The organism is Lysobacter sp. N42 (assembly GCF_004344885.1).
Genome location: NZ_SKFB01000028.1, coordinates 1 through 42,861, shown reverse-complemented (window position 1 = coordinate 42,861; position 42,861 = coordinate 1). Strand labels below are relative to the sequence as shown.

37 protein-coding genes and 1 pseudogene are annotated in these 42,861 nt (G+C 71.9%); 17 read left to right on the top strand and 21 right to left on the bottom strand.

What is annotated here, in order from left to right; translation table 11 throughout:
- From EYQ95_RS20675 to mutM, 3 genes are all read right to left on the bottom strand, one after another.
- On the bottom strand, nt 1-2,525 hold a 2,525-nt coding region (locus tag EYQ95_RS20675; protein WP_132330037.1), incomplete at its 3' end, for a serine/threonine-protein kinase.
- Nucleotides 2,526-2,537: 12 nt separating this feature from the next.
- Entirely contained in the window at nt 2,538-3,110 is a 573-nt protein-coding gene (locus tag EYQ95_RS20670) for an ECF-type sigma factor (RefSeq protein ID WP_132330035.1), read from the bottom strand.
- Nucleotides 3,111-3,201: 91 nt separating this feature from the next.
- Nucleotides 3,202-4,011, bottom strand: a complete 810-nt coding sequence (gene mutM / locus EYQ95_RS20665) for a bifunctional DNA-formamidopyrimidine glycosylase/DNA-(apurinic or apyrimidinic site) lyase (RefSeq protein WP_132330033.1) — start codon at nt 4,009-4,011, stop codon at nt 3,202-3,204.
- 214 nt (nt 4,012-4,225) lie between these two features.
- Between mutM and EYQ95_RS20660 the strand changes: the two genes are divergently transcribed.
- Both EYQ95_RS20660 and EYQ95_RS27110 read left to right on the top strand, forming a co-directional pair.
- Nucleotides 4,226-5,440 carry an acyl-CoA desaturase gene (locus EYQ95_RS20660; RefSeq protein WP_132330031.1) on the top strand — a complete coding sequence of 405 codons (1,215 nt, stop codon included), beginning with the start codon at nt 4,226-4,228 and terminating at the stop codon, nt 5,438-5,440.
- On the top strand, nt 5,409-5,846 hold the full coding sequence (locus EYQ95_RS27110; protein WP_132330029.1) for an EF-hand domain-containing protein: 438 nt from the start codon (nt 5,409-5,411) through the stop codon (nt 5,844-5,846). Before EYQ95_RS20660 ends, EYQ95_RS27110 begins: the two co-directional genes overlap by 32 nt.
- 12 nt (nt 5,847-5,858) lie before the next feature.
- Here the strand turns inward: EYQ95_RS27110 and uvrD are convergent, their stop codons facing one another.
- On the bottom strand, nt 5,859-8,036 hold the full coding sequence (gene uvrD / locus EYQ95_RS20650) for a DNA helicase II (protein ID WP_132330027.1): 2,178 nt from the start codon (nt 8,034-8,036) through the stop codon (nt 5,859-5,861).
- A 171-nt stretch (nt 8,037-8,207) separates the two neighbouring features.
- On the opposite strand from uvrD, the gene EYQ95_RS20645 reads away from it, so the two are divergent.
- Nucleotides 8,208-10,481: a S9 family peptidase gene (locus EYQ95_RS20645; RefSeq protein WP_132330025.1), complete on the top strand. Its 2,274-nt coding sequence runs from the start codon at nt 8,208-8,210 to the stop codon at nt 10,479-10,481.
- 47 nt (nt 10,482-10,528) lie between these two features.
- On the opposite strand, the gene EYQ95_RS20640 is transcribed toward EYQ95_RS20645, so the two are convergent.
- Both EYQ95_RS20640 and EYQ95_RS20635 read right to left on the bottom strand, forming a co-directional pair.
- Nucleotides 10,529-13,501 (bottom strand): DEAD/DEAH box helicase family protein, encoded by a 2,973-nt coding sequence (locus tag EYQ95_RS20640; RefSeq protein ID WP_132330023.1) that lies wholly within the window; start codon nt 13,499-13,501, stop codon nt 10,529-10,531.
- Complete coding sequence (locus EYQ95_RS20635; protein ID WP_132330021.1) at nt 13,498-15,495, bottom strand: site-specific DNA-methyltransferase; 1,998 nt, start codon at nt 15,493-15,495, stop codon at nt 13,498-13,500. The genes EYQ95_RS20640 and EYQ95_RS20635 overlap by 4 nt, the downstream gene beginning before the upstream one ends.
- Before the next feature lie 87 nt (nt 15,496-15,582).
- Between EYQ95_RS20635 and EYQ95_RS20630 the strand changes: the two genes are divergently transcribed.
- Complete coding sequence (locus EYQ95_RS20630) at nt 15,583-15,981, top strand: helix-turn-helix transcriptional regulator (protein WP_132330019.1); 399 nt, start codon at nt 15,583-15,585, stop codon at nt 15,979-15,981.
- Nucleotides 15,982-15,997: 16 nt separating this feature from the next.
- Here EYQ95_RS20630 and EYQ95_RS20625 read toward each other — a convergent pair whose 3' ends face one another.
- Nucleotides 15,998-16,408: a DUF1801 domain-containing protein gene (locus EYQ95_RS20625; RefSeq protein ID WP_132330017.1), complete on the bottom strand. Its 411-nt coding sequence runs from the start codon at nt 16,406-16,408 to the stop codon at nt 15,998-16,000.
- Between the two features lie 141 nt (nt 16,409-16,549).
- Between EYQ95_RS20625 and EYQ95_RS20620 the strand changes: the two genes are divergently transcribed.
- Nucleotides 16,550-18,346 (top strand): DUF885 domain-containing protein, encoded by a 1,797-nt coding sequence (locus EYQ95_RS20620; RefSeq protein ID WP_243700018.1) that lies wholly within the window; start codon nt 16,550-16,552, stop codon nt 18,344-18,346.
- A gap of 218 nt (nt 18,347-18,564) precedes the next feature.
- On the opposite strand, the gene EYQ95_RS20615 is transcribed toward EYQ95_RS20620, so the two are convergent.
- From EYQ95_RS20615 to EYQ95_RS20605, 3 genes are all read right to left on the bottom strand, one after another.
- On the bottom strand, nt 18,565-19,890 hold the full coding sequence (locus EYQ95_RS20615) for an XVIPCD domain-containing protein (RefSeq protein ID WP_132330015.1): 1,326 nt from the start codon (nt 19,888-19,890) through the stop codon (nt 18,565-18,567).
- Nucleotides 19,887-20,564, bottom strand: coding sequence for a hypothetical protein (locus tag EYQ95_RS20610; protein WP_132330013.1), 678 nt, complete (start codon nt 20,562-20,564; stop codon nt 19,887-19,889). The genes EYQ95_RS20615 and EYQ95_RS20610 overlap by 4 nt, the downstream gene beginning before the upstream one ends.
- A 128-nt stretch (nt 20,565-20,692) precedes the next feature.
- A complete protein-coding gene (locus tag EYQ95_RS20605) occupies nt 20,693-21,376 on the bottom strand; it encodes a YdcF family protein (protein WP_165924805.1) in 684 nt (227 codons plus the stop codon).
- A 146-nt stretch (nt 21,377-21,522) separates the two neighbouring features.
- Between EYQ95_RS20605 and EYQ95_RS20600 the strand changes: the two genes are divergently transcribed.
- From EYQ95_RS20600 to EYQ95_RS20580, 5 genes are read left to right on the top strand one after another with little or no spacing between them, the layout of a single operon-like run.
- On the top strand, nt 21,523-22,716 hold the full coding sequence (locus tag EYQ95_RS20600) for a beta-ketoacyl-[acyl-carrier-protein] synthase family protein (RefSeq protein ID WP_132330047.1): 1,194 nt from the start codon (nt 21,523-21,525) through the stop codon (nt 22,714-22,716).
- Nucleotides 22,717-22,733: 17 nt separating this feature from the next.
- The gene (locus tag EYQ95_RS20595) at nt 22,734-23,510 is read left to right on the top strand and encodes a beta-ketoacyl synthase chain length factor (RefSeq protein WP_132330008.1); all 777 of its coding nucleotides are present in this window, start codon (nt 22,734-22,736) and stop codon (nt 23,508-23,510) included.
- On the top strand, nt 23,503-24,333 hold the full coding sequence (locus EYQ95_RS20590; protein ID WP_132330006.1) for a glycosyltransferase family 2 protein: 831 nt from the start codon (nt 23,503-23,505) through the stop codon (nt 24,331-24,333). Before EYQ95_RS20595 ends, EYQ95_RS20590 begins: the two co-directional genes overlap by 8 nt.
- A gap of 1 nt (nt 24,334) precedes the next feature.
- The gene (locus tag EYQ95_RS20585) at nt 24,335-25,987 is read left to right on the top strand and encodes an NAD(P)/FAD-dependent oxidoreductase (RefSeq protein ID WP_132330004.1); all 1,653 of its coding nucleotides are present in this window, start codon (nt 24,335-24,337) and stop codon (nt 25,985-25,987) included.
- Between the two features lie 16 nt (nt 25,988-26,003).
- Entirely contained in the window at nt 26,004-27,266 is a 1,263-nt protein-coding gene (locus EYQ95_RS20580) for a cation:proton antiporter (protein ID WP_132330002.1), read from the top strand.
- Nucleotides 27,267-27,299: 33 nt separating this feature from the next.
- On the opposite strand, the gene EYQ95_RS20575 is transcribed toward EYQ95_RS20580, so the two are convergent.
- The 11 genes from EYQ95_RS20575 to EYQ95_RS20525 form a co-directional block, all read right to left on the bottom strand.
- Nucleotides 27,300-27,722 carry a hypothetical protein gene (locus EYQ95_RS20575; protein ID WP_132330000.1) on the bottom strand — a complete coding sequence of 141 codons (423 nt, stop codon included), beginning with the start codon at nt 27,720-27,722 and terminating at the stop codon, nt 27,300-27,302.
- A gap of 178 nt (nt 27,723-27,900) precedes the next feature.
- Nucleotides 27,901-28,632, bottom strand: coding sequence for a 3-oxoacyl-ACP reductase FabG (fabG, locus tag EYQ95_RS20570; RefSeq protein ID WP_132329998.1), 732 nt, complete (start codon nt 28,630-28,632; stop codon nt 27,901-27,903).
- A 148-nt stretch (nt 28,633-28,780) separates the two neighbouring features.
- Nucleotides 28,781-29,722, bottom strand: a complete 942-nt coding sequence (locus EYQ95_RS20565; protein WP_165924804.1) for a DUF2272 domain-containing protein — start codon at nt 29,720-29,722, stop codon at nt 28,781-28,783.
- 120 nt (nt 29,723-29,842) lie between these two features.
- Nucleotides 29,843-30,286, bottom strand: a complete 444-nt coding sequence (locus tag EYQ95_RS20560) for a phosphotransferase (RefSeq protein ID WP_207916573.1) — start codon at nt 30,284-30,286, stop codon at nt 29,843-29,845.
- A gap of 5 nt (nt 30,287-30,291) precedes the next feature.
- Nucleotides 30,292-32,619: an MMPL family transporter gene (locus EYQ95_RS20555; RefSeq protein ID WP_132329994.1), complete on the bottom strand. Its 2,328-nt coding sequence runs from the start codon at nt 32,617-32,619 to the stop codon at nt 30,292-30,294.
- Complete coding sequence (locus tag EYQ95_RS20550) at nt 32,616-33,254, bottom strand: LolA-related protein (RefSeq protein ID WP_132329992.1); 639 nt, start codon at nt 33,252-33,254, stop codon at nt 32,616-32,618. Before EYQ95_RS20550 ends, EYQ95_RS20555 begins: the two co-directional genes overlap by 4 nt.
- Nucleotides 33,178-34,152, bottom strand: coding sequence for an acyltransferase (locus EYQ95_RS20545; RefSeq protein ID WP_132329990.1), 975 nt, complete (start codon nt 34,150-34,152; stop codon nt 33,178-33,180). The genes EYQ95_RS20550 and EYQ95_RS20545 overlap by 77 nt, the downstream gene beginning before the upstream one ends.
- Nucleotides 34,149-34,433: a hypothetical protein gene (locus EYQ95_RS20540; protein ID WP_132329987.1), complete on the bottom strand. Its 285-nt coding sequence runs from the start codon at nt 34,431-34,433 to the stop codon at nt 34,149-34,151. Before EYQ95_RS20540 ends, EYQ95_RS20545 begins: the two co-directional genes overlap by 4 nt.
- A gap of 4 nt (nt 34,434-34,437) precedes the next feature.
- Nucleotides 34,438-35,190: a 1-acyl-sn-glycerol-3-phosphate acyltransferase gene (locus EYQ95_RS20535; protein WP_132330043.1), complete on the bottom strand. Its 753-nt coding sequence runs from the start codon at nt 35,188-35,190 to the stop codon at nt 34,438-34,440.
- A 37-nt stretch (nt 35,191-35,227) separates the two neighbouring features.
- On the bottom strand, nt 35,228-35,917 hold the full coding sequence (locus EYQ95_RS20530) for a ketosynthase (protein ID WP_243700016.1): 690 nt from the start codon (nt 35,915-35,917) through the stop codon (nt 35,228-35,230).
- Between the two features lie 4 nt (nt 35,918-35,921).
- Nucleotides 35,922-36,191, bottom strand: coding sequence for a phosphopantetheine-binding protein (locus EYQ95_RS20525; protein WP_132329985.1), 270 nt, complete (start codon nt 36,189-36,191; stop codon nt 35,922-35,924).
- 107 nt (nt 36,192-36,298) lie between these two features.
- On the opposite strand from EYQ95_RS20525, the gene EYQ95_RS20520 reads away from it, so the two are divergent.
- The 7 genes and pseudogenes from EYQ95_RS20520 to EYQ95_RS20490 form a co-directional block, all read left to right on the top strand.
- Nucleotides 36,299-37,639, top strand: coding sequence for an NAD(P)/FAD-dependent oxidoreductase (locus tag EYQ95_RS20520; RefSeq protein WP_132329982.1), 1,341 nt, complete (start codon nt 36,299-36,301; stop codon nt 37,637-37,639).
- Nucleotides 37,636-38,616 (top strand): pteridine-dependent deoxygenase, encoded by a 981-nt coding sequence (locus tag EYQ95_RS20515; protein WP_243700015.1) that lies wholly within the window; start codon nt 37,636-37,638, stop codon nt 38,614-38,616. The genes EYQ95_RS20520 and EYQ95_RS20515 overlap by 4 nt, the downstream gene beginning before the upstream one ends.
- 70 nt (nt 38,617-38,686) lie before the next feature.
- Complete coding sequence (locus EYQ95_RS20510; RefSeq protein ID WP_207916567.1) at nt 38,687-38,929, top strand: hypothetical protein; 243 nt, start codon at nt 38,687-38,689, stop codon at nt 38,927-38,929.
- A 149-nt stretch (nt 38,930-39,078) separates the two neighbouring features.
- A complete protein-coding gene (locus EYQ95_RS20505; protein ID WP_132329978.1) occupies nt 39,079-39,501 on the top strand; it encodes a hypothetical protein in 423 nt (140 codons plus the stop codon).
- Entirely contained in the window at nt 39,494-41,143 is a 1,650-nt protein-coding gene (locus EYQ95_RS20500) for a PA domain-containing protein (protein WP_243700014.1), read from the top strand. The genes EYQ95_RS20505 and EYQ95_RS20500 overlap by 8 nt, the downstream gene beginning before the upstream one ends.
- A 239-nt stretch (nt 41,144-41,382) precedes the next feature.
- Entirely contained in the window at nt 41,383-42,372 is a 990-nt protein-coding gene (hemB, locus tag EYQ95_RS20495; protein WP_132329974.1) for a porphobilinogen synthase, read from the top strand.
- A 78-nt stretch (nt 42,373-42,450) separates the two neighbouring features.
- Nucleotides 42,451-42,861, top strand: a pseudogene (locus EYQ95_RS20490) (shikimate dehydrogenase); the annotation flags it as partial.

Below are 42,861 nucleotides of genomic sequence, written 5' to 3'. Positions count from 1 at the left end.
GTGCGTGGATCGCGCGGGCCGTAGCCGGCTTCCAGGAAGTGCAGCGCGCGGCCCAGGCGAGCGATCGCGCCCGGCTGCCCGAGGGCGGCGTCGACCTCGCCCAGTGCCCGGTCGACCTCCGCCACCAGCGGGTCGGCCGCACCGGCGCTCGCGCTGCGCAGGGCGCGCGCCTCCAGCAGCAGCGGGCGTGCTTCCTCGCTGCGGCCTGCCTCGTGCAGCAGCTGTGCCTGGGCCAGCAGGCCGCGCACGGTGCGCGCGCCATCGCCGCTGCGGCGGGCGATGGCCGTCACCGCCCGGGCCGCGCCCAGGGCCGCGCCCAGGCGTTCGATCTGCCACTCCACCTGCGAGAGCGCCAGGTGGCTGTCGAAAAGCTCCGGGTGCAGGGTGCCGTACCGCGCGGCGAGCACGGCATGCCGGTGCCGCAGCGGCACCGCGGCGTCGCGGAAGCGCGACTGGTCGAGCAGCACGTCGGCCAGCTCGCGGCGTATGCCCAAGGTCACCGGATGCTGCGCGCCGTGCAGGTCCTGCGCGGCGGCCAGCGTGTCGACCAGGTGCACTTCGGCGCGGCCGGGATGGCCCTGCCGGCGCAGCACCGCGGCCATCTGCCGGCCGATGTCGACCTGCAGCGGATGCCGCGGCCCGGCCTCGGCCTCCAGCCGCGCCTGGGCGTCGCGATAGCCCACCAGCGCCTCGTGGGTGCGGCCGATGTCGGCCTGCAGCGCGGCCAGGTCGAGGCGGCTCTCGATCTCCTCCACGGCCGCGCCAGGCGTGCGTGTCTCGCGCCGCAGGGCGAGCGCCTGCTCGAACAGGCGCCGGGCGCCGTCGACATCGCCGCGGGCGCGCAGGCAGCGACCCAGTTGGGACTGGAACTCCGCCACCGACGCCGGCAGGTGGCGGCGCTCGCCCGCGGCCAGCGGCGCGAGCGGGATCATCGTGTCGATGCAGCCCTGAGCATCGCCCAGGCGGCGCAGCACCTGCCCGCGCTGGGCGGCCGCGTCGAGGCGCAGGCCGGCGGGCAGCGAGGGCAGCCGGGCCATCAGGGCGCTCTGGCGGTCGAGCAGCCGCTTGGCCTCGGCATCGTCGCCCAGCCCCATGCGCAGGCCGGCGATGACCCCCAGCAGTTCGGCCTGCGCGCGCGGCTGGCGCGCGAGTTCGCGGTCGCCGCGCGCGACCGCGCCGTCGAGCAGCGCGCGCAGGTCCAGCGCACGGTCGCCCGGGGTGCCGCCAGCCTGCTCGAACACGCCGACGATGAAGCCACGCATGGCCTGCGCGCGATGCGCCTCCTCCATCGCCTCGCGGCTCTGCCAGACCACCGCGCCCACCGCGATGGCCAGCACGCCCAGGGCCGCGCCGGCGGTGGCGATCGCCCAGCGATGCCGGCGCACGTATTTCTGCAGGCGGTACAGCGCGCCGACCGGCCGCGCGCGCACGGGCTGGCCGTCGAGGTGGCGCTGCAGGTCCTGGCTCAGCGCCTCCACCGAGGGATAGCGCTGCTCGGGCGCCTTGCACAGCGTCTTGAGCACGATGTTGTCGAGGTCGCCCATCAGGCGCCGCGCGCGGCGACGCAGGGCCTGGCGCTGGACGCGGTCGGCCTTGAGCTCGGACTGGCGAAGCAGCATCTGCGAGGGCCGCACGGGGTCGTGCGCGAGGATGGCCTCCTCCCACTCGGCATCGGACTGGCGCTTGAGCCGGTAGGGCTTCAGGCCGGTCAGCAGTTCGTAGAGCACGACGCCCAGCGAGTAGACGTCGGTCATCGTGGTGACCGGGCCGCCACGGATCTGCTCGGGCGCGGCGTAGTGCAGGGTGAAGGCGCGCGTGCCGGTGCGGGTGGCGTCGCGCGGTGCCGCGCCGTCGAGCAGCTTGGCGATGCCGAAGTCCAGCAGGCGCACCTGGCCGTCGGCGGTCACCAGGATGTTCGACGGCTTGAGGTCGCAGTGCACGACCAGGTTGGCATGCGCATGCGTGACCGCTTCGCAGACCTGGCGGAACATGCGCAGGCGCGTGGGCAGCGGCACGTCCAGGCGCTGCCAGTAGCGGGTGATCGGCTCGCCCTCGACGTATTCCAGCGCGAGGTAGGGCACGCCCTCGGCGCTGATGCCGGCATCGAGCAGGCCGGCGATGTGCGGGTGCGCAAGGCGCGCCAGGATCTCGCGCTCGCGGGCGAAGCGCATGCGCAGGGAGCGGTCGGCCAGGCCCGGACGCAGCAGCTTGAGCGCGACCCGGCGCTGGTACAGCCCGTCGGCGCGCGAGGCCCGCCAGACCTGGCCCATGCCGCCTTCGCCCAGCAGCGCCTCCAGCCGGTAGGGGCCGACCTCGCTGCCTTCGCGCAGCGCGCGCGGCACCACCAGGGGCTGGGCGAGGAAATCCTCGCGGCCGGCTTCCAGCGCGAGCATGCGGGCGAGCTCGGCGGCGAGCGCGGCGTCCTGCAGGGCGATCTCGTCCAGCCTCCGCGCCCGCGCGGGCGCGGGCAGCTCGAGCAGGGCGTCGAGATGGGGAGACAGCTGCAGCCAGCGCGCGGCGTCCATTAAAGCGCGGGGTCAGGCGGCCTGTTCGTCGTCCAGGCTGGCCAAAAGGAACATGCGCGCCTTCTGCCAGTCGCGGCGGATGCTGCGCTCGGAGCGGTCCTGCAGCGCGGCGATCTCCAGCTCGGACAGGCCGCCGAAATAGCGCAGTTCCACCACCTGCGCCAGCCGCGGGTCGACCGCGGCCAGGCGGTCGAGCGCGCGGTCGAGCGCGAGCAGGTCCTCGTCCAGGCGGATGCCGCCCTCGGCGTCCTCGGGCAGCTCGGTCACGCGCTCCATGTCGCCGCCGCGCTTGACCGCCAGGCGCTGGCGCACGTGGTCGACCACCACGCTGCGCATGGCCGTGGCCGCGTAGGCGAAGAAATGCGCGCGGTCGCCGAAGCGCGCGTTCGAGCTGCCCACGAGCTTGAGGTAGGCCTCGTGCACCAGCGCGGTGGCGTCGAGCGTCTGTTCCTGCGCGCCGGCGAGCTGGCGCCGCGCCATGGCGTGCAGCTCCTCGTACAGCGCGCCGAGCACGCGGTCGAGCGCCTCGCGGTTGCCGTCGCGGGCGGCATCGAGCCACTGGGTGATGTCGGCGCTGTCGTTCATGGCCTTCCGTCCGGTCCGCCGACTATACGCCCCCGCCCGGGGCCCGCCCCCGGGCCATTGGACATGGGTCGCCATGCCCGGCGACGCGCGTTCAGCGCTGGCAGGCGGGGCACCAGACGCTCGCGCGCTGGCCGATGCTCTCGTGCCGGAGCCGGCGGCCGCAGGCGCGGCAGGGCTGGCCGCCGCGTCCGTACACCGACAGCTCCTGCTCGAAGTAGCCCGGCGCGCCGTCGGGGCTGATGAAGTCGCGCAGCGTGGTGCCGCCGCGTTCGATGGCATGGGCCAGGACCGCCTTCACCGCATCGGCAAGCCGCGCGTAGCGGTCGCGCGAGATCCGGCCGGCCTCGCGCAGTGGCGAGATGCCGGCCATGAACAACGCTTCCGCCGCGTAGATGTTGCCCACGCCGACCACCACCGCCTGGTCCATCAGGAACGTCTTCACCGGCGCGCGTCGACCGCGCGATGCGCGGTACAGGTAGTCGCCGTCGAAGGCGTCCGACAGCGGCTCGGGCCCCAGCCCGGCCAGCAGCGCGTGCGTGGTCCCCGGCGCCTGCCACAGCAGGCAGCCGAAGCGCCGCGGGTCGTTGAAGCGCAGCACGCGACCGTCGTCCAGCGCGAGGTCGACATGGTCATGCGCGCGCAGCGGTGTACCACCGGGCAGCACGCGCAGCGAGCCGGACATGCCCAGGTGCAGCAGCGCGCTGCCCGCGGCCGTGTCCAGCAGCAGGTACTTGGCGCGACGGCGCACCGCGTCCACGCGCTCGCCGCGCAGCCGCAGCACGGCGGGCGGGATCGGCCAGCGCAGGTCGGGCCGGCGCAGCACCACGTCCTCGACGCGGCGACCGGTGACGTGCGGCGCCAGGCCGCGGCGCGTGGTCTCGACTTCGGGCAGTTCGGGCATCGCGCGATGCAGGTATGGAGGCCTGAACCCACATGGCGACGCTCCCGTTCCGACACAAGCAGGCGGCCGCCTTCACGCAGGATCGAGGCCTTCGCGTGCATGAACCGTAGCCGCCTGCTCACTTTCATCCACGGCGCGGCGCGGAGCGGGATGGCATCATGCAGGCGTCGCGCGCGCGACACGGCCGCGAGGCCGCTTCATCCCGGAGTATCCGATGTCTGTTCCGTTCACCGATTTCCTGGCCGGCGGCCTTATGCAGCTGGGCTGGGGATCGATGCTGGTCTACCTGCTTGTCGCCACCCAGCTCACGATCTTCACCGTCACCCTCTACCTGCACCGCTCGCAGGCGCACCGCGCGGTGGACTTCCACCCGGTGCTGGCGCACTTCTTCCGTTTCTGGTGCTGGCTCACCACCTCCATGATCACCAAGGAGTGGGCGGCGATCCACCGCAAGCACCACGCCAAGTGCGAGACGGAAGAGGATCCGCATTCGCCGCAGATCAAGGGCATCGGCAAGGTGTTCTGGCAGGGCGTGGAGCTCTACCGCGAAGCGCGCTGGCAGCGCGAGGACATCGAGAAGTACGGCAAGGGCTGCCCGGACGACTGGATCGAGCGGAAGCTCTACACCCCGTACGCCACCTTCGGGCCGACGCTGCTGCTGTTCATCAGCTTCGCGCTGTTCGGCTTCAAGGGCGTGGCCGTGTGGGCGATCCAGATGGCCTGGATCCCGTTCTGGGCCGCCGGCGTGGTCAACGGCCTGGGCCACTGGTGGGGCTATCGCAACTTCGAGACCACCGATACCGCCACCAACCTCTCGCCCTGGGGCCTGTGGATCGGCGGCGAGGAGCTGCACAACAACCACCACGCCTTCCCGTCGTCCGCCAAGTTCGCGCTGCGCAAGTGGGAGTTCGACATCGGCTGGGCGGCGATCGTCGTGCTGCAGAAGCTCGGCCTGGCGAAGGTGCTGCGCGTGGCGCCCACGCTCGACGTGCGCCCCAACATCAACGTGCCCGATGCGGAAACGCTCAAGGCGCTGCTGGCCATCCGCTTCCAGGCGATGACCGACTACTACCGCACCGTGACGCTGCCGGCGCTGCGCGAGGAGGCCGCGGCCATGAACGCCAAGGCCCGCCACCTGCTTCCCGGCAAGCTGCGCCGCGGCCTGGCCGATGGCGGCCGCTGGCTGGACGAGGAGAAGCGCGCGCGGCTGGCCGCCTTCATCGCCGAACGCCCGCGCCTGGCGACGGTGGCCGAGTACCGCGCGCGCCTGGCGCAGGTGCTGGACGAGCGCTCGCACGATGCCAAGGCCACGCTCGCGCGCCTGCATGCCTGGTGCCAGGAGGCCGAGGCCAGCGGCATCGCCTCGCTGCAGCAGTTCTCCGCGCGCCTGAAGGGCTATGCGCTGGCGCCCGCGGCCGCGGCGGCCTGACCCGCAAGACCGCTGCGGCGCGCCGCGCTGCAGGCACGGGGCCGCGCCAGCCGGCGCGGCCCTTTTCCTGTCGCTGATCGTTGCCGCGTGGGGCAGCGCCGCCCTCGCGACGCCGCCCGCGCACACGCCGACGGTCATCACGTCCGGCGACTACCTCGCCCGCATGGATACCGACCGCGACGGTCGCGTTTCCCTGCCCGAGTTCCAGGCCTGGATGGGCTACGCCTTCGAGCGCATGGACGTCGACCGCGACGGCATCGTGGAGACGCATGAGCTGCCGGGCGGCCGCGGAAAGCCGATCGCGCTGGACGAGCACCGGCGCGTGCTGGCCGAGCGCTTCGCGCGGCAGGACCGCAACGGCGACGGCGTCCTCGACGCCCGCGAACTGGCCGCGCCGCCGCGCTGAAGCGCCGCGGCGTCAGGCCTTCTGCAGGTTCGCGAACGCCGCCACCAGCCACTTGCTTCCCGCCTCGTCGAAGTTCACCTGCACGCGCGCGTGCGCGCCGCTGCCTTCGGCGTCGGTGACGATGCCGGTGCCGAAGGTGGGATGGCGCACGGCGGTGCCCAGCGCGAAGGCCGGCGCCTCGACCGCGGGCGCGCTGTTGCGCGGGCGGGCGAACCATTCCAGCGGGCGCGAGACCTGCACCTTGGGGCGGATCTCGTGCACCAGCGTCGAGGGAATCTCGCGCAGGAAGCGCGAGGGCATGCCGTACATGTCCATGCCGTGGATGCGCCGGGCCTCGGCGTAGCTGAGCACCAGCTTCTCGCGCGCGCGGGTGATGCCCACGTAGGCCAGGCGCCGCTCCTCCTCCATGCGCCCGGCTTCCTCGGCCGAGCGGTTGTTGGGGAACAGGCCTTCCTCCAGGCCGACCAGGAAGACCAGCGGGAACTCCAGGCCCTTGGCGCTGTGCAGCGTCATCAGCTGGATGCCGTCCTCGTTGGCGCGCGCCTGGCCCTCGCCGGCCTCGAGCGCGGCATAGGACAGGAACGCGACCAGCTCCGGCAGCTCGGGCTCCTCGTCGTCGTCCTCGCGGTAGTTGAAGCGCGAGGCCACCGACACGAGCTCGTCGAGGTTCTCGATGCGCGAGTCCAGCTGGCCCTTCTGCTCGCGCGCGTAGAACTCGCGTAAACCCGATCGCAGCAGCACGTGGTCGATCTTCTCCGGCAGCGAGCGCTCGGCGCATTCGAGCTCGAGCTCGTCGATGAGCCGCAGGAACGCGGCCAGCGCGTTGCGCGCGCGCGCGGCCAGCGCGGTGCCGGTCGTGAGCTTCATCGCCGCCACCGCCAGCGGGAAACCCTCGGCGCGCGCGAGCCTGCGCACCTCGTCCAGCGTGCGCTCGCCGATGCCGCGCGCGGGCGTGTTGACGGCGCGCTCGAAGGCGGCGTCGTCGGCGCGGCTGGCGATGAGCCGCAGGTAGGCCAGCGCGTCCTTGATCTCGGCGCGCTCGAAGAAGCGCAGGCCGCCGTAGATGCGGTAGGGCAGCTGCTCGGCGATCAGCACTTCCTCGAACGCCCGCGACTGTGCGTTGCTGCGGTAGAGGATGGCGACGTCGCGCCAGCTGCCGCCGGCGTTGACCCACGCGCGTGCGCGCTCGACGACGAAGCGCGCCTCGTCGATCTCGTTGTAGGCCGCATACAGGTCGATGGGCTCGCCGGTGCCCGAATCGGTCCACAGCTTCTTGCCCAGTCGGTCGGGGTTGTGGGCGATGACCGCGTTGGCGGCGTCGAGGATGTTGGCACTCGACCGGTAGTTCTGCTCGAGACGGATGGTCTTTGCGCCATCGAAGTCGCGCAGGAACCTCGAGACGTTCTCCACTTTCGCGCCACGCCAGCCGTAGATGGCCTGGTCGTCGTCGCCCACCACGAAAACCTGCCCGCTGTCGCCGGCCAGCACGCGCACGAAGGCGTACTGGATGTCGTTGGTGTCCTGGAACTCGTCCACCAGGATCTGCCTAAAGCGCGCGCGGTAGTGCGAGAGCAGCGCCGGCGAGTCGCGCAGCAGCTCGTGCGCGCGCAGCAGCAGCTCGGCGAAGTCGACCAGGCCCGCGCGGTCGCAGCGCTCCTGGTAGGCCGCGTAGACACGGCGCATCACGTCGGTCCATTCGTCCTCGCCGCCCTGGATGTGCTGCGCGCGGCGGCCCTCGTCCTTGCGCGCGTTGATCCACCAGGCGATCTGCCGCGGCGGGAAGCGCGTCTCGTCGATTTCCAGGCCCTGCATCACGCGCTTGATCAGGCGCAGCTGGTCGTCCGAATCCAGTACCTGGAAGCTGTCGGGCAGGCGCGCCTCGGAAAAATGCAGGCGCAGCAGGCGGTGCGCGAGGCCGTGGAAGGTGCCCAGCCACATGCCGCGGGCGCCGTTGGGCAGCTGCATGTCCACGCGGTGGCGCATCTCCGCCGCGGCCTTGTTGGTGAAGGTGACCGCGAGGATGCCGTGGATCGGCACCCGCTCGACCTCGTGCAGCCAGGCGATGCGGTGGGTGAGCACGCGGGTCTTGCCGGAGCCGGCGCCGGCCAGCACCAGGTAGTGGCCGAGCGGCGCGCAGACGGCCTCGCGCTGCGCGGGGTTCAGCGCGTCGAGCAGGTGGGAGACATCCATGGCGACAGTGTATCGGGCGCCCGTCGCGCGCCGGTTCGCGTCAGTGGCCGGTGCGGCTGCGGCGCGGAGGCCTGCTGGATCCGGCGCGCCTTGGCCAGGCGTGAAGATTCCGCTGCGCCCATGCCGCGCGAATGCCTACACTCGCCCGGTCCTCCGCGATCGTGCCCTTCCATGACCGCCCTCCGGCTCGCCGCCGCCCTTGCCCTCCTGCTCGTGACCTCCAGCCCGATGTCCGTTGCCGCGCCCGCCGCCCCCGCGCGCGGCCTCACCCTCGAAGCCCTGGCCGGCGATGCGCCGCTGTCGGGACCCAGCCTGCTCAAGCCCAAGGTTTCGCCCGACGGCGTCCGCGTGACCTTCCTGCGCGGCAAGGAGCGCGACCGCAACCGCCTGGACCTGTGGGAGTACGACGTCGCCAGCGGACAGACCCGCCTGCTGGTGGACGCCGACGACGTGCTGCCCGGCCCGGAAGTGCTCAGCGACGAGGAGAAGGCACGCCGCGAGAGGCAGCGCACCGCCGCGCTGTCGGGCATCGTCGACTACCACTTCGCCCCCGACGGCCGCGCGCTGCTGTTCCCGCTGGGCGGCGAGCTCTATCTCTACGACCTCGGCCAGTCCGGCAAGGCCGCGGTGCGCAGGCTCACCAACGGCGAGGGCTTCGCGACCGATCCGAAGATCTCGCCGGCCGGCCGCTTCGTCAGCTTCATCCGCGCCCGCAACCTGTGGCTGATCGAGCTCGCCAGCGGCCGCCAGGTCCAGCTCACCTTCGACGGCAGCCAGACGATCGGCAACGGCGTGCCCGAGTTCGTCGCCGACGAGGAGATGGGCCGCCACACCGGCTACTGGTGGGCGCCGGACGACTCGGCGATCGCCTATGCGCGCATCGACGAATCCGGCGTGCCGATCCAGAAGCGCTACGAGGTCTATCCCGACCGCACCGAAGTGGTGGAGCAGCGCTACCCCGCCGCCGGCGATCCGAACGTGCGCATCTCGCTGCACGTCGTGCGAACCGATGCGCCCGCCGACCGCGCGGCGATCGCCGCCGCCACGCGTGAGATCGACCTCGGCCCGAACCCGGACATCTACCTCGCCCGCGTGAACTGGCGCGATCCCCGCCGCCTGACCTTCCAGCGCCAGAGCCGCGACCAGAAGACGCTGGAGCTGATCGAGCACGACCTCGCCACGGGGCGCCAGCGCACGCTGGTCACCGAGCGCTCGAAGACCTGGGTGCCGCTGCATGACGACCTGCGCTTCCTCAAGGACGGCTCGCTGCTCTGGGCCAGCGAGCGTAGCGGCTTCGAGCACCTGTACGTGATCGATGCCAGGGGCCGCGCACGCGCGCTCACCTCGGGCAACTGGCCGGTGGACGGCGTGCTCGCCATCGACGAAGCCGCGGGCTTCGTGTACTTCGCGGCCGGCAGGGAATCGCCGACCGAGTCGCACGTCTATCGCGTGCCACTGGCGGGCGGTGCGATCGAGCGCCTGTCGACCACGCCCGGCATGCACGCGGCCAGCTTCGCCTCCAATGCGAGCGTCTACGTCGACAGCTGGTCGAACCCGGCCACGCCGCCCCAGCTCACCCTGCATCGCAACGACGGCACGCCGATCACCGCACTGGTGAAGAACGAGCTGGACGACCCGGCGCATCCCTACGCGTCCTACCGCGCCGCGCACCGGCCCATCGAGTACGGCACGGTGAAGGCCGCCGACGGCCGCACGGACCTGCACTACAGCCTGATCAGGCCCGCGGGCTTCGACCCCGCGCGCCGCTATCCGGTGGTGGTGTTCGTCTACGGCGGCCCCGCCTCGCAGACCGTGCGCAACGTCTGGGCACCGGACTTCAACCAGTACCTCGCCCAGCAGGGCTACGTGGTGTTCTCGGTCGACAACCGCGGCACGCCGCGGCGCGGCGCGGCCTTCGGCGGCGCGCTGTACGGCCGGCAGGGCACGGTGGAGGTCGACGACCAGCGCGCGGCGCTGGCCTGGCTGAAGACGCAGCCCTGGGTGGACGGCGAACGCGTGGGGGTCTACGGCTGGTCCAATGGCGGCTACATGACGCTGATGCTGCTCGCCCGCGCACCGGCGGAATACGCCTGTGGCGTGGCCGGTGCGCCCGTCACCGACTGGGCGCTGTACGACACGCACTACACCGAGCGCTACATGGGCCTGCCGGACGCGAACCCGACGGGCTACAAGGCCGCGCGCGTGCTCGAGCACGTCGACGGGCTGGTCGGGCCCGAGGCACCGAGGCTGCTGCTCATCCATGGCATGGCCGACGACAACGTGCTGTTCTCCAACGCCACCGTGCTGATGAGCGCCCTGCAGCAGCGCGGGCAGCCCTTCGAGCTGATGACCTACCCGGGTGCCAAGCATGGCCTCAAGGGCGCCGACCTGCTGCACCGCCTGCGCATCACCGAGAACTTCTTCGACCGCTGCCTCAAGCGCTGATCGGTGCCGCCTTTGCCGTGCCCGTCGATATCGACGGGCGCGGTCGGTCAGGCACGGAACAGGTCGGACTGCGTGCTGGGGTCCGGCGCGGGCCGCACGCGGGAGAAGGCCAGCAGGTCCGCGAGCCGCGCGCCCTTGCGACGCCAGTCCTCGAACAGGGACTCGCCGACGAGGGCGTAATGCCATTCCCGGCCGTCGCGGTCGTACGGTGGCAGGCCATTGATGCGCGAGCACCAGGTGGCGGCCGCCCGGCGCTTGCGTTGCACGTTGGGGTGGCCGGTCTGCTCCTGCGCCTTGGTCTCGACCAGATAGATCGAGTCGGCGGTGCGCACCATGAAGTCGGGGAAGTAGAACGCGGGCAGCCCGTCCTCGCGCACATAGCGCAGGCGGGCGAATTCGTGCCGGCTCTCGCTGAGCTTGCAGAAGGCCTCCACACCGGCATCGGCCTGGCACCATTCGATGAAACCGCGCTCGAGCCCACCACTGCGTGCGGGCCAGCCCTGGCGCGGATAGATGCACTTGGTGACGTCCATGGACGTGCTCTCGCGCAGCGGGATCCGGTCCACCTCGGACAGCCGGCGATGGCGTACCTCCGTCTCCCCTGCGGTTCCGCGTTCCTCGGAGTTCACCAGCGCGAGCCCGAAGACGCGGACGATGTGGTCGATGACGGGCTGCAGGAGCAGCAGGCGCCAGCCTTCGTCCACCAGCGGCTCGAACGACTCGGCGAACAGGCGCTCGCGGATGTAATCATCGAGCGCCTGCGCAAGCACGGTGGTATTGACCTGCATATAGGGCGTGGCCAGGTGCTCGGCAACGCGGTTGCCGCGCGGCAGCGGGCTGCTCAGGGCCTGCGCGACGCGTCGGGTCAGCCGCGACAGGTATTCGTTGTAGCCGCTGACGTTCATCACGCTGCCCTCGACGCGGTAGTCGCCGAAAAGCGTACTGCTCTGCAGGTCCTGCGATACGAACGTGTCGCCCTTGCCCAGTAGGCCCGCCAGCGCGGTGCGGCTCATCTGGCTGAAGGCGGGCAGCGCCTGCAGGTCGATCGGCAGGTGGTCGATGCTCTCGTCGACCTCGCGGAGGATGAAGGGAATACGGAAGTCGAAGGCTTCCCATCCTTCGCGCAGTTCGACATTGATCATGTCGCCGATGGCCCCGCCCTCGTCGTCGCCATGGCTGGACGAGCCGACCAGGCCATCGCGCATCAGCTCCTCGTAGAAGGCTTCGAACCGCGGATGCTCGACGATGGACAGGATGTCGATCAGGCTGCCGGGTTCCTCGCCCCGATCGATGCGCTCGCGGTTCTCGCGCTTGATGTCGTCGAATTCGGGCTCGCGCCACATGAGGCGCAAGCCGCGGCCGATGGTCTGCTCCAGCAGGATCTGCGCGCCACTGGCGCGGAGCGGCACGATCACGCAGATGTTGTTGACGTCGAATCCCTCGCGCAGCATCAGCACGCTGACGATCACGCGTGGCTGCGCGTGGCGGTCGACGTCGAAGAGGCGCTGGCGCAGCGGAGCCCAATCCTTCTCGCCCAGTTCCGCCTTGCGCCCGGAGTCGACGGTCAGCACGTCGTCCGCGTGCAGGCCTTCGTCCTCCAGGAACTGCGCGACCAGCGGGCTGACCGCGGTGTCCTCGCAAACCACCAGCATCTTCGGATGGCGGTTCGGATCGAGCGCGGCGAAGTCCTTCTCGAGCCGGCGCAGCTTGTGCAGGCCGGCACGCAGCATCACGCGCTGCCCATCCGACAGGCGCAGCGTGCCGTCCTCGTCGCGCTCGGCCTTGAAGTCCAGGGCCTCCAGCGGAATCGCGCCGATCTCGCGGCGCTTGTCGAGCACCAGCGACTTCACCAGGCCGGCGCGCATCGCCGATTTCAGATCGAAGTCCACCACGATGTGGGGAAACCAGACCTTCGTGCTGCCGGCGCCGCGGCCACGCCCGGGGCGCTCGTTGTAGGGGGTGGCCGAGAAGTCCACCTGCACGAACCGCCGGCCCTTGCCCTCGGCGATACGGCTCAGGCTCTTCTGCCATTCCACCTCGTCGGCCTCGCCGTCGCGGCGCAGTTCGTGGATGTGGTGGGCTTCGTCGTTGAACACGACGAGATCCGGCAGCGACTGCAGGAAGGCGATCACCCGCCCGCGCGCCCAGCGGGTGTCGAGTACGTCGAGGCTGTTGCCGGTCGCGCGCCCGGGCACCACCGGCAGCACATGGCGGACCACCTCGTGGGGATCGGACACGATGCCCGGGGCCTCGAGTGCCGCGTCCTCGGCCTCGGCTTCGGCCAGCTCGTCGCCGGTCTCCTGCAGCAGGTGCCAGTTGGTGACGGCGATCAGGCCGTTGCCGGTGGCCTTCAGGCCGATGTCCTGCTTGGCGCAGAAGTTGCCCTGCACGAACTGGCGCACGCGCTCGCGCCATGCCGGGGGCACGAATAGTTCGGCGTAGCGCTCGGTGTCGGAGGTGGAGAAGTCGCGCCCGCCGCCGCCTTCGCGCTCCTTGCCGAGGAAGGCGTCGAGCAGGCGCTCGTAGACGATCAGCCCCGGCGCCACGATCAGGAAGCGGCGGCTGAAGCGCGGGTCGTCGACGCCTTCCTCCAGCAGCACGGTGCGGTTGAGCACCTGCCAGACCAGCAGGGCCTGCAGCACCCAGGTCTTGCCGGTGCCGGTGGCCATCTTCAGGGCGTACTTCGGGTGCGCGTGCTTGGCCTGGGAGACCTCCGCGAGTCGGGTGCCCGTGAGCAGGGCGTCGGGGCAGACCTGCTCGTACAGGTTCTTCACGTCGTGGCTGCCCAGCACCTCATGCGCCACGATAGTGTTGAGGATGGCCTGCCGCTGGCCGGCGTGGAAATTGAAGCGGCGCGTCTGCCGCGCGTCGTCGCCGAACCACCAGCGCAGCAGCTCGGCGGTGACGGGCGTGACCAGCTCCAGGACGTCGGCGGTGCCGGCGTCGAGCCCGGCGCAGAGCTGCTCCGTACGCTTCGTGAGCGCTTTGGCGAGAATCAGCGGATCGTCCACGGCGGTCACGGCGTGAGCTCCGCGACCGTCTTCACCACCTCGGCCTCGAAACCGAACACGTCCACCACGCGCACGCAGATGCGCCGCTCGCCGGCCTTGCGCGGCACGCTGAAGCGGGCACGGTCGATCACGCGGAGCGCGTCGGCGTCGTTGGCGGTATTGCCGCGGTAGTCCTGCCAGACCGAGCGGAACACCTGCCCGTCGTAATCGGGGTCCACCGCCCAGTACTCGATCAGCGCCAGCGGCTCGGCGTTCATCACGCGCAGGAGCTTCTTCCGGTTCTCCTCGTCGAGGTTGATCGCCTCGGGCGAGAGCAGCACGTAGTTGTCGAGCGCGACCTCGATCCCCTCGTTGCCATCGGCTTCCGGATGGCGCGCGACCGACTTCAGCGTCACGTACTGCAGGCTGGCGAAACGCACCTGACCGCGCAGCTTTTCGATGCCGCCCTTCTTGCGCAGGCGGTCGAGCAGGTCCGGCGGAATCACCAGCACTTCCAGGCGCTCGTCGTTGAGCGCGGCCACGCTCTGGCCGATGCTCGGTTCGAAGTTCCAGCCAAGCACCACGACGCGATCCCAGCCACCGAGCAGGTTGTCGCGCAGCGCGACGGCCTTGCGCAGGGTGGCGTCGCCGGTGAGCTTGCTCGGCGCGTCGACCAGCACCAGCGTCTTCGTCCCGCCGAACGCGACGCTGCCGAGGTTGCGCAGCGGATTGTCGTCGGGCGGCAACGGAAGGGCGCCGTAGAGCGAGAGCACGATTGCGGAGAGATCGCCCACGCGGTAGTTGCGACCCAGATGCGTGCGCGCGGTTTCGACGTGGTAGTCGCCGATGGCCTGGTACAGGAAGGGCCGCGCGTCCTGGTCGATCAGGCGCTTGCGCATGATCATGCAGGCCGGCTTGCCGATGTCGCTGGTGATCCAGCGCCGGCCGAGCTTCTCGGCGACGGCGGCGGTGGTGCCGGAGCCGCCGTTGAAGTCGGCGACTAGGCCGCCCGTGGGGCAGGAATGGTCCAGTATCCGCTCCAGAAGCCGACCAGGCTTCTGCGTCTCGTACCCGGTCAGCTCCGAATGCTTCGCCTGATCGGCCTTGTATGCGCGAGGATCGGCATAGATCTGCTTGATATCGGTCCAGACCGTGGAGGCGGGCAAACCCTTGCTCTCATCCAGATACTGGCGGTCCACGATGTTGTTCCCGGAGTCATCCCTGCCTCGCAGCCTGATGCGATACCTCCGCCCGTCGTCATCGGTGTACTTGAACCAATCATCGATGTACTTCTGGTCGTACGGGAGAAAGATCTTCTTCGTATATCGACTGTCGTAGTTCTTGGCGTAGTGCAGGATGTACTCGTGGATCTTCACCATCTTCGGGCCGGCAGCGCGTCCGCCAGACGGCGATCCATAGGCCCAGATCACTTCCTGGACGAAGTTCCCCTTTCCGAAAATGTCGTCGAGAACCAACTTGACGTAATGGCTGACTTGGATGCCCAAGTGCACGTAGATCGACCCCGTTTCAGCCAGCAGCTCCCGCATCAGCACCAGCCGCGGCACGATCATCCGCAGGTATGAAGCGGTCCCGTCGGACCACGTGTCCGAATAGGCGAACTGCTCGATGACGGTGGGGCGCTGCTCGATCTCGGTACCGGGCAGCTGCACCTTGGTGCGGTAGTCGGCCTTGGAGTCGAAGGGCGGGTCGATGTAGATCAGGTCCACCGCGCCGCGCAGGCTCGGCGTGTCCTCGTCGCCCGCCAGCAGGGCGGCCATGGCGTGCAGGTTGTCGCCGTAGATCAGTCGGTTTACCCAGGCGCCGTCGGCCTGATCGCCGAGCCGCGCCGACCGCTGGGCCTGCGCGATCCAGTCGGCGGCGGCCACGTCGCGAGAAGGCAGTACCCACTCGCGCGTCTGCAGCCGCACGCGGTGCCGGCTTTCCAGCCCTTCGAGAATACGCTCGGCCTGCTTCCGGCCCTCCCTGACGATCTCGGGCAACTGTTCCAGCAAGGACTTCGCCATGACGCACCGCGGATTCACGTGATACGTGAATCATAGTTCACGCGAGACGGGAATCCGGGCCGTCGGTGCTGCGTAACTTCGCAGCCCATGAGCGACGAGCGCGGCGAGTTCTCGAAAAGGCTGGCGTCGGCGATGCGGGCGGCGGGTTGGGAGCCGCGCCCGGGCGTGCTGCTCAAGCACTTCAACAGCACCTATCACGGGCGCTCGGTGAGCTTCCAGACAGCGTCGCGCTGGCTCAACGGTGAGAGCCTGCCTGCACAGGAAAAATTGCAGGTGCTGGCGAAGCTCTACGGGGTCGCGCCGGAGGAGCTGCGTTTTGGATCGACCAGGGCGCGTCGCGTGGCCGATGCGCGCACCGACTGGCCTACCGACATGGCCGAGGTGGATCGAACCATGCTCCAGAGCTACCTCGGGCTCGGCACCGTCCAGCGCAGGCTGGTCCGGGAGCTGGTGGACGCGCTGGCGGGGAAGCTTCCGTCGAAGTAGGGGCCGCGACGGCCGGTCAGCAACGCGGCGAGACCGCCCGCACCGTGTCCACCGAGCGCCGGCAGAGCTCGCGCAGCACGTCCATGTCCACGTCGGCCAGGCGCTTGATGTACAGGCAGGACACGCCCAGCCGGTGCGGGCCCAGGCGCGCGAGCAGGCCGGCCTTGCCGTCGAAGTCCGGGGCGAGGTAGACCACCGTCTCGGCCTTGCGCGGGGAGAAGCCGATGACCGGCCAGTCGCCGGTCGGGCCGACGTGGCGGCCGAAGCCGACGATCGATGGCCCCCACATCACCGCCGGCTCGCCGCTGACCTCGCCCAGCATCTTCAGCATCGCCTGCGCGTCCCCGCGCCGCGCGGCCTGCGGCACGGCGGCGATGAAGGCCTCCGGTGGCACGTCGGTGGGGCGGGTCTTGGGCGAAGTGGCCATGGCGGTCTCCGGGGCGGCATCAGCCTGGCACGCCGGGCCGGGCCGCCGCGCACCGCCGGTCGCGTGGTGGGCCGTGACGTCCGGGGCATTGGCGGCCGCGCGCCGCCGCGCGATGCTGCCGGCTCGCCCAGGAGCCCCGCCATGCCCATGCCGCTCAAGCTCGCCCTTGCCGTCTCCCTCGCCCTGCTCGCGCCGGCCACGGTGCTGGCGCAGCCGGCCCCGGCAACGAAGGCCGCCGCGACTCCGGCGCCGGCATGGGTCGCCCGCAGCAACGAGCACGCCCGCGTGCTGCTGATGGCGCAGGCGCCGTTCCAGCCCGAGCAGCTCTCCTTCTTCGGCGTGCCCGGCTTCGACGACCAGGTCTTCGACTTCGGCCCGCGCTATGCCGAGCGCTTCCGCGAGGCCACCGCGAAGGCACGCGACGAGTTGCGCGCGCGGCTGGCCGTGGAGAAGGACCCGAACGTCCGCCAGGACCTCGAGATCCTCATCCAGGCCGCCAGCGACCAGATCGAGGCCAGCGAGATCAACCAGCGCCTGACGCGCCCGTGGGTGGACGTCGGCCAGACCGTCTTCCAGGGCCTGTCCGGCCTGCTCTCGGAGCAGACGCCGCCCGAGCGCCGCGCCATGGCGCTCAAGCGCCTGCAGCGCTACGTCGGCCAGGCCGAGGGCAGTACGGCGCTGGCCACGCTGGCGCGCCAGCGTTACGAGGAACGCGCCGAGAAGGGGCTGCTGCAGCCGACGAGGATCGAGGTGGAGCAGTCGCTCGCCAACCTCGACACCTACCGCAAGGGCATCGCCGACCTGTTCAAGAAGTACCGCATCGAGGCCGGCCCCGCGCTGGCCGAGCTCGACCGCCAGCTCGCCGACTACGCCAGGTGGACGCGCACCACCGTGCTGCCCGGCGCGCGCACCACCTACGAGCTGCCGCCGGAGCTCTACGCGCTCGCGCTCAAGAACGTCGGCATCGACATCGACCCGCGCGCGCTGATCGAGCGCGCGCAGCTGGAGTTCATGGAGACGCGCAACGCGATGCAGCAGATCGCGCCGCTGGTCGCGAAGGAGAAGGGCTTCAAGGAGACGGACTACGTCGCGGTGATCCGTGCGCTCAAGAAGGAGCAGATCCCCAACGACCGCCTCGAGGCGCACTACCGCGAGAACGTGATGCCGGTGCTGGAGCGCCAGATCGACGCCCACGACGTGGTCAGCCTGCCGCAGCGCCCCATGCAGATGCGCGTGGGCACGCCGGCCGAGAGCGCCGCGCAGCCCGCGCCGCACTTCCTGCCCGCGCCGCTGATCGGGAACACCGGCCAGCAGGGCACCTTCGTGCTGCCGCTGGGTAATCCCAACGCCGGCGCCGACGGCGCCTACGACGACTTCAACTACCCCGCCGCCGCCTGGACGCTCACCGCGCACGAAGGCCGGCCGGGCCACGAGCTGCAGTTCACCGCCATGGTCGAGCGCGGCGTCTCGCTGGCGCGCACGCTGTATGCGTTCAACTCGGTCAACGTCGAAGGCTGGGCGCTGTACGCCGAGGCCGAGATGGTTCCGTACGAGCCGCTCGAGGGCCAGCTGATCGCCCTGCAGTTCCGCCTGCTGCGCGCGGCGCGCGCCATGCTCGACCCCATGCTCAACCTCGGCCTGACCGACCGCGACACCGCCTTCAGGGTGCTGACCGAGCAGGTCGGCTTCTCCAAGGCGATGGCGCGGCAGGAGGTGGACCGCTACAGCGTGCGCTCGCCGGGCCAGGCCGGCAGCTACTTCTACGGCTACACCCAGATCATGCAGCTGCGCGCGGAAACCGAGCTCGCGCTGGGCGACAGGTTCGACCGCCAGCGCTTCAACGACTTCCTGCTCGACCAGGGCCTGCTGCCGCCGAAGCTACTCGCCAAGGCCGTGCGCGAGGTGTTCGTGCCGCGGGAGCGGGCGCGCAAGGGCTGACGCCGGCGGCGGGTGTACGCACGGACGCCCGCACGGCGCGGGCGCCCTCCGTTTCGGGTGACCGACGGATGCGGCGCGCCGAAGCGCGCAGGAACTTCGCTACGCGGCGTCCAGCAACGGCACGTGCAATGTGATCGCGTTGGCGGTGGCGAAGCGCCGCGCCCGCGAATCACGCCGCTTCCCTCGTGCGAGCGATGCGACCGCTGGGGGGGGGCGGCTCACATCGCCATCGCCGCTGCGCGCGGCCTCTCCGGCGCCTGCGTCTGGCTCCGCTGCATGTCCGCGGCCTCGCGATGCGCTTCCGCCGCGCGCAGCGATACGTCCACCGGCGTGGCCATGGCTTCGGCGGTCGACACCTGCACGGTGCGCGCGGCCGGATCGCCGACGCGGCCCTGCACGGCGAAGGCCGAGGCGCCCGCCGGCGCGTCGTGCGTCGCGCGGCTGAGCACCACCTCGTCGATGCGTGTCAGGCCAGCCTCGCGGGCGTGGCGGTACAGGCTCGCCGCCAGCCGCGCGCTCGATTCGTCGGGCACCCGGCCCAGGCGCGCCTCGAGCGCATGTACGCCGCGCTCGGCCTGCTCGTGCAGCGGGTCGCGCCGCGCGCCGGTCTCGGCGGCAGGGATCCGGCACAGGCCCGGCTCGAAGGCCGACGGCGGCGCCGGATCGGGCCGCGGCCGGCCGAGCAGCCGGCCGCCGAGGTCCAGCGCGCCGTCCACGGCATTGCGCGGCAGGGCGAGTAGGCCGTGCGCGCGCGCCACGTCGCGGCGGTAGTCGCCGATCATGTCGGCGTTCGCCTGCGCGCGCGCCGCGTTCTCAGGGCTGATGACCGACGCGCGGTCTTCGCCGGCGACGAAGTTGTCGATGAAGTGCGCGCGCAGCCCCACGCCTGCGGCCACGCCGGCGGCGTTGCGTACGTCGGGGAAGCCGGCGCCGTTCTCGTAGCCGTGCCGCCGCAGCGCGGCGATGTCGATCTCGTGCGCGTAGAGGCGCACTTCGCCGATGTGGCGGGACGCCGCGCTGACGAAATCGGTTGCACGAACGTGGTTGAGGATGTCGGGATCGCGCGTCGGGTAATCGGCCGTAAGCCCGGCCGCGCCGTAGGCGTTGAACGTCTCGGCGCGCAGGCCGAGCCGGTGGGCGCTCATCTGGGCTAGCGTGCCGCCGAGGGAGTGGCCGGTGACGGTGATGGAGGGCACCTGGCAGCGTTCCGAGTTCTGCTCGGCGGCGAAGTCGACGGCACGCTGCGTCAGCCTGATCGCGGCCGCCTGCTGGACGTTGCGGCCCACGAGCACCATGCCGGCATCGGTGACCAGCCCGTCGCGCAAGGCCTCGCGGTCGAACTCGGTGCCGCGGTGCGACACGATGACGTCGCCGGAGTCCTTGCGCTGGAAGACGGTGCCCTGATATCCGGTCGCGGTGCTCTCGTGCGCGATGATGCGGTAATGGATGCCGCCGACCAGTACGCCGTCCTTGAGTTCGTCGTCGGTGAACGTCCTGTACGCAGCCTGCGCCAGCGCGGCCAGCTCGTCCGTCGAGGGCGTCACGGCTCAAGCCTCTCGATGTCGAATGCGAAGGAGAAGAGTCGCGCCCGATACTCGAGGCGGAACTTCGTCGGATCGGCTTCGCCGAACTCCGGGTAGTCCGCGAAGGCCGCCGCCCGCGGATAGCGCGTCGGCGAAAAGAAAACACGGATCGGAGCGGCCTTGATCAGGTCTTCGCGGAAGATCGCCTCCGTGTAGCGCGTTTCGCCCGCAGCACCCGTCGGGACGGCCCGGAAGCCGACGGTGATGAGAGCCCACTTGCACACGCCCAGGCCGTAGTAGTCGTCCGGAAGGAACAGGTCGTCGTGGACCACCGTCCTGTAGGTATCGGGGCCGATGCGGGTGAGCGTGAGGGGGACCGACTGCGTGACCTGCAGGCGCACGCCCGACATCGTGCCGCGGCGGGGAAGGCAGCGATCATCGAGGACGTCGTACGACACACCGGCCGTCACCACGTTGAGGGGACCCGGCGCGTTCTCGATGCGCAAGGTGATCTGGTACGGCACCGCCTTTGGATTCCTCCGCGGCACCGGCGGCTTCGCGCCGGGCTGGGTCTCGTTCGGGCGTTCGGGCGGGTAGGGTTCGCGCGGGGCGTCGTCCATGGCGGGATTGGCGCAGGCGGCTGCGGTCGCCAGGACGGCACCGGCGAGCAGCATTCGGGCGAAGGGGCGGGTCATGGAGTGTCCGTCTCCGTGGGAGTGCGCCGTCCGGCGCGTGCGTCGTCTCGCGACGCGAGGACCCTAACGCATCGCGCTCCCGGCGGGAATCGGATTTCCCCGCGTCGGCGCGTTCGGCGCCGGGCGCCTCAGGTCACCCGCGCCAGCATCCGCTGATTGCGCGTGAGCCGCGCCCAGCGCGTGCCGATGTCGACCCAGCAGACGTAGGCGGCTTCGCCCGCCAGTCGCAGCCAGGACCGCGGGTGCATGGGCAGGCGCGGTTCGGCGGCGCAGAGTTCGACGTCGAAGCCCAGCTGGCGCGCGAACAATGCGCAGCGTGCGAGGTGGTAGCGGTTGGACAGCAGCGTGACGCGCTCGCGCACCGCGTCGCCGAGCATCTGCCGCGCATTGCGCAGGTTCTGCAGGGTGTCGCGCGAGGCGGATTCGAGCTGCAGCGGCGCATCGGGCGAGAGGCCGCGGGCGATCAGCGCGTCGCGGGCGATCTCGGCCTCGGTCGGCTCGCCCTGCGCGCCGCCGCCGAGCAGCACGACGTGCCGGGGTGCGCGTTCGCGCCAGAGGTTCACCGCGCGGTCCAGCCGCGCCTGGAAGTCGGCGTCGATGCGCCCGCCCGGTGCGTGCTTGCCGAACAGCAGCACGCGTTCGGCGCGCTCGGGCGCGCAGGGCGCACCGCGGGCGGTGCGCACCACGTGCACGAAGTAGCCGACGTACACCAGCCCGGCCGTGAGCACGCACGCAGCGAGCGTCACGACGCCCGTATGCAGGACATCGCGGTCGCCGAACAGTGAGAGCTGGTGGGCCGTGCGCGTGGACATGGCGGAACCGTTCAGCCGGGCCGCGCCCGGCGCCGCAAGCATACGGCCCGGCGGGGCCGGCGAAGTCGGACGGCTGGCATACTTCCGGACCCTGCGAGGAGTCGTACCGCGTGACCGCGCCCGCCGTTCAGCCCGCCCCGTCGCCCATGCCGCCGCTGGCGATCCGCGCCTTCACCGCCACCAGCGCGCTCGGCCGAGGCCTGCAGGCGCATCGCGACGCCCTGCGCGAGCGCCGCAGCGGCCTGCGCGCCAACGATTTCGGCCCGCAGCCGCTGGAAACCTGGATCGGCCGCGTCGACGGGGTCGAGGAGGCCGTGCTGCCGGCGGAATGGGCGCAGTGGGACTGCCGCAACAACCGGCTGGCCTGGCTTGCGCTGCAGCAGGACGGGATGCTGGAGGCGGCGCGCGGGGCGGTCGCCCGCCATGGCGCCGACCGCGTCGCACTGGTGATCGGCACCTCGACCTCGAGCATCGGCGCGACCGAGGAGGCCTATGCGCGCCTCGAGACCGGCGACGACGCTGCCCCCCGCTTTCCCGCCGACCTGGCGCGCTCCATCGTCCATACCCCGCATTCGCTGGGCGACTTCGTGCAGCAGGCCACGGGTGCCCGCGGGCCCTGCGTGACGGTGGCCACCGCCTGCTCGTCCAGCGCCAAGGTCTTCGCGCAGGCCGCGCGGCTGATCGAGGCGGGCGTCGTCGATGCGGCGCTGGTGGGCGGCGTGGACACGCTCTGCGGCAGCGTGCTGTTCGGCTTCAACTCGCTGCAGCTGGTGTCGAAGAAGCGCTGCGCGCCGTTCGACGCCAGCCGCGACGGGCTTTCGCTGGGCGAGGCCGGCGGCTTCGCGCTGCTCGAGCGCGCCGCCGAAGGCGAAACGGGCCTGCAGCTGCGCGGCTACGGCGAGTCCTCCGACGCGCACCACATGTCCGCGCCGCATCCGGAAGGGCTCGGCGCGCAGCTGGCCATGCGCCAGGCGCTCGCGCGCGGCGGCATCGAGCCGGGCGAGGTCGACTACCTCAACCTGCACGGCACCGCCACGCCCGCCAACGACCGCGCCGAGTCCCTGGCCGTGGCCGCGCTGTTTCCCGACACGCTGCATGCCAGCTCGACCAAGGCCTGGACCGGCCACACGCTGGGCGCGGCGGGCATCGTCGAATCGGTGATCGCGCTGCTGGCGCTGGAATCCGGCCACCTGCCCGGCACGCTCGGCGCGGCCACGCCCGACCCGGCCTGCGGCCCGCAGATCCGTTTCGACGATGCGCGACGCGACGCGCGCTACGCCATGAACAATTCCTTCGGCTTCGGCGGCAACAACTGCTCGCTGCTCTTCGCGCGCGCCTGAGCGCCACGGACACATCGATGACGCTCAACGCCACCATCGAGGGCATCGGCTTCTGGGCGCCCGGCCTGCCGGGCTGGGAAGCCGCACGGGCCTTCGCGCGCGACGGCAGCCGCCCGGAGGCCGCGCCCGCGCGCCCCTCGCCGCAACTGCTGCCACCCAACGAGCGCCGCCGCGCACCGGACACCGTCGCCGTCGCGCTCGACGTGGCGCTCGCCGCCTGCGCGATGGCGCAGCGCGATCCGAAGACCTTGCCTTCGGTGTTCGCTTCCATGCACGGCGACCTCGCGATCACCGACTACATGTGCGCCACGCTCGCGAGCGAGCCGGCGGGCGTTTCGCCGATCCGTTTCCACAACTCCGTGCACAACGCCGCCGCCGGCTACTGGACGATCGGCGCGGGTGCGATGGAGCCGGCCACCGCGATCAGCGCGTTCGACGCCACCTTCGCCCAGGGCCTGCTGGAGGCCGCGGTGCAGCTGGCCGCCGGCGCCGACGCGGTGCTGCTCGTGGCCTACGACGCCGCGGCCACCGGCCCGCTCGCGCAGGTCTCCCCCAGCCGCGGGCTGCTGGGCGGTGCGCTGGTGCTCTCGCGCCGCGCGGGCGGCCCGCGCCTTTCGCTCGCGCTGGGCGATGGCGAGCCTACGCCGGCCACCGGCCCTCTGGCCGCGCACGGCGCCGGCAATGCCATGGCCCCCATGCTCCCGCTGTTCGACGCCCTCGCGGCGGGGCATGCTGGCTGCCGGCTCTCGGCCGGCCCCGGCCGCATCCTCAACGTGGACATCGCGAATGACTGAAGCGGGAACCCCCGTGCTCACGCCGGACGACATCGCCGTCGTGATCCCCGCGCTCAACGAGGAGCTGCGCATCCGCGACGTGGTCGAGGGCGCGCTCGCGCACTGCCCGCGGGTGATCGTGGTCGACGACGGCTCCGACGACGGCACCGTCGCGGCGATCGCCGACCTGCCGGTCACCGTGGTCCGCCACGCCAGCCGGATGGGCAAGGGCGCCGGCCTGCGCGACGGCTTCGCCGAGGCCATGCGCCAGGGCGCGCAGGGCGTGATCAGCATGGACGGCGACGGCCAGCACTCGGCCAAGGACATCCCGCGCCTGCTGGACGCGGCCAACGCATTCCCGGGTCACATCATCATCGGCGCGCGCCTGCGCAAGCGCGCGCGGCAGCCGGCCTACCGCCGCATCGCCAACGAGTTCGGCGACTGGGGCATCAGCTGGGGCTGCGGCTTCCGCATCGCCGACACCCAGAGCGGGCAGCGCTTCTATCCCAAGTCGGTGTGCGAACTCGGCGACATCCCCGGCGAGGACTTCGTCTACGAGGCGCAGCTGCTGATCTCCGCCTCGCGCGAGCTGGGCGTGCGCTGCGTGTCCATCCCGATCGAGTCGCGCTACCAGGCCGCGACCGGCCCGGTGCGCTTTCGCAAGAGCCATTTCCGCCCGCTGCGCGACCTCTGGCGCATCACCTCGCACGTGGTGAAGCAGGTCTGGGCGCGGGGCCACGTCCTGCGCGAGTACCGGCGCACGCGCCGCACGCCGCCGGTGATCTTCGATCCCACGGGCGAGTTCGCGCCGCGCGCCGCCGCCCTGCAGGCCGGGTCCACCTGACATGCACGCCACCGATACCGACGTCGCCATCCTTGGCGGGGGCCTGGCCGGCCTCACGCTCGCCCTGCAGCTGCGCCAGCGCGATCCCGCCCTGCGCGTGACCGTGATCGAGCGCCAGCGCCATCCGGTGCGCGAAGGCGCGTTCAAGGTGGGCGAGTCGACGGTCGAGATCGGCGCGCGCTACTTCGCCGACGTGCTGGGCCTGCGCGATCACCTGGAGGCCGAGCACATCCGCAAGTTCGGCTTCCGCTTCTTCTTCAGCGACGGCGCCACCGACATCGACCGCTGCACCGAACTGGGCGTCAGCAGGCTGCTGCCCACGCCGAGCTGGCAGATCGATCGCGGCCGCTTCGAGAACCACCTCACGCAGCGCGTGCGCGAGGCCGGCGCGACACTGTTCGACGGCGCCGTGGTGCGCGGCATCGACATGGGCGAGGGCGGCGCGCCCCACCGCGTCCGCTACGAGGCCGATGGCGAATCGCGCGAGGTGGCCGCGCGCTGGTTGGTGGACGCCAGCGGCCGCGCGGGCCTGCTCAAGCGCAAGCTGGGGCTGGCGGAGACGAACGAGCACAACGCCAATTCGGTGTGGTGGCGCGTGAGCGGGCACCTGGATCCGAACGACTGGTCGGACGACCCGCACTGGCGGGCGCGCTGCACCCCGCCGGACCGCTGGCGCTCGACCAACCACATGTGCGGCGAGGGCTACTGGTTCTGGCTGATCCCGCTGTCGTCGAACCAGCATTCGCTCGGCATCGTCTGCGACGGCGACATCCATCCGCTCGAATCCATGAACACGCATGCCAAGGCCATGGACTGGCTGCGCAGGCACCAGCCGCGCGTGGCGCAGTCGCTGGAGGCCGGCGCGCACGAGCTGCAGGATTTCCTGTTCCTGCGCCACTTCTCGCATTCGTGCAAACAGGTGTTCTCGGGCGAGGGGCGCTGGGCGCTCACCGGCGAGGCGGGCGTCTTCCTCGATCCGTTCTACTCGCCCGGCAGCGATTTCATCGCCATCTCGAACACCTACGTCTGCGAGCTGATCGACGCCGACCGCCGCGGCGAGCCGGTCGCCGGCGCGGCGGCGCTGTACCAGCAGCTGTACTTCTCCTTCTACGCCAACACGATGAGCCTCTACCAGGGGCAGTACCGGCTGTTCGGCGACGCGCAGGTCATGCCGCTCAAGGTGATCTGGGACTACACGCTGTACTGGGCGCTGCTGGCGCCGCTGTATTTCGCCGGCCACCAGGCGCGCCTGCCGGTGCTCGGCGCGCTGCGCCCGCAGTTCGCGCAGGCCGCCGCGCTCAACCTGGCCATGCAGGCGCTGCTGCGCGACTGGGGCCTGCGCAACGCCGCCCGCGGCGACGCACTGCAACCGCGCGATTCGCGCCTGCTCGACCAGGCCCGCATTCCCTGGTTCCACGAGCTCAACCGCCAGCTCGCCGACCGGCTCGACGAGCCGGCGTTCGTGGCGCGCACCCGGGGCGACGTGGAGCTGATGCATTCGCTGGCGGCCGAACTGCTCACGCAGGCACGCGCCGCGCACCCCGAGATCGGCGACCACGGCCTGGCCGCCCTGCTGGGCGACCGGCGCGCACCGCCTTCGCCCCTGCTCGACGGCGCCTGGTACGGCCGCGCGCCTTCGGCGGCGGCGGCCTGAACGAGGGATCGATCCGGTGCCCACGGCCCAGCTGTCGGTCTACTTCTTCCTGCAGGCCGCGGTGATCCTGCTGGTGGCGCGGCTGGTCGGCCGGCTGGCGCGCAGGTTCGGCCAGCCGCAGGTGGTCGGCGAGATGATCGCGGGCGTCACGCTGGGGCCTTCGCTGCTGGGCCTGGTGCTGCCGGGCGTGCAGCAGGCGCTGTTTCCCGCGGACACCCTGGACACGCTCTACGTGCTCGCGCAGTTCGGGGTCGGCCTGTACATGTTCCTGGTCGGCACCGAGTTCCGCGACGACCACTTCCGCGCGCGCTACAGAAGCGCGCTGTCGGTGTCGCTGGCCGGCATCCTCGCGCCTTTCGTGCTGGCCTTCGCGCTGGTGCCCTGGCTGCTGACCGTGCCGGGCCTGTTCTCGGCCAAGGCCGGGCCGCTGCAGGCCTCGCTGTTCCTCGGCGCGGCCATCGCGATCACCGCCTTCCCGATGCTGGCGCGCATCATCCACGAGCGCGGCCTCGCCGGCAGCCCGCTGGGCACGCTCGCGCTCACCGCGGGCGCGATCGACGACGCGGCGGCCTGGTGCATCCTCGCCATCGTGCTGGCGAGCTTCGGCAAGGGCTGGGAGCAGGCCTGGCTCGCCATCGGCGGCGGCGCCGCGTTCGCCGCCTTCATGCTCGTGGTGGGCCGTCGGCTGCTGCGGCGCCTGGCCGACCACGTGCTGCCCGGGCAGCCGCTGTCGGCCACGCTGCTGGCGGTGGTGCTGGCGATCTTCAGCCTCTGCGCCTTCGCGATGGACGCGGTCGGCATCCATGCGGTGTTCGGCGGATTCCTGCTGGGTGCCTGCATGCCCAAGGGGGCCCTGACCGAGAAGCTGCGCGCGGCGCTACAGCCGTTCGTGGTGGTCTTCCTGCTGCCGATGTTCTTCACCTTCTCGGGGCTGAAGACGCAGCTGGGCCTGGTGGTCGAGCCCGGGCTGGTGCTCGCCACCGTCGCGATCCTGCTGGCCTCGTTCTGCGGCAAGGGCATCGCCTGCTGGGCCGCGGCGCGCGCCAGCGGCGAGACGCAGACCGATGCCATGGCCATCGGGGCGCTGATGAACGCCCGCGGGCTCATGGAGCTCATCCTGATCAACATCGGCCTGCAGGCGGGGGTGATCGGGCCGGGGCTGTTCTCCATCCTGGTGCTGATGGCGATCGTGACGACGCTGGCGGCCACGCCCCTGTTCAACTGGATCATGCGCCGCGACCGGGCGCGCGCGGTGCGCGACCCGGCCGCATCGGCCTGAGCGCGGCCGCCCGGCCGCCGCTGCGCTCGGCCTTCAGCGTGCGTCCGGCACCCAGATCGCCACCGCCCGCGCGGTGCGCCTGGGCGGGGCCACGTCCACGCTGACCCCGCCGCCGACGTGGCGCCCGCCGCCGCCCACGCCGATGCCCAGGCCCGAGCCGCCGCTGTACTCGCCCACTTCCTGGATCACCACGCCGTTGGCGCCCAGGCGCGCGGCCTCCGCGCGCAGCTTGGCGATCACCGCGTCGTTGCGGGCCTGCGCGCCATAGGTGAAGCCGCTGGAGGCGTCGAGCAGCGCGATCTCCACGTAGCGCCCGGCCGGCATCTGCGTATAGACGCGCACCTGCTCGACGGGGATGGCCGGGCGCGGGTCGGAGATCATCACCCGCGAGGCGCTGGCGCATCCGGCCAGCGCGCCGAGCAGGGCGAGGGAGAGGACGAGGCGGGTTGCACGCATGGCGGTGGCTCCGGTGGACCCGGCCATCGTGGAGCGGTCGGCCTGAAGGCGCGATGCAGGCGCGGCCCGGCGTTCAGCGGGCAGCACGCCGCCGCATCCGTCGAGAACGCAGTCGCCCGGCCAGCGCAGCGCGGTCCGCCCACGCCTTGTGCGTGCGCCCCGTGCGGCCTTGCCCGGGCTAGGCCATGCCGCCGTTGACGCCGATCACCTGCCCGGTGACGTAGGAGGCGGCCTCCGAGCACAGAAAGCCCACCAGCGCCGCCACTTCCTCCGGCCGCCCCGCGCGCCCGGCGGGCACGATCTGCCTGACCATCTCGGGCGGGAACGCGTCCTGCGCCATGCGCCCCTCGATCACGCCCGGCGCGACCACGTTCACGGTGATGCCGCGGCTGGCCATCTCGCGCGCCAGCGACTTCGTGGCCCCGTGCAGCGCGGCCTTGGCGGCGGCGTAGTTGGCCTGCCCGCGGTTGCCGGTGACGGCGGCCACCGAGGAGATGCTGACGATGCGCCCGAAACGCGCCCGCGCCATCGGCAGCAGCAGGGGCTGGGTGACGTGGAAGAAGCCGTGCAGGGAGACGTCGACCACGCGATGCCACTGCTCGCGCGACATGCCGGCCATCGGTGCGTCGTCGTGGATGCCGGCGTTGTTGACCACCGCATGGATCGGCCCGGCCTCGAGCAGCGCCGTGACCGCCGCCTGCGACGCGTCGGCATCGGCGACGTCGAAGGCCACCGCCTCGGCCGCGCCGCCGCCCGACAGGATCGAGGCGACCACCGCCTGCGCGCGATCCAGCCCGGTATTGGCATGCACGATGACGTGGTAGCCCGCGCGCGCGAGCTGCTGCGCGATCGCACTGCCGAGGTCGCCGCTGCCGCCGGTCACGAGCGCGCGTCGGGTTGGGATGGTCATGGAGGCAGGCCCTGCGGGATCGATGCGCGATTCTCACCGATGCGCCCGGCGGGCGGTGCCTCCCGACCCCGTGGCCGGGTAAGCGCGCGCACCCGGGTCGCGGTCGCGGCATTGCGACCGCGGGTGCGGCCGACGGGCCTCGTGCGGGCTACGGGGCCGGCGGCGTGGCCGGAGGCGGTGCGGGTGCCGCGCAGCGACGCATGCCCGGCGGCATCGGCAAATGGCAGATCTCGCAGCAGGGGCCGGGGGGCGTTGCAGGCGGTGCCGGCAGGTTGGCGGCGGCGTCGAGCTTGAGCAGTGCGACCCAGTCGTGGCGGTGCAGGTTGCAGGCCGAGGGCAGTGCCGGCGAGCACTCGGGGTCCGCGCCCGTGCGGCGCGGCAGGTTCCAGAACCGCCCCGCCGCATTGAGCGGCAGCAGGCGCATGGTGACGCCCTGAAGCACGTTGCCGCCGACCAGCCGCGCGCGGGCGTTGGCGGTGGAGACCACGATGTCGCAGTGCATGGCCAGCGGGCCGTCATGCCCGCGCGCGAGCCAGGCGCGGAAGCCGGCGACGCCGAAGGGCGCGGGCATGCGCGAGTAGCAGAGCAGGTCGCCGACGGCAGGCGGCGTGGCATCGGGGTCGGCGTAGCGGTAGGGCCCGACGCCGCGCCAGGCCTGGCGCACGTAGTCGACGTGGCGTGCCGAATGCGCAAACCCCGGCACTCCCGCACGCGCCATCACCCATGACACGAACACCGCCGACCAGGGCGTGTCGACCAGGAAGCTGCGGCACAGCGCGTTGCGCTCGGGCGCCGCGCCGAAGCAGTCGGCCTGCGCGTGCAGGCCGTCGGGCGGCCAGCCCAGCCCGCTGCCCTGCCAGTACGCCGCCACGCGGCGCCAGGCCGGGGTGCCGTCGCGCAGCCGCAGCGCCTCGGCCTCCGATACGCGCAGGTGCGCCAGCCGCCCGGCCTCGTCGATGAAGGGCGAGTACCAGCTGGCATGCTCGGCGCAGGCGACCGCGGCGATGCGCGAGGCGGTGTCGCCCCCGGGCGCGCCGGCACAGCCGTCGCTCGCCTGTGCGCGCGCGGCCAGGGCCAGGCTGGCCAGCATCAGGAGCGTGGGCAGGCATCGCGGCGTCGGCATCGGCCCGTGCAGGTGGACAGGTGCGCAGACGCTCGCACAGCGCGCGTGGCGCCGGCTTTCACGCGCGCGAGGATGCGACGACGCGGCTCAGGCCGGCGGATGGATCACCGCGGCCCGTCCTTCGGCGAGCACCGCGCCGGCATGGCGGACCACGAAGGCGTACTGCCAGCCTGCGTCGCTTTCGACCAGCACCCGGGCCTCGCCCTCGAGCGGGCCGGGCAGGTCGTCGATCCGGTCGCGATGCAGCACGACGCCGCGCAGGGCCACCAGCAGGCCGGGCCGTGCGACGCCGCCGCCGAGCTGCGCGCGCAGCCCGCCATGCACCGCCATCGCCTGCGCCCCGTACTCGGCCAGGTGCACCGCATGCAGGCGACCGCGAAGGCGCAGCGGATGCGCGGCATCGACATGGTCGTCGGCCTGAAGCCGCACCGACTGCGCATCCCAGGCCAGCACGCGCTGCCAGAGGCACATGCGGCCCGCATGCGGCACCAGCCGCGCGATCGCCTCGCGCGTGGCCAGCGTTCCACCCATCGCGATCATGCCATCGCCCCGCGTGCGGGCCGGCGCACGATCAGCAGCGCCAGCAGGAAGTTGGACGCCACGCCGAGCGCGACGGTGCTGCCGATCGCGCGCAGCACGGGGATGGTCGACAGCGCGAGCAGGGCGAACACCAGGAGCGTCACCGCGCTGCAGACCAGGATCGCGTGCAGGGCGCGCGCCTGTTCGTCGGGCTCGTCGCCGGCATGGTCGAAGAACAGCGCGTAGTCCAGCCCGAGGCCGGCGGCGAGGATGAGCGCGACCAGGTGGAACAGGTTGAGCTCCACGCCGGCAAGGCGCAGCACCGCAAGGATCACCAGCGTGGTCAGCGCCATCGGCGCCAGCACGCGCGCCACCCGGCGCGGCGCGCGCAGCACGGCCCAGACGGTGAGCGCGAGCAGCACCGCGGCCAGCGCGAGCGCGGCCAGCACGCGGCCGCGGTATTCGGCCACCAGCGATTCCGATGCCTGCTTCAGGTCGACCAGCCGCGCGCCGAACGGCGCGACCGCCGCGGCCACCGCACGGGGATCGCGCAGGCCGGTGAGCGTGACCAGCGCGGTGGCGCCGTCGCCGTCCTCGAGCAGCAGGCCCTCGATGCTCGACGCCAGCGGCGTGCCGGCCAGATCGCGCGGCCGCAGCGGGGCGGCGCTGCGCGCGCGCTGCACGTCCTCGACGAAGCCGGCGAAGACATCGGGCACGAAGGGACTGGCCGCGACCGCGGCATCGAGGTCGCGTACCAGCGTGGGCGCATCGGGCAGGGCGGCCTGCCGCGCGCGCTGCGTCGCCGCGCTGGGCACGTAGCGCGCGGCCAGGTCGTAAGCGGCGATCACGCCGTCGGCGCGCAGGCGCTCCAGCACCGGCAGCAGGCGCTCGCTGCGCTGCAGGGCGGCCTCGCCATCGCGCGCGGCCAGCGTGACGAGGTAGCGCACGTCCGGTGCACCCAGTTCGCCGCGCAGGCGCGTGTCCTGCGCGAGCGCGTCGGCGGGCACCGGCGTGAGCCTGGACAGGTCGTTCTCCCAGAACGCGCCCGGCGCCAGCGCGGTCGCGGCCGCGGCCACGAGCGCGAGCGCGATGCCCGCGCCGACGCCCAGCCGCGGCCAGCGTGCGATGCGTCGCCACAGCGCACGCAGCCAGGGCCATTCGGCGACGTCGCGCGGCGCGGGGTCGATCAGCGCCGGGAGCAGGAAGCGCGTGGCCAGCGCCGCGCTGCCCAGCCCGACGATGGTGAACACCGCCAGCTGCCTCAGGCCTTCGACGCCCGAGGCGAGGAAGGTGAGGTAGGCGATGCAGGTGGACGCCACGCCGGTGCCCAGCGTCGGCCACAGCGCGCGCGCGCTCGCCCAGGGCGAGACCCCCGGGCGCTGGTGGCTGAACAGGTGGATCGGATAGTCCTGCGCCACGCCGATCAGGGTGAAGCCGAAGGCCACGGTGATGCCGTGCACGCCGTCGAACAGCAGGGCGACCGCCGCCAGGCCGGTCAGCCCCGCGGTCGCCAGCGGCAGCGCGCCCAGCAGCGGCGCGCGCCAGCTGCGGTAGGCGATCCACAGCAACAGGGCGAAGGCGATCGAGTCGAGCGTGCCGATCAGCGAGGCCTCGCGTTGCGTGCGCGCCGCCACCTGCACGGCGAAGGCACCGGGGCCGGTGAGCACGAGCCGGCTCGACGTGCCCGCGCGCACCGCCTCGAAGGCCGCGCGGATGCCGGCGACGGCGCGGGCCTGCGCATCCGGGTCGAAGCCCGCCGCGCTGGTCTGCACGGCGAGCAGCGCGCTACGGCCGTCGCGGCTGAACCACACGCCGTCGACGAGTCGCGGCGATGCGGCCGGCTGCCAGCTTTCGGCCAGCTGCAGCATCTCGAGCGTGGGATCGCGCTCGACCAGCGGTTCGATGAGCGAGGCCGCCGGCGAGCCCAGGTCGGCCACGCGCTGGGCCAGTGCCTCGGACAGCGCCGCCTGCGACAGCCCGCCCTGCGCAGCGCGTGGCGACAGCAGGTAGCGGTAGGGCCGCAGCCGCGCGGGGATCGCCGAGAGGTCCGCATCGCCATTGGCCACCAGCGCGATGCCAGCCTGCGCGCGAAGCCGCGCCGCCAGGGCACGCGACTGCGCGGCCAGGGTTTCCTGCGGCGCCCCCTCGATGGAAAGCAGCAGCAGGCGCGCGCCGGGGCCTTCGCCCAGTTCGTCGATCAACAGGCGCTGCTCGGCGGTTTCCGGCGCGGGCATGAACCTGCGCAGGTCGCCGCCCAGCTCGAGCGAGCGCCCCGCGGCCCAGCCGAGCGCGGCGAGCAGCGCCAGCCAGGCCAGCGCGAGGGCGAGGCGACGCGCGGGCGTCATCGCGTCGTGCAGAGCGCGGCCAGCGCGGTAGCATCCCGCACGCCGGCCGCGTCGCGCGCGGCGCCGGCGAGCAGCGTGCGCTGCACGTCGCCCTTCACCGGATGGGTCTCGATGCAGCGCAGCTCCGCGCCACGCCCATGCAGGGCCAGCTCGCGCACACGCGCGGCCATGGCCTTCTCGCGCGGGGTCAGGCGCAGTGTCCAGCGCTCGCGCGTGCCCGTGCTGGCCATGCGGAAGTGGCGCTCGAGCAGCGCGCGGTCGCCGGAGAGCAGCGCACCGAAGCTGGCCTGCAGGCCGGCGAGCTCGGGGGCGCGGTCGAGCGAATAGGTCTTCGCCGACGCACCGCGCGCGATCGTCACGCTGCCGCCGCGGATGGTGGACGTTTCCGCGTAGGGCGCACGCACCTGGCGCACCAGCACGTCCTCGTGCGGGCGCTGGTATTCGCCCTCGATGCGCAGCGGCGTCTTCAGAAGGCGCGAGCCGCGCAGTTCCACGAAGGCCGTGCGCATCGGCGCCGGCCGCGCCAGGCGCTGCAGGATCCAGCCGGCCTCGACCGCCTCAGGCGGCGCGGCGCGAAGCGTCGCCGTCGTCGCGACGAGCGTCGTCAGCAGGAGCGCGGGCAGGATCGATCGCATCGTCGGCGGACCAGAAGTCGAAGAAGTTGAACCAGTTGTAAGGCGCCTCGCGCGCACGCCGTTCCAGCGCCCGCGCATAGGCTTCCACGCACTCGCGGATGCGTGCGGCGCGATGCTGGCGCGGCACGTCCAGCCCCTCGCTGAACAGCTCGAAGTGCAGGTCGTAGCGCCGGCCGCCGCGGTACAGGCCGAAGGCCAGCACCACCGGCAGCTTCAGCATGGCCGCGATCATCCACGGCGAGGTGGGGAAGGGCGCTTCGCGGCCGAGGAAGGGAACGTCGATGGTCGGCTCGCCCGGCTGCGCGCGGTCCACCAGCAGCGCGACCAGCGCGCCCGCCTCCGCGGCGTCCTTGATCGCCAGCACGATCGACGGGCCGTCCATGCCGGCGTCGATGATGTTGGCCGCCAGCTGCGGGTTGAGCGCATCGAGCAGCTCCTGCATGTCGCGCGAATGGCCCTTGTCCAGCACCACGCGGATCACCGCGTCCGGGCGCTTGGTGCCGAGCACGCGCATGGCGTCGAAGCTGCCCAGGTGCGAGCCCAGCACCAGCACGCCGCGGCCCCGGTCCATCTGCGCATGCAGCGCATCCAGGCCGGTGGTGCGGATGTCGAAGCGGTCGATGTCGCCGCCGAGCAGGAAGACGCGGTCGAGGATGGTCGACGCGAAGGTGTGGATGTGGCGGGCCACGTCCCACAGCGTGGCGGGGCGGCCCAGCGCGACCGTCAGGAACGCACGTGATGCGCGGCGCTCGGGCCCGCGGCGCAGCAGGAAGTAGAGCGTGATCGGATACAGCAGCAGGCGCCCGACGGGACGCCCGCCGTGTCGGCTGATCGTGCGGATCAGCCACAGCGCGAAGCGCCCCCCGCCCTGCGGTCGCTGCTTCCATCGCGCGTTCATTCCGCGCCCCCGGCCACTTCGCCGCTGGCCAGCAGCGTCTCGCCGCGCAGCACGCGGAACTTCCAGCGCCCGGCTGCGCCGTCCAGTTCCACCCGCGCGCGCTCGCCCGGCAGCAGCGGCTGCAGGAACTTCACCTGCGGCAGCCGCATGGAGGACAGCGGCCCGTACGCGGCTTCGATCGCTTCGATCACATGGTCCAGAAGCACCACGCCGGGCACGATCGGATTGCCCGGGAAGTGCCCCGGCAGCGCCGGGTGCGAGGCGTCGACCACGAAGTCCATGGCCTCAGGGCGCATCCATCAGGGCGACCACGGCCTCGCGCGCCTGGCGGGCGATGCGATCGCGCACCTCGGCCGGGGAGCCTTCCGGCAGCGTGATCGGCGTACCGAAGCGCACGCGGATGGTGCCCGGGCGCACGCGGAAGCCCCCGGCGGGCAGCACCGCGCCGGCGCCGCTCATGGCCACCGGCAGCACATGCACGCCGGCGGCGATCGCCACCTGGAACGCGCCGGGCTTGAACTCGCCCACGCGGCCGCCGCGGTTGCGCGTGCCCTCGGGGAAGATGCAGAGCAGGTGGCCGGCCTTCACGATCTCGGTGGCCGCGCGCAGGCTGCGCACCATCGAGGCGCGGTTGCCGTCGCGCTCGATGAAGCACATGCCCATGGCCCTGGCGTAGCGGCCCACGAAGGGCACGCGCGTCATCTCCTGCTTGAGCATGAAGCGAAGCGGCACCGGCGTGGCGCGGAACAGCGCGCAGATGTCGATGATCGATTCGTGCGTGGCCACCATCACGTAGGGCCGGGACCAGTCGATCGCCTCCCGGCCCTCGACCACCAGCTTCGCGCCCGCGCCGCCCAGAAGGCCCGGCGCCCACAGCGTGGCGGCCATGCGCAGCGGGCGGCGCACGTCGCCGGTCGCGGCCCGCACGGCCAGGGCCAGCGAGATGCAGCCCGCCGTCCACAGCAGGGTGAAGACCAGCTGCACCGCGTTGTAGGCGGTCCAGAGCAGGCGTGCCGGCAGCGGCTCGGCGAGGGGCAGGCGATCGGTCGGGGCGGACATGGGCGGTAGCGTGCGGTCAGCGCATCACGTCGCGCCAGAAGGCGGGACCGAGCGCGCCGAGGCGGCGGACGAAATCGGGGAAGTTGCGGTAGGGCCGGTCCGGAAAGAGCCGCAGGCGAACCAGGTATTCGACCGCGAACAGCATCCCGGCCAGGCCGTAGTCGATCAGGTTGGCGAACCACGACCACGCCGCCTGCGACACCGTCACCGGCGGCGGATAGCCCAGCTGCATCAGCAGGCCGTCCGGCACCGCGATCAGGCCCAGCAGAAGGTTGGCCAGGCCGATCGTGCCCAGAAGGCCCGCCCACAGCCGGGTCAGGCCACGCGTGTAGGACACCAGCGCCGGCGCGAGCTCGGCCGGCGCGCACTGCTCCAGGCCCGCCACGATCCGGCTGATCAGCGGCACCTGGCCCGCACGCAGCGTGCGCGCGAAGAACCAGGCGACCAGCCAGGGAAACAGCACCGGCGGCAGCAGCAGGAGCACCGGCAGCACGCGCGAATCCTGCGCCAGCCACAGCGCGGCCATGCAGGCGGCCACCACGGCCACGGCCCAGGCGCGGCCGCGTGCCAGCGGCACCACCAGCAGGATCAGCACGATGTCCAGCAGCGCCAGCGCGGCCAGCGCCGGATCGCGCAGCGTGCTCGCCGCATGCGCGATGAAGGGATACGCCGCGCCCAGCAGCAGGCGCGCCAGCGCGACGTTCATCCGCTCAGGCCGTCCGGTGCGCCTGCACGTGCCCGCTCAGCGCGCGCAGGGACGCGAAGATGCGGCGGTTCTCGTCGCTGTCGCTGCGCAGCTGGAAGCCGTACTTCTTGCTGATGGCCAGGGCGAGCTCCAGCGCGTCGATCGAGTCCAGCCCCAGGCCCTCGCCGAACAGCGGCGCCTCCGGGTCGATATCGGCCGCGGCCACGCCATCGAGGTTCAGGCTCTCGACGAGCAGTTCGGCCAGTTCGGTTTCGGCGGGGGTCTGGTTCGACATCGGGCTTCCAGTCTGCAGGGGCGGGCCGCCTCGGTCGGCCCGGGCGGCGGCCTCCCCTGAATCATTCACGGGGAGGCGGGCCGGCGCGGGCCGCTATCATTCGCGGCATGAACGAGGTGCGAAATTCTGCCAGCTCGGCGCCGGAGGCGTGTGATGTGCTGGTGGTGGGCGGCGGGCCGGCCGGGAGCACGGCCGCGACGTTCCTGGCGCGTGCCGGCTGGCGGGTCATTCTGCTCGAAAAGGCCGCCCACCCGCGCTTCCACATCGGCGAATCGCTGCTGCCGATGAACATGCCCATCCTCGAGCGCCTCGGGGTGATGGACGCCGTGCGCGCCATTGGCGTGGTCAAGCGCGGCGCGGACTTCCCCGTCGACGATGGCCGCTACAACGTCTTCCGCTTCGAGCGCGCCCTGCGCCCGGTGCCGGACCACGCCTTCCAGGTGCGCCGCGCCGACTTCGACCGCGTGCTGTTCGAACATGCGCGCGCCGCGGGGGCCGACACGCGCGAACACACCCGCGCCCTGCGCATGGAGACCGGCGCCGACGGCCGCCCCGCGCGCGTGCACGTGCGCGGCCCCGACGGGGAGTACGCCATCGCCCCGCGCTTCGTGCTCGATCCCAGCGGCCGCGACACCTTCCTCGGTGGCGCACTGCGCCTGAAGCGGCGCAACCGGCGGCACCAGTCGGCCGCCGTGTTCAGCCATTTCCGCGGCGTTTCACGCCGGCCCGGCGAGGACGCTGGCAACATCAGCATCTACCGGCACGCGCACGGCTGGATGTGGTTCATTCCGCTGCCGGATGGCGAGATGAGCATCGGCGCCGTGTGTTCGCCCGGATACCTGAAGGAGCGTGGTGGCCAGAGCGAGGCCTTCCTGATGCGGACGATCGCGAGCGTGCCCGCCGCGGCCGCGCGCATGGCCGGCAGCGAGCGCATCGCGCCCGTCCATGCCACCGGCAACTACACCTACGAGTGCAGCCGCATGCACGGCCCGGGCTGGCTGCTGCTGGGCGATGCCTATGCCTTCGTGGACCCCATGTTCTCCTCCGGCGTGTTCCTGGCGATGAACAGCGCCGAGCGCGGTGCCCGGGCGGTGGATGCCGCGCTGCGCGAGCCCGCGCGCGAGGCGACGCTGATGCGTGACCTGCAGGCCACGCTGGATACGGGCCTGGACGAGTTCAAGTGGTTCATCTACCGCTTCACCTCGCCGGTGATGAAGGCGCTGTTCGCCGAGCCGCGCGACGTGCTCGGGGTCGAGCGCGCGGTGGTGTCGATGCTGGCCGGCGACGTGTTCGAGGCGCGCCCGGTGCGCTGGCGCCTGCGCCTGTTCCGCGTCATCTACGCGCTCTCGGCGCTCGGCATGGCGCGCGATGCGCTGCTGGGCTGGTGGACGCACCGCCGGCAGGCGCGGCTGGGCTTCGAGGCCGAAACCCTGCAGGACGCCTCGTGAGCGCGAATCCGGTGCATGCGGCGCCGCGGCTGCGGCAGGGCTACGAGTCGGCAGCGCTCGACGCAGTGCTTGCGCAGCCCGACGTGCTGGCCGTCATCGGCTTCGGCCGCGCCGCGCCGCGCTCGGAGGATCCGCGCGCGCTCGCCGTCGCGCTCGAGCCGCATGGCACGGCGCCGCTGGAGGTCTGGCGCACGTCGTCGCCGGTGCGCAGCGGGCGCACGGGGGGGCTGGCGTACTCGCACGACGGCAGGCTCCTGTTCGCGGCGATGGAGGTCGACGAGCGCGCCGGCGACATCGAGGCCGCGGCCGGGGATGCCTATGCCGCACTGCGCACGCGCACGTCCGCGCTCGGCTATCCGCACCTGCTGCGCGTGTGGAACTACCTGGACGACATCACCCTGGGCGAAGGCGATGCCGAGCGCTACAAGCGCTTCTGCGTGGGCCGTGCGCGCGGCCTGGGCGACTTCGCGCCGACCTCGCTGCCCGCGGCCACCGCGATCGGTCGCGTCGAACCCACCGGCCGCCTGCAGGTGTACTGGCTCGCCGCCCGCGAGCCCGGTCATCCGCTCGAGAATCCGCGCCAGGTCAGCGCCTACCGCTATCCGCGCCAGTACGGCCCGCAGCCGCCGAGCTTTGCGCGCGCCATGCTCCCCGCCTTCGAGGCGCCGCTGCTGCTGTCGGGCACGGCGGCGATCCGCGGCCACGAGTCGCTGCATGCCGACGACGCCGCCGCCCAGCTGGACGAGACGCTGGCCAACATCGCCAGCCTGGTCGACGTCGCCCGCATGCACCGGCCCCGGCTGCCGCCCGCACTGGGTCCGGGCTCGCACCTGAAGGCCTACGTTCGCGAGGCCGGCGAGCTCGCCCTGGTCGACGCCCGCCTTGCCGCGCACCTGCCCGCGGTGCCGCGCATCGTGCTGCATGCGCGCGTCTGCCGCCGCGAACTGCGCCTGGAGATCGACGGCGCGCACGGCTGAGTACTTGCATCGCCGCGCGCATCGCGCGATGGTCGGCCCATCGCCAATTCAGGAAACCAACCTCATGGGCCTGATCAGCCTGGTCTGGGGCATCGTCGCCCTGCTGTGGATGCTGCTGGCCTTCATCCCGCTGCTGGGCTGGGGCAACTGGTTCGTCATTCCCTTCGCCGCCATCGGCGCGCTGATCGCCGTGGTCGGCATCGCCACCACCGCGCGCGAGAACCGCGGGCGCGCGAAGACCGGCCTCGCGCTCAACGCGCTGGTGATGGTGGTGGGGGCGATCCGCCTGAGCCTGGGCGGCGGGATCCTCTGAGCGGACGGTTTCCGGGCCGTCGGGCCACCCTTGAGCGAAAACGTGAACTGCAGCACACTCGGGCGGCGTCTGGCCGGTTCTACCGTGTTCAGCCGTTAAGCACCTCCGCCAGTCCGGCGGGGGCCAGGGACCATAGGGGAAATCAAGACATGAACTACCTGCGTACCTGCGGGTTCGTGCTCGCCCTCGCAACGGCGGGCAATGTGGTGGCGTCCGAGCCCGCCTCGCGTGATGGCGCGACGGCGCGCGTTGATGGCATGAAAGCTGCGGTCGATCCGGCCACGGGGCGCTTGCGGCCTTTGACGGAAGAGGAGTCCGCCCTCCTTGACGCGACCACCGTTGTCACACCGGCGAGGGCGCGAGCCGCCAGCGTTTCGGGCTACAGCATCGTCATGCCGCACAGCGATGAAGACGCGCTCGCGTCCGCACGCACGCTTCCCTCCGGCGCGACGGTCATGAAGGCGCCGCCCAGCGCGATGAGTACGCTCGTTGCCCGCCGCGACGCGCAGGGGCGAATCGTTGTTTCCCACGAGGGTGATGCTCCGCAGGTCCGGGAGGTCGCCAGTGAATAAGTGCTTCCTCTCCTTGGCGACGGCCGGGCTCCTCGCCGCTGGCGGCGCCGACGCGGCGGTGATCAGCCTGATCAATGTCGACCCCGACGGCGTCGGCCTCAACGATGCGACTCCCACCCGTCCGGTGGGTGGAAATCCCGGGATAACGATCGGCGAACAGCGACGCATCGCCTACCAGTTCGCGATGGACCTTTGGGGTTCGGTGCTCCAGAGCGAGGTCGAGATCAAGGTGTATGCGTCCTTCGCTCCCCTTGCATGCACGGCGGGGAGTGGCACGCTCGCACAGGCCGGCACCAACTGGATCGTGTACAACACGCCGAACGCGCGTCCGAACACGCTCTACCATTCCGCACTGGCCGATGCGCTCGCCGGCGAGGACATCGTTCCTGATCCGGATGATCCGGGCGACATCTTTTCGCAGTTCAACGGTTCCATGGGACGACCGGACTGCCTTGCAGGCCTGAGCTGGTACTACGGTCTGGACGGCAAGACGCCCCAGGGCACGATCAACTTCCTCAACGTGGTCATGCATGAGCTCGGCCACGGCCTTGGCATGTCCGGTTTCATCAACAAGTCGACCGGCAGCCATCTCGCCGGCATTCCCGACATCTACACCGTCCAGGCCCTGGACAATGCGACCGGGCTCTCGTTCGTCGCACCGGCCATGACGAACGCCACCCGTGCGGCCGCGATGCGCACACCAGGACGTACGGTATGGAACGGGGCAGAGGTGAATGCGCAGGCCGCGCTGGTGCTCGACGCGGGCCGCAACATGCTCAGGGTCACCGCGCCCGCAGCGGCATCGGGTACCTACGAGTACGGTGTTGCCCTCTTTGGGCCGGCCGTTTCGCCCGCGTCCTTCCCGGCGCGTGACATGGTGCTCGTTGACGACGGGGTGGCGCCGGCAGGTGCGAGCACGACGGACGGGTGCGATACGCCGTTCGCCAATGCAGCCGCGGTAGCCGGCAAGATCGCGGTGGTCGACCGGGGAACGTGCGGATTCGCCGTCAAGGTGCGCAACGCGCAGCTCAATGGCGCTGCCGCCGTCGTGGTCGTCAACAACACGGCCGGCGTCATCGACATGGCGAACGCGGCACCGCCATTCACCGACATCACCATCCCGTCCGTCATGGTTTCCATGAGTGACGGTGCGCGCATCAAGTCGGGCCTGCCTGCAACGGGCGGCGTGTTCTTCGACCAGAGCGCACTTGTCGGTGCAGATACGGCGGGCCGCGTCCGTCTGTATTCGCCCACGACGGTGGCCGGCGGATCGACGTTCTCGCATTTCGACACGGCACTGGCTCCGAATGCGCTGATGGAGCCGTTCGATACGCCGGAGATCCAGGCACACGTCAATGTGGACCTGACGCCAGCGGTCTTCCAGGACATCGGTTGGACCCTCAACCCCGCCGGCGGTCGCATCGGGAAGTGCGACAGCTCGGTGGATGCGGTCGAGGAGGGTGGGATCATCATCGGTGCGAACGTGGCAGCACAGAGCGGCGTGTGCCAGGTTCAGGCAGCCGGGAGCAAGCCTGCCTATGTGAAGTGCATGACGACAGCGGCAAGCCGGCTGCGTGACCAGAAGCTGATCACTTCGACCCAGTTCAACCGGATCTTCCAGTGCTCGGCGTTCCAGCGTTGACGTCCTAGCCCACCTGGGCCGGCGCCTGAGGGCGCCGGCCCTTTTCTTGGACCGGCCCAGACCGGGCGTCTGCGCAACGCCGCAGGCGGATTCGCCCGCGCCGGCACGGCAGCCGCGGCTGTATGAAGAGCGTTTCCTGCTCGGCAGCAATGGGCCAGGCACGAGGGTGCGGCCGGTGTTGCGTGCACGCGATGCAGCGTCGTGGCCGGCATTCGCGGCCGCCGGCGTATCATCGCGGCATGAGCTATCCCTACGTGCGCCCGCGGCGGATGCGCCGCGACGAGTTCTCGCGCCGCCTGATGCGCGAGACCCGCCTCACCGCCGACGACCTCATCTACCCCGTCTTCGTGCACGAGCTCGACGGCCGCGCGCCGGTGGCCTCGATGCCGGGGGTCGAGCGGCTGTCGATCGACGAGCTGCTGAAGGTGGCCGAGGCCGCCAGCGAGCTGCGCGTTCCCGCGCTGGCGCTGTTCCCGGTGACCGCGCCGGAAGCGAAGTCGCTCGACGCCGCCGCCGCCTGGGACGACGAGGGCCTGGTGCAGCGCGCGGTGTTCGCGCTGAAGTCGCGCTTTCCCGAGCTGGGCGTGATCACCGACGTCGCGCTGGACCCGTACACCTCGCACGGCCAGGACGGGCTGATCGACGAGAACGGCTACGTGCTCAACGACGAGACCGTCGACGCGCTGGTGAAGCAGGCGCTTTCCCATGCCCGCGCCGGTGCGGACATCGTCGCGCCTTCGGACATGATGGACGGGCGCATCGGCGAGATCCGCGCGGCGCTGGAGATGGACGGCCACGTGCACACGCGCATCCTCGCCTACAGCGCCAAGTACGCCAGCGCCTTCTACGGCCCGTTCCGCGACGCGGTGGGCAGCGCGTCGGCGCTGGGCAAGGCCGACAAGAAGACCTACCAGATGGACCCGGGCAACTCCGACGAGGCCCTGCGCGAGGTCTCGCTGGACCTGGCCGAGGGCGCCGACATGGTCATGATCAAGCCGGGCCTGCCCTACCTCGACATCGTGCGCCGGGTGAAGGACGAGTTCGGCGCGCCGACCTTCGTCTACCAGGTGAGCGGCGAGTACGCGATGTTCAAGGCCGCCGCGGCCAACGGCTGGCTGGACGAGAGGAAGTGCGTGCTCGAGGCCCTGCTGTCGACCCGGCGCGCCGGTGCGGACGGCGTGCTGACCTACCACGCGCTGGACGCGGCGCGCTGGCTGCGCGAGGCCTGAGCCCGTGCGCCGCCGGGGCGGTGCCGGCGGCGGGCGTGCCGGCCGCGCGCGCGGGATGACGGCGTCCGCGGCCGCCGCATGAGCCCCCCGCGCTATGCGGTCTTCGGCCACCCGGTGGCGCATTCGCGCTCGCCGCGGATCCATGCGGCCTTCGCGGCGCAGACGGGCATCGAGCTCGTCTACGAACGCATCGACGCCGCGCCCGCCGACTTCGCGCGCGCCGTCGCGGCCTTCGCGCATGCAGGCGGCCGCGGCGCCAACGTGACCCTGCCGCACAAGCCCGTCGCGCTGGCGCTCTGCGACGACCTCGCCCCGCGCGCCGCGTGGGCCGGCGCGGTCAACACGCTGATCCGTCTCGACGACGGCCCCGGCGGGCGCCCGCGCTGGCGCGGCGACAACACCGACGGCATTGGCCTGGTGCGTGACCTGCGTGACCGCCACGGCCTGGCGCTGGCCGGCGCGCGCGTGCTGCTGCTGGGCGCGGGCGGG

Coding starts and splice junctions, on each gene's coding strand:
- EYQ95_RS20530 (WP_243700016.1), bottom strand. CDS start 35,917: ATGAACGTCGCGCTGGCGCGCCTGCTGCTGGGCGCGGCGTATCCCTTC.
- EYQ95_RS20550 (WP_132329992.1), bottom strand. CDS start 33,254: ATGCGATCGATCCTGCCCGCGCTCCTGCTGACGACGCTCGTCGCGACG.
- EYQ95_RS20605 (WP_165924805.1), bottom strand. CDS start 21,376: ATGTCCACGCGCACGGCCCACCAGCTCTCACTGTTCGGCGACCGCGAT.
- EYQ95_RS20505 (WP_132329978.1), top strand. CDS start 39,079: ATGAACTACCTGCGTACCTGCGGGTTCGTGCTCGCCCTCGCAACGGCG.
- hemB (WP_132329974.1), top strand. CDS start 41,383: ATGAGCTATCCCTACGTGCGCCCGCGGCGGATGCGCCGCGACGAGTTC.
- EYQ95_RS20590 (WP_132330006.1), top strand. CDS start 23,503: ATGACTGAAGCGGGAACCCCCGTGCTCACGCCGGACGACATCGCCGTC.
- EYQ95_RS20555 (WP_132329994.1), bottom strand. CDS start 32,619: ATGACGCCCGCGCGTCGCCTCGCCCTCGCGCTGGCCTGGCTGGCGCTG.
- EYQ95_RS20545 (WP_132329990.1), bottom strand. CDS start 34,152: ATGAACGCGCGATGGAAGCAGCGACCGCAGGGCGGGGGGCGCTTCGCG.
- EYQ95_RS27110 (WP_132330029.1), top strand. CDS start 5,409: ATGCGCTGGCGCCCGCGGCCGCGGCGGCCTGACCCGCAAGACCGCTGC.
- EYQ95_RS20585 (WP_132330004.1), top strand. CDS start 24,335: ATGCACGCCACCGATACCGACGTCGCCATCCTTGGCGGGGGCCTGGCC.
- EYQ95_RS20520 (WP_132329982.1), top strand. CDS start 36,299: ATGAACGAGGTGCGAAATTCTGCCAGCTCGGCGCCGGAGGCGTGTGAT.
- EYQ95_RS20565 (WP_165924804.1), bottom strand. CDS start 29,722: ATGCTGGCCAGCCTGGCCCTGGCCGCGCGCGCACAGGCGAGCGACGGC.
- EYQ95_RS20670 (WP_132330035.1), bottom strand. CDS start 3,110: ATGAACGACAGCGCCGACATCACCCAGTGGCTCGATGCCGCCCGCGAC.
- EYQ95_RS20625 (WP_132330017.1), bottom strand. CDS start 16,408: ATGGCCACTTCGCCCAAGACCCGCCCCACCGACGTGCCACCGGAGGCC.
- EYQ95_RS20645 (WP_132330025.1), top strand. CDS start 8,208: ATGACCGCCCTCCGGCTCGCCGCCGCCCTTGCCCTCCTGCTCGTGACC.
- EYQ95_RS20620 (WP_243700018.1), top strand. CDS start 16,550: ATGCCCATGCCGCTCAAGCTCGCCCTTGCCGTCTCCCTCGCCCTGCTC.
- EYQ95_RS20610 (WP_132330013.1), bottom strand. CDS start 20,564: ATGACCCGCCCCTTCGCCCGAATGCTGCTCGCCGGTGCCGTCCTGGCG.
- EYQ95_RS20525 (WP_132329985.1), bottom strand. CDS start 36,191: ATGTCGAACCAGACCCCCGCCGAAACCGAACTGGCCGAACTGCTCGTC.
- uvrD (WP_132330027.1), bottom strand. CDS start 8,036: ATGGATGTCTCCCACCTGCTCGACGCGCTGAACCCCGCGCAGCGCGAG.
- mutM (WP_132330033.1), bottom strand. CDS start 4,011: ATGCCCGAACTGCCCGAAGTCGAGACCACGCGCCGCGGCCTGGCGCCG.
- EYQ95_RS20595 (WP_132330008.1), top strand. CDS start 22,734: ATGACGCTCAACGCCACCATCGAGGGCATCGGCTTCTGGGCGCCCGGC.
- EYQ95_RS20600 (WP_132330047.1), top strand. CDS start 21,523: ATGCCGCCGCTGGCGATCCGCGCCTTCACCGCCACCAGCGCGCTCGGC.
- EYQ95_RS20635 (WP_132330021.1), bottom strand. CDS start 15,495: ATGGCGAAGTCCTTGCTGGAACAGTTGCCCGAGATCGTCAGGGAGGGC.
- fabG (WP_132329998.1), bottom strand. CDS start 28,632: ATGACCATCCCAACCCGACGCGCGCTCGTGACCGGCGGCAGCGGCGAC.
- EYQ95_RS20575 (WP_132330000.1), bottom strand. CDS start 27,722: ATGCGTGCAACCCGCCTCGTCCTCTCCCTCGCCCTGCTCGGCGCGCTG.
- EYQ95_RS20660 (WP_132330031.1), top strand. CDS start 4,226: ATGTCTGTTCCGTTCACCGATTTCCTGGCCGGCGGCCTTATGCAGCTG.
- EYQ95_RS20560 (WP_207916573.1), bottom strand. CDS start 30,286: ATGGGTGGAACGCTGGCCACGCGCGAGGCGATCGCGCGGCTGGTGCCG.
- EYQ95_RS20540 (WP_132329987.1), bottom strand. CDS start 34,433: ATGGACTTCGTGGTCGACGCCTCGCACCCGGCGCTGCCGGGGCACTTC.
- EYQ95_RS20630 (WP_132330019.1), top strand. CDS start 15,583: ATGAGCGACGAGCGCGGCGAGTTCTCGAAAAGGCTGGCGTCGGCGATG.